Here is a 43,555-nt window from a genome sequence, read left to right on the forward strand (position 1 = left end):
TGCGGAGCTTCTCGTCCGCGCCCTTCTCAGTCGCCTCCCCGAGGAGCGGGAACACGACCGCCGCCGCCAGGACGAGAGCGCCGACGAGGAACATGCGTCTTCCTGTCTTCATCGCGATACCTCCCTCGGGCCTTCCGACCCCGCACGATACGACGAGAAAGGGCTCCTCGTCGATTAAGGATTCTTGAGGCGGGCGCCGCCATGGTACCCTGGGGCCGTGAAGAGGACAATCGATCGGTCTCTCGAGAAGACGGCGCGGCTTCGCCCGCGGGCCCCCTTCCTCTTCTTCGAGCGGAAGACGATTCGCTACCGGGAGTTCCTCGAGCGCGTTCTCCGAATCGCCGGGGGCTTCGCACGCGCCGGCATCCGCCCCGGGGATCGGGTCGCCCTCCTTCTCGGAAACGTCCCGGAGTTCGCGGAGGCGGTCTTCGCGCTCCTTCGCCTCGGGGCGGTCCTCGTTCCGATCAATCACTTCCTCGCCCCGCGGGAGATCGCCCGGCTCGTGCGACGGGCCGAACCGGTGCTGATCGTCGCGGGGGAGGAGATGCTCCCCCTCCTCGCGGAGACCCCCGAGCCCTCGAAGGGCGTGATCGTGGTCGGAGGGAGCGGGGGGGAGGGCCGCGAGCTGTTCGGGAATCTCGCCCGAGGAGAGGCGGTTTCGCCGGAGGCGGAGAGGCCCGCTCCGGAGTCGACCGCGCTCCTTCTCTTCACGTCGGGGACGGAAGGAGAGCCGCGGGGCGTTCTCCTCTCGCACCGGAACCTCGCGGCGAACGCGCGGCAATGCGAGGAGGCTCTCGGGCCGCGCTCGAGCGACCGCTTTCTCCTCTTTCTTCCCCTCTTCCACACGTTCACGCTGACGGTCTGTCTCTTCCTCCCCGCCCTTATCGGCGCGTCGATCGCGCTGGAGCGCTCCGCGCGGAACTTCCGCCCGCTGATGCGCAGGGCTCTTCTCTCGCGGCGCGTGTCGATCTTCGTCGGGGTTCCCGCCGTCTACAACGCCCTCGCGCGCGCGCGCATCCCCTTCCTCGTCCGCAAGCTCCACAAGATCCGCATGATGATCTCGGGGAGCGCCCCTCTTTCCCCGCGCACGATCGCGGCGGTGGAGGAGCGGTTCGGCGCGCCGCTCCTCGAGGGTTACGGCCTGACCGAGGCCGGCCCGGTCGTCTCCGTGAACCGTCTGGAAAGAAGGGTGCCGGGGACGGTCGGGCCGCCCCTCCCCGGGATCGAGGCGCGCGTGCTGGGGGAGAGGGGGGAGGAGCGGATGCCCGGCGAGGCGGGGGAGCTCCTCGTCAAGGGAGAGAACGTCGCCGACGCCTTTCTCGGAGGCAAGTCCCCCGTGGAGAACGGGTGGCTCCGCACGGGGGACCTCGCGAGCCTGGATCTCCAGGGCTTCCTCACGATCCACGACCGGAAGAAGGACGTGATCCTCGTCCGGGGGATCAACGTCTACCCGCGCGAGATCGAGGAGGCGATCGAGGAGCATCCGGCGGTTGCCGGAGCGGCGGTGGTCCGCGCCAAGAGCGAGAAGAAGGGGGAGGTGCCGCGCGCCTTCGTCGTCCCCGCCGAGGGGATCGCGCTCTCCCCCGCGATGATCCTCGAGCACCTCCGCGGGCAGCTCGCCCCGTACAAGATCCCGGCGTACGTGGAGATCGTGAGCGAGCTCCCTCGGAGCGGAACGGGCAAGGTGCTCCGCAGGGTTCTCGAGGGACGCCCGCTCCCCGAGGGGGGCGGCGGATAGAGGATGCGCGATCGCCGGGACACGCGGCCGCCCCGCGGCGGAGGAGCGAGGAACGCGCGCGCCGCATGCCTCTCGGCGCTCCTCATCGTCGCGGCGGCTCCCCTCGCGAGGGCGGAAGAGCCGCGCGTGGAGGCGATCCACATCCTTCGCAAGGATGTCTTCAACCCGTCGGTCCCGCGCTTCGATCGCTTCCCCTACTCCTGGGTGAACGCCCTCCACATCCGGACGCGCGAGAACGTGATTCGCCGCGCGCTCCTCTTCCGCCCGGGGGACCCCTTCGATCCGGATGTTCTCGAGGAGACCGAGCGAAGCTTGAGGCATCTATCGTTCATCGCCTATGCGTCCGTCGTTCCGGGCGAGCGGAGAGGGAACGAGCAGGATGTCGTGGTCGAAACGCACGACATGTGGTCCACCCAAGTTTCACTTGATCTCGGGGACGGCCCGGAGGAACGGGCGGAGGGAGAGTCCTTCCTCGAGGTGAAGCTGGAGGAACAGAACCTCTTCGGGTTCGGGAAGCGGGTCGAGCTTCTCTACCGGCGAACGGACGGGGAGAACGCGTTCGGATGGCTCGTGTTCGACCCGCAGCTCCTCGGCGGCCGATGGACCCTGCGCGCCTACGACCTCGCGAGAAGCCCGGGGCAAGAGGCAGGCATCGAGATCGATCGCCCGTTCTACTCGCTCGATTCCCGCTGGGGAATGGGCGCGGCGACCGTACATCGCTCGCGGGACGACCGTCTCTATCGCAGAGATCGGGAGATCGGAACGTTCTTCCACGAAGATCGCCGGGACTACGCCCACGCCGGAAGGATGATCGGGGATCGCCGCCGCAAGCTCCTTCTTCGCGCGCTGTTCCTGCGTCAGGCGACCGACTTCTCGGACCTTCGCCCGACGGAGGGGGAGACCCCCGACCCCTCCCTCCTTGAGGCCGGCGAGACATCCCGACATCTCGCGATCTCGGCGGCGTACGGCCGGTTCCGCTTCGCCGAGGACGAGGGGATCGACTTCTTCGACCGTGTGGAGGACATCGAGCGAGGAGCGTACGCGGCGCTCTCCGCGGGGCCGGTGTGGGGAGCGCCCGACCGCTGGCGATTCGGCGCGGAGACTCACTGGGGCACGGAGATCGGGTCGCGCCGATACGCGTCCCTCGAGGCCGCTTCCCTCGTCGAGCGTCGCGCGAGCCGTTGGGGGAAGACGACGCTCGGCGCCGGGGCCCTCTACCATCAGAAGTGGGCGGGGCGGATGTGCGTCGCCGCCCGCGCCCTCTGGGACGAGGAGTGGCGGTCGGAAGCGGGGCGCGAGCTCTTCGCGGACGGGCCGGCCGGCCTCCGGGGGCGCGGCGATCGGGGCGACGCGGGAACGCGCCGCGTGTTGTTCAACTTCGAGAACCGGGTGGACACCGGCCTCCGGTTTCTCACGGTCGCCTTCGGCGCCGCCCTCTTCTTCGACGCGGGGGGCGCGTGGGACGCGGACGAACCGGTCCGCTTCCGCGATCTGGGTTCTTCCGTCGGGGCGGGCCTCCGGCTCGGCCTGACGAAGTCGCAGGACGGGCGTACCTACCGAATCGACCTCGCCCGGAACCTGGAGGACGGCTCGTTCCGCGTCGATATCGGTCTCGGCCACCTCTTCCTCGTCGGGAGACCCTTCGCGGAGTTCACCCGTCCTTTCCGCCTCTAGGCTGTCCAGGTACACGAGCCAGGCACACGGGCCAGGAACTCGCTGGGCCCTCCTTGGACAAGAAAGCGGATCCTCAAGGAATCGCGCGGTCGTTTCGATAAGGGGTGGGGGGCGGAAGCGCCGCCCCGGGTCGAACACGGCTCGCGAGGAGCGCCCGTGCGGAGCGGCCGGCGCGCGCGGAGTTGACGCGCGGCGCGGAAGAGTCGCCGCTGCGTGGCGCGGGGCGCGGGTATCGAGGAGAGGATCGACATGGAGCCGAGGCAACCCCGAAAGAAGGGAATTTCTCCGGGCGAGCTGCTCATCGTTCTGGCGATCATCGCGATCACCGCGGTGGTCGTCTTGCTCAACTTCGCGAGCACGCACTCTCGCTCGAAGGAAGCGGCTCTCGAGGAGAACATCAGCCTGCTTCGCGAGGCTCTCGACCTCTACCGCGAGGATCACGGCTGGTATCCCTGCGATCCGGAAAGAGACTGGAACCGCGTGGGAGACGGCGAGACGTTCAAGCAACAACTCACACGGTACACGAACGCGCACGGCGAACCGTCCGCCGAGAGGAATCGCGACTTCCGCTTTGGTCCATACTTGAGGTCGTGGCCGCTCGAGCCGATTTCCGGGAGCGCCGAGGTCACGATCGACCGAACCCACCGGAGGATCTTCGACCGGATGGCGGATCACGTCTCGGTTGGGCGGGGGAGCGGGGGGTGGCATTACGAGCCGCGTTCGGGGAACATCTGCGCGAACCTGGGAAACGAGTACCCGGTGGAATACGCTCACTACTAACCCGGCGACACCGGCAAGCGCCTTGACACGACTTCCCGCCCTCGACTAACTTACTTTCGTGAATGAAGATCCCCCCGGTCCTTCCGGGTCGGGGGTTTTCTGCCTACCGCCGGGGCGGGGTGCGTCCGGGCGAGCCCCGAGCATGAAAGGCGTTTTCGGTGACGGAGGCATCAACCGCCGCGCGGCGGCTTCGCGATCTCGAGCGAACCGTTGCGGAAATGGAATCGGCGCTCATCGCCTTCTCGGGGGGTGCCGACAGCGCTCTTCTGGTCCGGGTCGCCCACGATGTTCTCGGCGAGGGAGCGGTCGCCCTCACCGCGGTTTCGCCGTCCCTTCCGCGCGATGAGCTCGAGGAGAGCCGGCGCTTCGCCCAGGCGGTCGGAATTCGCCATCTTCTCGTCCCCTCGCGCGAGATGGAGAACCCCGACTACGTCGGCAACCCGGTCGATCGCTGCTACCACTGCAAGAGCGAGCTCTTCCGTCTGTGCCGCGCCGAGGCAGACCGGCTCGGGCTCCGCTGGGTGGCGGAGGGGAGCCAACGGGACGACCTTGGGGATTTCCGCCCGGGGCGGCGCGCCGCGGAAGAGCAAGGCGTGCGATCCCCGCTGATCGAGGCCGGGCTCGGGAAGACGGACGTTCGCGAGATCTCGCGGCTTCTCGATCTCGCGACCTGGGACAAACCGGCGATGGCCTGCCTCGCCTCACGCTTCCCTGCGGGGACCCCGATCACCGAGGAGGGGCTCCGGCGGGTCGAGGTTTGCGAGCGCTTCCTTCGTGAGAACGGCTTTCGCGTGGTTCGGGTTCGCCTCGAGGGGGAGGGGGCGCGCGTGGAGCTCGATCCGAAGGAGATCGAGCGCCTCGCCTCGGGGGAGATGCGGGGGCGCTTCCTCGCCCTCTGCAAGGAGAACGGGTTCGCGCGCGTCGCGCTCGATCTCGAGGGATACCGGCCGGCCGGGAAGGAGGCGGCCCGTGCGGGTCTCGCGTGAGTTCCGCTTCGAAGCGGCCCACCGCCTGCGCGATCACGGCGGAGGATGCGAGGCGCTGCACGGCCACACTTGGACGCTCCGAGTCACCGTCCAAGCCCCGGTCCGCGAGGACGGGCTCGCCTTTGACTTCCTCCTTCTCGAAGAGGAGGTCCGGGCCCGCGTTCTCGCTCGGATGGATCATTCGTATCTCAATGATTTACTCCCATCCCCATCGGCGGAAAACGTGGCGAGGTGGGCCTGGAAAGCCCTCGCTCATCTCCCGCTCGCCGAGATTCGGGTGTGGGAAACGCCGGACTCATTCGTGGCGTATGATGGGCGAGAGTAAACCGAACAGTCCGAGCCGAGCGGAGGCGGTGCGCCGCGAGACGATCGAGGCGTATCGCGCCCAGTACGCGCGCGCGTACAGGCGGAGATGGGGAATCGACCCCCCGGGGCGCCGTGTCCGGAGGATCGCCTTCGTGCACGACGGGCCGGGCGACGTCGAGGCGACGCATCGGCGCTCCCTGCTCGAGGCGAGGGGGGCCGCTGTGGAGGAGTGGTGGCCCGGCGCGGGTTTCGCGCCGCCGATCGACGGGGAGTGGCAAGGGCTCTTTCTCTCGGCCGCGGAACCGACCGATCGGGAGGCCAGATCGCTTCTCGCGCGGCTCGCGCGGCGGGCCGCCGAGAAGGGCGCGATCGTGGCGGCCGGGCCCCCGGCCGTGGCGTACCTCGCGCGGGAAGGCCTGCTCCGCGGGCGGACGGTCGCCTGCCCGCCCTCCGCGGAGGAGGAGATCGCTCGGTTCGGAGCCGTCCCCTCCCGCGCCTCGCTCGCCGAAGACAGGGGCTTCCTCACCTGCTCCGGCTGGGAACGAATCGGGGACCTGATCGTCGCGCTGCTCGACGTCTTGCATCCTCCTCGGCGGGAAGAGAGGGCGGAATCATGAAGCGAACAAACGACACGGCCGCCGCGATCGAGCCGATCGATCTCGTGCGGAAGCTCCTTCTCGCGATCGGAGAAGACCCGGATCGGGAAGGCCTGCGAAAGACCCCCGAACGCGTGGTGCGCGCCTATCAGTTTCTCACCGAGGGGTACCGGCTGACGCCGGAGGCGGTCGTCCAGGACGCCGTCTTCCACGAATCGGTCAACGAGATGGTGATGATTCAGAACATCGATGTGTATAGTTTGTGCGAGCATCACCTTCTCCCGTTCTACGGGCACTGCCACGTCGCGTATATCCCGGACGGCAAAGTGATCGGCCTTTCGAAGGTTCCGCGCATCGTGGAGGTCTACTCGCGCAGGCTCCAGCTCCAGGAACGCCTGACGAACCAGATCGCCGACGCGATCGAGAGGATCCTCTCGCCGAAGGGGGTCGCGATCGTGATCGACGCGATCCACCTTTGCATGGCGATGCGCGGGGTGGAGAAACAGAACGCGTTCACGAAGACCAGCGCCCTACTCGGGGAGTTCCACGAGGACCCGCAAACCAGGGCGGAGTTCTTCTCCCTCCTGCGCGGGTCGAGGGGATGAACGGGAGCGGAGATCGAAAGGAGCTCGGATGGATACGGCGCTGAAGGAGCCGAAATCGGCGGCGGTGCGCCTCGGGGACGCCTGGCGCCAGTGGGACGGAGACCTCGCCGCCTACGAATGGAAGGTCGAAACCTCGCACCGTCCGTTTCTCCTTCTCTTCGCGCTCTTCTGCATCCTGGTCGTGGCGGCCGGATGGCTCCTCTGGTATCTCGTGGTGCCGCGGCTCGCCGAGCTCCATCCGCGCGCGCCCTACTGGACCGGCCTCGCCTTTCTCGTCGGGGGAGGCGGGATCGTTCTCGTCAGCCTGTCGGTCATCCTCAGCGTCCTCACGAACCGCCGGCTCTTGCTCACCCGCCTCGCGCTCGTTTTCCTCGTTCTCGCGGTCCGCCCGAGCGCTCGTATCGCCCAGCGATTCGGCTTCTCGCGCGACCGCGTGGAGAACTCCTTCCTCAAGATCCACAACACGGTCACTCGGCTGATCGATTCCGGCCAGGGATACGACCGCATCCTCGTTCTTCTCCCGCGCTGTCTCTCGAAAGAGGCCCGGAATCGCCTCGTCGCGCTCGCGGAGAAGCACTGCTGCCGTCTCTACACCGCGGCGGGAGGGTCCGAAGCCCTCGTCCAGATCCGCGCCCTTCGCCCGAGGGCAATCGTCGCGGTCGCGTGCGAGCGCGATCTTGTCTCGGGGATCCGAGACGCGGGGACCGGAATCCCGGTGATCGGAATCCCGAACATTCGGGAGAACGGCCCGTGCTGGAAGGCGAACGTCGATTTCGGCGAGTTCGAGAAGGCGATTCGCTACTTCGCGTGCGGAACATCGAAAGACAAAGAATAGAACGGCGCGGCGCGCAGAGAGGAATCGTCCGCGGCGGTCAGCGACCACCCTCCCGAGCCCCCGCCGGATGCCCCGCCGCCCCCTCCGGGGGTGTCTCCCGCCGCGCGAGGACCGCTTCGAGGACGAGCGTCTCGGCCCCCCTGCGAATGCGAATCCAGACCCGATCCCCCGGACGATGCGCGCGGAGCGCGGCCGCGTAGCCGGCGAGGTCGCGGACCGCGTGTCCTCCGACACCGGTCACGAGATCGCCGGGGAGCACGCCCGCCGACTCGGCGGGGGAGCCGGGCGCGACGGACGCCACGAGAACCCCGTCGCCGGCCGGCACGGAGAAGTCGGGTAGGGTTCCGAGAAAGGGCCTTTCGCGATCGGGAGGGGGCGCGCCCGAAGAGACGCCCTCCCCGTGAAAACCTCGGGCAAGGCGCGCGAAGAGGGGAGCGGCCTCGCGAGCGAACCGGGTCACGCGCGCGAGCCCTTCGTAGTCGATCTTCTCTTCCGTGTCGGTCGGCCGATGGTAGTCGGCATGAGGCCCGGTGAAGAGCATCATCGATGGGACGCGCGCCCCGGCGAAGGAGGCGAGGTCGCCCGCCTCGTAGCCGGACCGCATCTCGAGGGTCGGTGGGTCGGCGGGGAGGAGGGCCGCGAGCGAGTCGCGCGCCTCCTCGAGAAGCCCGGCGACCGCGACGAGAAGAGGGCCGCCGCCGAGGCGCCCCACCATGTCCACGTTCACCATCGCCGCGGCCTCGGAGAGGGGGACGGGCGGGCGGCACACGTACGCCCGCGAGCCGAGGAGCCCCGCTTCCTCTCCCGTAAACGCGGCGAACACGACCGGCCCCTCGTGCGGGTTCTCCCTCGCGAACGCCCGCGCGGTCTCGATGAGAAGCGCGACTCCCGACGCGTTGTCGTCGGCGCCCGGATGCATGACTCCATCTTTCATACCTAAATGATCATAATGCGCGCCGATGACGAGAACACGCCCCTCTCGATCCGGATCGACGGCGCCGATCACGTTCCCCATGCGCTTCGCGGGAACGAAGGGCTCGTCCCCGGCGGCGCATCCCTCGATCCTCCCCTCCGCACCGACCGCGAACGTATGGAGGAACGAACCGGGCGCGTCGCCCGCCCCGATCGCCGACAGCCCGATCTCCAGGAACCTTCCGGCGATGTACTCGGCCGCCGCACGCTCCCCCTCGCTCCCCGCTTCCCGCCCGGCGAGCGTGGGAGAGGAGAGGAAACGGACGTGCGCGGCGAGCCGCCCCTCGAGCGAGGAATCGGGAAGAGCGCCCGCGGCGAGCGCGCCGCGCGCCGCGAGGAAGAAGAGAACCGGAAAGAACACCGCTCGGTTCATGATGCTATGAAGATAGAAGAGAGGGCGCCGTCCGGGCAAGAGACGGTTGCGCGGAGGGGGCCGCTTGTCTAAGCTGAGGGAGTCGGCCCGCGACCCCGGCCGCAAGGAAGGGACGCGATGGACTCTCCTGATCCCCGCGAAAGAAACGACACTCCTCGCCGTTCGCGGAAGATCTCCGCCGACGCGGACGAGACGTTCGAGTTCCTCTCCGACGACCGGAACCTCCCCTCTTGGTGGGGTTCCGGCGCGGAACGGGAGGAGGAAGGCGCGGAGGGGCTTCACATGGATGCCGATCCGGGCGCGCGCGCCGTTCATCTTCGCTGGGGGTCGCCGGGGATGTGGCGGCACATGGTGGCGAGCGTGGCCCCGGACGGGCCCGGCTCTCGCGTCACGATCCAATTCGTTCCGGTCCCCGGATGCGACGGGGTCTGCCTCGACCGGGAGATTCTTCGGGCGGGCGGATCGCTCCGGAGGCTCGCGCGGCTTCTCGATCGCCGCGCCCACCTGGTGGACACCGACCACTATTGGCTCTAGGCAGGCTTACTTCTCGCGCCCCCTGATCGCCTCGACCGCCGTGATCGCCGCCTTCGCCGCGGCGTCGATCTCCGCTTCCTCTCCTCCCATCTGGAGGCGCCCGAACGCTCCGAAGGTCTGCACCTGCACGAGCGTCACGCGCGCCGCCTTCTCCGCCTCGTTCGCGGCAAGAGCGATGTAAGCGGCCGGCTCCGTCTCCATGATGAAGAGAGATTGTCCCGGGAGAAGCATCGAGCCGTACCGGGTTCGGTTCACCGCTTGGGCGTGCATCGGCTCGACCGCACGGATGATCTGGCTCGAGACGACCCTCGGACGGATCCGATCCGTTGCCTTGAGTCGTAAATAATTCAGGGCTGCTTCTCCGGCTTGGCGGACCTCTCCCTGCGCCTTGTGGTGCACCTCGAGGAGCCCGTACGCGCGCTCGACGACCTGGATGGCCGGTTGGACGGCGGTTGCCTTGAGACAGACGTCGGTGATCGTGTGAATCGGCATGCCGGGGGCGACCTCGATCCAGAGCGAGGCATCGTCCCGGACCGGCGGAAAGCCGCGCCCGGTGCACCCGGTGAACGCGGCGAGTTGTGGTTGCAGGCTGTCCAGAAACACGAAGGACCTGAGCTCGATCATCTCGCCCTCCTCGTCGGTCGTTCCTCTTCTATCGCATCGCCGCCCGCCGGTCAAGGACGAGACGCGGGAACCCACTGGGGTTGGCCCCAGGGGCGGCGCCCGACGATCGAAGAACGGCGCGGCGTTTCTTGACAGAACGCCCCGCCCGTGGGAGCATAGCCGAGCGAAGGGGCGGGCACGCTCGAGGAGCGCGAAGGCGTCTCCGGCGAGCCCTTTCCTCTCGTGTTCAGACGGGAGGAGTTCCGAGAAGCATCGCGCAATCCGCAAAGGTGGGGGTGCAAGATGAAGATCACCGTTGTCGGCGCCGGACACGTGGGCGCCACCGTCGCGCAGCAGATCGCCCAGCAGGAGTTGGCCCGGGAGGTCGTGCTCGTCGACATCTTGGAAGGAATCCCGCAGGGGAAAGGGCTCGATCTCTGGGAGACCGCGCCCGTGCTGGGCTCCGACACGAGGTTGCGCGGAACGAACGCCTACGAAGATACGGCCGGATCGGACATCTGCGTGATCACCGCCGGCGTGGCCCGAAAGCCCGGCATGAGCCGCGATGATCTCCTCGAGACGAACAAGAAGATCGTGAAGTCGGTCACCGAGTCGCTCGTGAAGCACTCGCCGAAGTCGATCCTTGTCGTCGTTTCGAACCCGCTCGACGTGATGTGCTACGTCGCCCTCAAGACGAGCGGCTTCCCGCACGCGCGCGTGTTCGGCATGGCCGGCATTCTCGATACCGCCCGCTACCGCGCCTTCCTCGCCGAAGACCTCGGCATCTCCGTGCGCGACATTCAAGCGATCGTGCTCGGCGGCCACGGGGACTCGATGGTTCCCCTTCCGCGCTACACGACGATCGCGGGGATCCCGCTCTCGGAGTGGATGTCCCCCGACCGGATCGAGAAGCACGTCGACCGCACGCGGAACGGCGGCGCGGAGATCGTCGGCTACTTGAAGACCGGATCCGCCTACTACGCGCCCGGAGCGGCGGTGGCCGAGATGGTCGAGGCGCTCGTGAAGAACAGCAAGCGGATCCTCCCCTGCTCGGCGTGGCTCAACGGCGAGTACGGGCTCCGCGAAGTCTACATCGGCGTCCCGGTCGTGCTCGGCGCGAAGGGGATCGAGAAGATCGTCGAGGTGGCGCTCACTCCCGAGGAGAAGGCCGCGCTGGAGACATCAGCGGGCCACGTGAAAGGGGTCATGGAGCGGATGGCGCTGTAGTCGGGTCGCCGCCCGGACCGCTTCCAGAGAAGAAACGCCCGGGCCGTCGATCGACCACCCGGGCTTTCGTTCGCCCGGCCGCGCGCCCTCGGGGAGGAGAGGACCGCCCGCGGGGCTCGAGGGACGCCCCGTCTACTCCTCGAAAAAGTTTCGTCCCTGAAACATCGGGAAATCGATTCCCGTCGTCGCCTGGTTGTTTCTCACGTCGATCGCGAGGAGTTGGACGCCGAGCCCCCACTTTCCGTAGAGGCCGAAAAGGCTCTTCTGTTCGTCATAGGCCCCGTCCGTGGTCACGTTCCGGAACGCGTAGAGGTAGTACTTCCCAGGAGCGAGGTTCTCGATCGAGTAGTCGCCGTCCGGATCGTCGACCCAGCCGAGGGCCATGATGTAGTCCTCGAAGGCCTGCCCCCAGCCGACCCACCGATACGCATCCACGAGGATCAGGACCGAACCGACCGGGTTGTAGGAGCCCGGCGTCTGGATGTGGCCGTGGATCGAACCGGTCGGGGGGACGGCGGTCGTGCTGAACGAGAGGAGGGCCGCCTCGTCGAGACCGGTCGAGTCGGCGCCGAGCGCCCACAGGACGAGCAGCTGGTACGCCGTGTTCGGGTCCAGGGCGATGTTCCGGCTGAACGTCCGCATGTCCTCGCTCCGAAGAAGCCACTGCTGGTACCCGCCGCTGCCGCCGAGACCCCTGAGGCCGGGAACCAGAATTGCCCCCACCTCGAGAACCGGACGGTCGAACGTGATCGACACGGTGACCGTATCACCGAGAGCATGCGACCCGTGCTCCGGCGAGAGCGCGAGGATCTTCACCGTCTCCTCTGTGTCGCCCGGGCCGGACGGGTTGTCGCTTCCCCCACCGCACCCGAGGACGAGGAGCGGGACGAGAACGCCGACCCAGAGGAGAACCTTCCGCGCGTTCATGGCATGACCTCCTGGACGTTTGATCCTACCTCTCGGAGATTCCGAGCCTCCCACCGATAGACGCCGGAACCTCCCCGAGGGTTCATCCGTTTCGACACGAACTGCATACGATCCATCGTTCTTCTCTATTCTCCGCTCCGCGAGCGGCAGGCGGGAGTCCTCTTGCCGGGGAGCGGGGCAAGGGGGTGAACCGGCGAGTTCCCGAGCGCGCCGGGCCCTTGTTTGCTCGGCGAGCCAGGGTCGTGCAGGCGTTTTCTCGGCCGGAGAGCGGGGCAAGAGAGTGAACCGGCGAGTTCCCGAGCGCGCCGGGTTCTTTCGAGCCAGCTGCCTTCCGCGCGCACCGCGCGCGAGGGGTGTCTGAGCCGGCACCCCCTTGCCCGATCCCCGGCGGTCGCTCAGGGAGCATCCTCCTGGCTAATGCATGCGGCGCACGGTGAAGCGGCAAAGCTCCGCCAGCGCCTCCCGGTGCGCGGATTCGGGGAAGCGATGAAGCCGCTCGAGGCCCTCTCGAACATGGTCCTCCGCGATCCGAATCGAATCCTCGACCGCCCCGTTCCTCGCCACGGTGGCCGCGATCCACGCGACTCGGTCTTTGTCGTCGGCAGCTCCGTGAAGGAGCTCGCGCACTTCCCCCGCGAGAGCCTCGTCTTTCTCCATCGCGAGGATGAGCGGGAGGGTCACCTTCCCCTCCGCGAGGTCGCTCGTCTCCCCCTTGCCCGTGTCCCGCGACACCCCGACATAGTCGAGCACGTCGTCGGCGATCTGGAAGGCGATGCCGAAGTGGTGTCCGAAGCGGGCGAGGTCTTCCGCCCTCTCGCCGGGGAGCCCGCCGATCATCGCCGCGGCCCGCCCGCACCAGGAGAAGAGCGAGGCGGTCTTACAGCGGATGATCTCGTCGTAGGCCTCGCGCGCGAGGAGCGGATCCCCGGCGTGGGCGAGCTGGAGCAGCTCCCCCTGCACGAGATCCTCCACGGTGCGCGCCAGATGCCGCGCGATCTGAAAGTGCCCGCGGTCCATCATGATCGTGAAGGCGCGCGCGAAGATGAAGTCGCCGACGAGGACCGGCGCCTCGTTCCCCCAGATCCGGTTCGCGGTCGGACGCCCGCGCCTCACCGTCCCCTCGTCGATCACGTCGTCGTGGAGAAGCGTGGCCGAGTGGATCATCTCGCTCACGGAGGCGAGAACGATATGCTCCTCTCCGCCGTAGCCCGCCAGACGGGCCGCGAGGCAGTGAACGATCGGGCGGATCCGCTTCCCGCCCGCCCCGACGAGGTGGCGCACGACCGTCGGAACAAGATCGAATGAAGCATCGACGCTCGAGGTGAGAAGCTTCTCGACCTTCGCGTAGTCCTCATTCACCACGCCGAGCGGCCCGCGCGCGAAGAGATCGTCGAAGGTTCTCGCGGGGGAGAGCCCGCCCTCCGAGTGGATCGGCGCGCTCATCGCGGCTCCTCCTTTCCGCCGAGGAGAACATCCCACGCGGGAGCGCCCGCCCCCTCTCTCCCCAACAGACCGAGAAAGAGCGTGCGGCCGGTTTCCGCGATCCCGAGGAGATCCCGGGTCCGCCGGGAGAGCGTCGGATCGGACGCGCCTCCGCCGCCGTCCTCGATCCCTCGGAGAACCGCGCGAAGAGCGTCGATCGCCTCGTTGATCGCGGGGAGCTCGCGCTCGTTCAGCACGCGGAGGACCATCTTCGGCACGTTCTCTTCCGCCTCGAAGAAGTCCTTCCGTTCGCCCGGCTTCCACGACTTACGAACGACCCCCCATCGGAGCAGCTCCTGGAGCGCCATGCTCGCGGAGCCCCGGCTGATCGAGAGCTGTTCGGCGATCTCCGCGGCCGAGAGGGCGTTGTCTTGCAGGTAGAGGAGCGTCCAGATCCTCCCGAGGTTCTTGCGGAACCCCCAGAGCTCCATCATCCGCCCGATGATCTGGCAGATCTCGAAGCGCGCCCCCGCCTCCGAGGAAGGGGAAGAACCTCTTTCGGGACGCACGCCCACGCTCCTTTTCAGAAGTTTCAATACTTTCTGAAAGACTATTCGGATCGGCGCGTCGTGTCAAGGCGAAGCGCAGGTGATGACGTAAGGCCGGAGAGACCGCGCGCGGGGGTGCGCGAAAGAGAGAAGGTGAACTCCGCGGACGCACGGGCTACCATGCGGGAAGAGGGGAAGAGGCGCGTGACCACCTGCCGCTACGAGGACACGAGGAACCGGTTTCGCTGCCCGGAGAGCGTTTCGGGAGCCTCGCCCTGGTGCTTCTGGCACAACCCGGAACAGCCGAAGAGCCGAGACGCGGTGGAGGCGGCTGTTTCCGAGAAGCGGAACCTGACGGGCGCGTGGATCGAGGGGATCGATCTTTCCGGCGTCGACCTCACGAACGTCTGTCTGTACGGATCGGTTCTCCGCTTCGCGAAGCTGGACGGCGCCAGGCTGGGGCGCGCCGATCTTCGTTACGCGGATCTCACGCGCGCCTCGCTCACGGAGGCGGATCTCTCCGACGCGCGTCTCGAGGGAGCTCTTCTCCCAAAAGCCGTTCTTCGGAAGGCGATGCTCCGCTACGCGAACGCAGCCGGTGCGAACCTCCGCGAGGCGGACCTCACCGAGGCGGACGCGCTCTCCGCGCATCTCGCCGGAGCCGACTTCTCCGGCTGCGCGCTCGCTCTCGCCTCGCTCGGCCTCGCGAACCTCGCGAAGGCGAGTTTTCGAGGAGGCGTTCTCGACCGCGCCGATCTCGCCGGCGCGAACCTCGCGGGGGCGGATCTTCGCGGCGCGAGCCTCCGCGGGGTCCGCGTCGACCGCGCGACGCGCTTCGACGCGGCGCGCTACGACCGGAGAACCGTCTTCTCCGGCATCGACACCTCCGCGATCGATCCGGGGCAGCATCCCGTTCTGCTCCGGGACATCCGCGACGCCCAGTTCCTCGCGGAGTACGCGAAGGAGCATCCGGGGATCTTCCGTCTATGGAAGGAGACATCGGACTGCGGGCGCTCGCTCCGCCGTTGGTCGCTCCTCTACCTCGCCGCGGGGGCGCTCTTCGGAACCGCGCGAGCGTTTCTTCCCGGCGCGATCGACGGACGATCCTCGATCGCGGGCGCCTTTCTCGATTCGCTCATACGCATCCTCTCGCTCGGCGGCTCGGGAGGCAGCGCGCTCACGAACACCGGGCGCGCGCTCCTCCTCGCCGAGAGCGCCGCCTCGTATCTCCTCTTCGCCGGTTTTCTTGCGATCCTCTTCCACAAGATCGCGAGAAGGGGATAGGACGCCGCGGGCGAGCTTCGCAGCCGATCGCAGCGAAAGGCGATTGTGAGACCGGGCCTACGCGTGCAGGAGCATTTCCGGGTGGTTCGAGGCGATGCCGTGGACGCCCATCGCCTTCAGCTTGCGGATGACGTCGATGTCGTCGACCGTGTACGCGTACACGGGGACGCCCCGCTCCTCGAGGAAGCGGACGAGGCCGGGCGTGACGAGCTTGTAGTAGAGCATCACGGCGTCGGCCCTCGCCTTTTCGATCTGCCGGAGCACGAGGAAGCGGATCGTCCGGCGGAGAACGAAGAGGGCCGCCCAGCGGAGCGGCGCGATCCGCTCGAGCGCGGAAAGATGAAAAAAGTCCTTCGGGAGGGAGATGCCGGTGTGGATCTTCGGCTCGAGCTCCTTGATCTTGCGGAGGCTCTTCGCGTGATGCGAGCTGATGAGGACGTCTCTCTCGACCCCCTTGCCGACGAGCATCTCGACGAGCCGTTCTTCTCCGCCTCGTGATTTCAGATCGATGTTCATGAGGGCGGAGCCCTTGACCACATCGATCACCTGCTGGAGAAGCGGGATCGTCTCTCCCTGCCCCACGCGGTGTTGGAGGAGATCGTTCCACCGTTTCCGGGCGATGCGCGACTGGAGATCGAAGAAGCGCCCGACCCGACTCGAGTGCCAGAGGACGAACTGATCGTCGAGCGTCTTCCGGATATCGAACTCGACCACGTCGACCCCCATCTCGACCGCCTTTCGGATCGACGCGATCGAGTTCTCCCAGAAGTGGGAGGGGGCCCCGCGGTGGCCGATTCGGAGAACTTGTTTCTTCTTCATCGTCCTCGATGCGGGCGGACGCCGCTTGCGCCGACCCGTGAAATCCTCAACCTGCTCCCGTCCGGGCAAATCAACGGGAAATCTACTCGAAGAGGACCGCCTTGTCAACTGCTTTCCTTGCAAAGACTACCGCCTCCATGCTAGCCTCCGCCAGGGAGAAGCGGCATGAGCGTCCTCATTCGAAACGCGGAAACGGTCGCCCTGCTCGACCCGGGACGGCGCGAGATCCGAGGAGGCTGGGTCCTCTTCGACGAGGGGGTGATCCGCGCCGTCGGCGAGCCGGGGAACGAGCCGGCGGGCGCGGGCGAGATCGTGGGCGCGCGCGGCGCGGTCGTCCTCCCCGGCCTCGTCAACACGCATCATCATTTCTTCCAGACGCTCACGCGCGCGTTCCCCGGCGCGGCCGATTCCTCTCTCTTCCCGTGGCTTCGAGCCCTCTATCCCGCCTGGGCGGGGTTGACGCGGGAGGCGGTCCGCACGGCTTCCCTCACCGCGATGGCGGAGCTCCTTCTCTCCGGCTGCACGACGACCTCGGATCACCATTATCTCTTCACTCGCGCATGCTCCGATCCGACCGACGCGACGATCGAGTCGGCGCTCGCGATCGGCATTCGCCTTCACGCGACGCGCGGAAGCATGAGCCTCTCGGAGAAGGACGGCGGCCTTCCGCCCGACTCGGTCGTCCAAGACGAGGAGACGATCCTTCGTGATTCGGTCCGCCTCATCGAGCGGTACCACGACCCTTCGCCGGGCGCGCGCGTCCGGATCGCCCTCGCCCCCTGTTCCCCCTTCTCGGTCACCGAGGACCTCATGCGGGAGACGGCGCGGATCGCCTCGTCGTACGGCGTCCGCCTCCACACGCACCTCGCGGAGACGAAGGACGAAGAGGAGTACTGCCTCGCGCGCTACGGAGTTCGGCCTCTCGACTTCCTCGAGCGCGCGGGGTGGCTCGCCGACCGGACGTGGATCGCGCACGGGATTCACTTTGAACCTCAAGAAATCGATCGGATCGGGCGCGCGCGGATGGGGGTCGCGCACTGCCCCTCCTCGAACATGAGGCTTGGATCGGGCGCCGCGCCGGTTCTCGATCTTCTCGCCGCAGGCGCGAAGGTAGGCCTCGGCGTGGACGGGTCCGCGTCGAACGACGCATCCTCGATCGCTGCGGAAGCGCGCCAGGCGCTCTTCGCCGGACGGCTCCGATACGGCGCCGAACGGGTGGCGGCGGACGAGGTCCTTCGATGGGCGACGCGCGGCGGCGCCGAGATCCTCGGGCGGGACGACATCGGCCGAATCGCCCCCGGTTTTCGCGCGGACCTCGCCCTCTTCCGCCTGGACGACATCGCGTTCTGGGGCGCCGGCGATCCGATCGCGGCCCTCCTCCTCTCGGGACCGGCGCGGGTCGATACGCTCTTCGTGGAGGGACGCGCGATCGTGCGGGAGGGACGTCTCCTCACGATCGACCTCGACCAGCACCGCGAGCGGCACCATCTTGCCGCGCGCGCGCTCGCGGCCGGATCGTGACGGCTCCCGGCCTCCTCTGATACGATGGCGCGACGAAGACGATCGATCGGAGGATTCGACATGCGTCCCCTCGTTCTTGGCGGCGGCACGGTCGCGACCCTCGACGCGTCGAACCGCGTGTTCGCTCCCGGCGCGGTGCGCGTCGAAGGGGACCGCATCACCCACGCCGGGTTCGATGCCGACGTCCCGACCGAGGGGGCCGACCGGATCGACGCGCGGGGGATGATCGTTCTTCCCGGGCTCTTCAACGCGCACACGCATCTCTACAGCTCGCTCGCGCGCGGGCTCGCCCCGCGCGGCGATCCGCCTGCTTCTTTCCGCGCGATCCTCGAAACGCTCTGGTGGAGATGGGATCGCCTGCTCGATGAAGACGCGATCCTTTGGAACGCGAAGGCGGGACTTCTCGAATCGATCCGGCGCGGGGTGACCGCGGTGAACGATCATCACGCGAGCCCGAACGCGGCGCGCGGCTCCCTCGACAGGATCGCGGAGGCGGCGCTCGCGATCGGAGTGCGTGTTTGTCTTTGCTACGAGGTCTCCGACCGGGACGGGCCCGCGCTTCGCGATCGGGGGATCGAGGAGAACGAGCGCTTCGCGCGGCGCGCGGCGTCCGAGCCGAACCCGCTTCTCGCGGCGACGATCGGCGCGCACGCGTCGTTTACGCTCTCCGACGAGACGCTCGAGCGGATCGCATCTCTCTCTGCCGCCTCGGGGAGGCCGGTTCATCTTCACGTCGACGAGGGTCCCGAGGACGGCGAGGACGCGCGCGCGAGGGGAGAGCGATCGGCCGCGGCGCGCCTCGCGCGCGCGGGAATCCTCCGCGAGGGGACGATCGCCGTTCACGCGGTACACGCGGACGAGGAGGACGCCGCGCTCCTCGCCCTGGCGGGGGCTTTCGTCGTGCACAACCCGCGCTCGAACGGAGCGAACGCGGTGGGGCGCGCGCCGATCGAGATGTTCCTCCGGGCCGGCGCGGCGCTCGCGCTCGGGACCGACGGCATGAGCGGCGATCTCGGAGCGGATGCCGCCGCGCTCGGTGCGGTTCACCGTTCGGCGGCGAGGGATCGCTCGATCCCGTTCGATCTTCCGTTCCAGCTCGCATGGAGAGGGAACGCGCGCCTCGCGAGCGCTCTCTTCGGAAAGCGGATGGGCGTGCTCGCCCCCGGTTGCGCGGGAGACATCGCCGCGTTCCGCTACGATCCGCCCTCGCCGATCCGCGCAGAGAACCTCGCGGCGCACTGGCAGCTCGGGATCGCCTCGCTCCCGGCCGCGCACCTGGTCGTGGCCGGAGAGCCGGTCCTCGTCGACGGGCGCATCCTCCGGATCGACGAAGAGGAGACGATGGAGGGGGCGCGCGCGGCGGCGGCGCGGCTCCATCAAGCCTTTTATAGGTGAACGAAAACAAAGGGGATTCACGCGCATGAGGGAAGCGCTGATCGATCGAGCGGAAGGCTACCGGGAACGGATGACCCGTTTCCTACGGGATCTGATCGCGATCCCCTCGCCGAGCGGCGAAGAAGGGAAGGTCGTCGCGAGGATTGGCGAGGAGATGGCAGCGCTCGGTTTCGACGAGGTCCGGACCGACCGGATCGGCAACATCATCGGGAGAATCGGGAAGGGCTCCCGGATCCTTCTCTTCGACTCGCACGTCGACACGGTCGGAATCGGCGATCCGGACGCGTGGCCGCACGACCCGTTCCGAGGGAAGGTCGAAGGGGAGATCGTGTTCGGACGGGGAGCGTCGGACAACAAGGGGGGCGTCGCGGCGATGGTCTACGGCGGGCGCCTCATCCGCGACCTCGCGCTCGACGGCGGCTTCACGATCCTCGTGGTCGGCTCCGTGATGGAGGAGGACTGCGACGGCCTCTGCTACAAATCGCTGATCGAGGAGGAGAAGGTCCGCCCGGACTTCGTCGTGCTCGGGGAGGCGACGGGGCTTCGCATCTACAGGGGGCACCGCGGGCGCGTGGAGATGCGCGTCGAGACGCGCGGCCGCTCGTGCCACGCGAGCGCTCCGGAACGGGGGAAGAACGCGGTCTATCGGATGGCGCCGATCGTGCAAGGGATCGAGCGTCTCGGGCCGAAGCTTCGGACCGATCGCTTTCTCGGCAAGGGGAGCGCCGCGGTCACTCACATCGACTGCCGAACTCCCTCGCTGAACGCGGTCCCCGACCGCGCGTCGATCGTGATCGACCGCCGCCTCACCGCCGGCGAGACGAAGGCGTCCGCTCTTCGCGAGGTGCGCCGCATCGCCGGGAAGGAGGGGAAGGTCGAGATCCTCGAGTACCGAAAGCCGAGCCACACCGGCCACGTGCTTCCGATGGAGAAGTACTTCCCCTCTTGGGTTCTTCCCGCGGACCACGCGCTCGTCCTGGCCGGCGCCGACGCCTACCGAACGCTCGTCCGCCGGAAGCCCGCGATCGGGCGATGGACCTTCTCGACGAACGGAACCTACACGATGGGAATCGCCGGGATCCCGACGATCGGGCTCGGGCCTTCCGAGGAGCGCTTCGCCCATTCGATCCTCGACCGTTGCCCCATCAACCATCTGACCGCCGCCGCCGCCTTCTACGCGGCGCTTCCGCGCGCGCTCCGGGCGCGCCTCGAAGGAGCCGAACGGAAATGACCACCGATCTCAAGGGACGCGACTACATCGAGACGAGCGACTGGAGCGACGCGGAGATCGAAACCGCCCTCGCGGTCTCGCGCGACCTCAAGGAGAAGTTCCGGAGGAAAGAGCCGCACCGCTTGCTTCCCGACCGAACGATCTTTCTTCTCTTCTTCGACAAGTCGACGAGGACCAGGAACTCGTTCGAGGCGGGGATCACGCAGCTCGGCGGGCACGCGCACTTCATCACGACGGAGACGAGCCAGATCTCCCACGGCGAGAGCCCGAGGGACACCGGCGTCATTCTCTCCCGCTACGGACACGGCATCGCGATCCGCCACGATCTCATCCCGGGCGAGGGGAACGCCTACATGCGCGAGGTCGCCGAGCAGGCGGACAAACCGGTGATCAACATGCAATGCGACATCGACCATCCGTGCCAGACGCTCGCCGATCTCCTCACGATCCGCGAGCGCTTCGGCGAGACCCTGAAGGGGCTCAAGGTCGCGGTCTCGTGGGCCTACGCGCCGTCGTACGCCAAGCCGCTCTCCGTCCCGCAAGGGCTCGCGATGCTGCTCACGCGCTTCGGGATGGAGGTCGTCCTCGCCCACCCGCCCGAGTTCCCGCTCATGCCGCACACGCTCGAGAGGGCGCGCGCGAACGCGAAGCGCTCGGGAGGCTCCTTCCGCGTCGCCCACTCGATGGAGGAGGCGTTCGAGGGAGCGCACGTCGTCTATCCGAAGAGCTGGGGGTGCATCGATCTCTTTCGCGAGCCGGAGCGTTCGCTCGCGCTCGCGAAGAAGTACGCGCACTGGATCTGCGATGAGAAGAAGATGGCGATCGCGCGCAAGGATTCGATCTACATGCACTGCCTCCCGGCGGACCGGGGGCACGAGGTGACCGACGCGGTGATCGACGGCCCGCACTCGGTCGTGTACGACGAGGCGGAGAACCGGCTGCACACGGCGAAGGCGCTCATGGCGCTCGTAATGGAGTAGCGGCGATGCGGCTCCCCCCGACGGAGACGGTTTCCGGGTTCGCGTGCCTCGCGTGCGCGCAGCTCGAACCGCCGGAGACCGAGCGTCTCACCTGCCCTTCGTGCGGGGCGAACCTCGACGTGCTCTACGATTACGAGCGGATCGCGCGAAGGATCGACCCGGACCGCCTCCGCGCGGAGCGGGATCCCTCGATCTGGCGGTATCGGGCGCTCCTTCCGCTTCGCGAGTCGAGCGGGCCGCCGCCTCTTCTCGTGGGGGGGCGGCCCCTTCTCCGCGCGCCCCGTCTCGGCGAGGCGCTCGGGATGAAGCGGGTCTTTCTTCACGACGACACCGGGAACCCGACCGCGTCGTTCAAGGACCGGGCAAGCCTCGTCGCCGCGCTTCGGGGGCGCGAGATCGGGACCGACACGGTCTCGTGCGCCTCGACCGGGAACGCCGCTTCGTCGCTCGCAGGCGTAGCCGCCGCGCTCGGGATGCGCGCGGTGATCTTCGTCCCCGAGAAGGCGCCTCTCCCCAAACTCACGCAGATCCTCCTCTACGGGGCGCGCGTCTTCCGCGTGAGGGGGACGTACGACGACGCGTTCGACCTCTGCCTCGCGGCGAGCGAGCGCTTCGGCTGGTATACCCGCTCGACCGGCGTGAACCCATTCACGGCTGAAGGAAAAAAGACCGCCGCCTTCGAGATCGCGGAGTCGCTCGAGTGGAAGAGCCCGGACCTGGTGTTCGTTCCGACCGGGGACGGGAACATCCTCGGAGGGGTGGGGAAGGGGTTTCAGGAGATGCGGCGGCTCGGGTGGATCGACCGCGTCCCGAGGATGATCGCGGTGCAGGCGGAAGGAGCCTCTCCTCTCGCGACGGCGTGGCGAACGGGGAGCGACGCGGTCGAGCCGGTCGCGCCCCGCACGATCGCCGACTCGATCGCGGTCGGGCGCCCGCGCGACGCGCACCGGGCGCTCCGCATGCTCCGCGAGACGGAGGGGGACGTCGTCGTCGTTCCTGACGAGGCGATTCTGGAGGCGATGCGCGAGCTCCCCTCGACGACGGGCCTCTTCGCGGAGCCCTCCGCCGCCGCCTCGCTCGCCGGGCTTCGCAAGATGCTCGCCGAGGGGCGGATCGACCCGGGCGAAACAATCGTTCTCCTCATCACCGGGAGCGGTCTCAAGGACACGGCGACCGCCGCGCGGCTCACGGCGGAGCCTCCTCTCGTCGAGCCGCGCCTCGAGGATTTGGAGCGCGCCCTTTCCCGTGAGAAAGGGGACCGATGAGGATCCGCGCCACAAAGGTCGCGATCCTCGGCGCGGGAGAGGTCGCCTCGGGGGTCGCTCTTCGGCTCCATCGATGCGGCTTCTCGCTCCTTCTCACGGAGGTCGAGGAGCCGCGCGCGATCCGGCGCCTCGTCGCCTTCAGCGAGGCGGTGTTCGACGGGAGGGCGGCCGTCGAGGAGGCGCGCGCCGCCCGGGTCGTCTCGCTCGCGGAGGCGGACGCGGCGAGGGAGCGCGGCGAGATCCCGGTTCTCGTCGATTCCGAAGGCCGCGTGTGGCCCGCGTGGAATCCGGATGTGCTCGTCGACGCCCGCATGCTGAAGGGATCGCACGGGCTCTCCCGCTCGAGCGCTCCCCTCGTGATCGGCCTCGGCCCCGGCTTCACCGTCGGAGGGGACTGCCATCTCGTCATCGAGACGCTGAGAGGTCACGAGATGGGCCGCGTCCTCGCGAACGGCTCCACTGCGCCGAACACGGGGGTTCCGGCCGAGAGGGCGGGGGAAGGGGCCCGTCGGGTTTTTCGCGCTCCGACTGATGGTATCTTTAACTCCGATAGGCGATTAGGGGATCTTCTTGAAGCGGGGGATGAAGTGGCGCGGGTCGGAGAATCCCCGTGCGTGACGGCGATCGGCGGCATGCTGAGGGGCCTTCTTCGACCGGGGCTCCTCGTCCGCGCCGGGGAAAAGGTGGGGGATGTCGATCCCCGCGGGTCGCAGGTCAATCCCCACACGGTCTCCGACCGCTCGCTTGCGATCGCCGGAGGGGTTCTGGAGGCGATCCTCTCCTCCCGACCGGCGAGGGGGGAGGGCCCGCGGATTCCTTAACCGAGATTTCACAAATCGTTGCGCAAGAAAAGCATTGATTCGAGCCGCCCTCGCGTGATATCATACGTTTGTCGATATGCAGAACGGGGAGAGGGCTTCTCGGCACGGTCGCGCGCCCTGGCTTGTCTTCTCGGTTTCTGCGCGGGTCGCGAACGGAGGGCAGGCGCCGAATCGGGAGGTCGATTGGCCGGCTTCCCGTCGCTGGGAGGGTGGAAAACCCTTAGCCCCTCAACCAAGGAGGAGGACGGACGGAATGAAGAAAGTTACGATGCTGTGCGTGGCGCTCGCGTTCATGGCCATGCCGGCCGCGGCTCAGATCCTCGTGATCAACGAGGCGTTCGTGAGCCACACCGGCACGGACACCTACGAGTTCATCGAGCTCTGCGGCACGCCGGGCATGAGCCTCAGCGACTACTCGATCATCACGATCGAGGGGGATGCCACCGTGATCGGCCGGGTCGACAAGAGGTGGAATCTAACCGGCACGATGCCGATGGACGGCTACTTCGTTCTCGGCGTCACCGCGGTTCCGAACGTGGATCTCAACATCGGCACGTCGGATCAGTTCGAGAACGGAACCGAGACCATCCTTCTCGTCCGGAACTGCACGGTCACCGCCGGCACCGATGTCGACACGAACGATGACTGCGTGCCGGAAATCGGCGTTGGGACGATCGTGGACGGGATGTGCTTGCCGGACGCGGGCATCACCACGGGCGACTGCTGCTACTTCAACGTCCCGGTCTTCGGCCCCGAGGTCGGGACCAACTTCAAGTGGGCAGGCGCGGCCCGCTGCGCGGACTGCATCGGCGAGTTCCGCGCGATGTGCTTCAACAACCCGGTTTCCCAGTGCGACGTCGCGCTCTACTCGAACACGACGCCGGGCTATGCCAACGACTGCCCGGCGACCGCGACCGAGGACGCGACCTGGGGCGGCGTGAAGTCGCTGTTCCGGTAGTCTCGCTCGCGCTTTTTCGAGAACTCCGGGCCCTCTCTGCGAGGGGGCCCGGTTCTCTTTTCTGTTCCCCACGGTCGAGCCTTCACGTGCGAAGAAACAGCGGCCCGGCCTTCTCCGGCGGCGGCCTTTCTGTTTGACCCGAGGGGCGATCGGAACGATACTCTGTCTTTCCGGTCCGGCGAGGAGGAGACGGTGCGCGCGATCGAGCTGATCGAGAAGAAGAAGCGGGGAGAGATTCTCTCGGACGAGGAGCTCGCCTTCTGGATCCGCGGGGTCGTGAGCGAGGAGATCCCCGACTACCAGAGCGCGGCGCTCCTCATGGCGATCCGCTTCCGCGGGCTCTCGGAACGCGAGACCTTCGCGCTCACCTCGGAGATGGTCCGCTCGGGGGATGTCCTCGATCTCTCCTTTCTCGGCGCGCCGACCGCCGACAAGCACTCGACCGGAGGCGTCGGGGACAAGCTCTCGTTTATCGTGGGACCTCTCGTCGCGGCGTGCGGCGTGAAGGTCCCCATGCTCTCCGGACGCGCGCTCGGTCATACCGGCGGAACGCTCGACAAGCTCGAGTCGATCCCCGGCTATCGAACGCGTCTTCCGACCGCGCGCTTTCTTGAGATCGTCTCCGATGTCGGGATCTCCATCGTGGGGCAGAGCGATCGCCTCGCCCCCGCCGACGGAAAGCTCTACGCGCTCCGCGACGTCACGGCCACGGTCGATTCGATCCCGCTGATCGTCTCCAGCATCCTCTCGAAGAAGATCGCGGCCGGAGCGAGCGTTCTTGTATTCGACGTGAAGCACGGGGACGGGGCGATCCTCCGCGAACCGGAGGAGGTGCGGGCGCTCGCGCGGATGCTCGTCGCGGTCGCCGAACGCCTCGGACGAGGAGCCTCGGCGCTCGTCACCGACATGTCGGCTCCCCTCGGCCGGACGGTGGGGAACGCGCTCGAGATCGTCGAGTCGATCGAGGCCTTGCGGGGAAAGGGCGCCGCCGATATGATGGCGATCAGCATGGCTCTCGCCGCGGAGATCCTCCTCCTCACCGGACGCGCCGCGGGGGAGGAGGAGGCGCGCCGGCTTCTCGCGGGCGCGCTCGAAGAGGGACGCGCCCTCGATGTCTTCCGAAACATGATCGCGGCGCACGGCGGCGACGCGGCGGTCGTCGATGACCCCGGCCTGCTCCCGCGGGCGCGGCTCGTTCGAGAGGTGACCGCGGGAACGGGCGGCAACGTCCTCTCTCTCTCCGCGCGCGCCGTCGGGATCGCCGCGATGCGACTCGGCGCGGGGCGAAGCCGGGTCGAGGACGAGGTCTCCCCGGGCGCGGGGATCGAGATCATGCGAAAGCCGGGCGACGCGGTCGCGAAGGGGGATCTCCTCGCGCGCATGCACGGCGACCGCGAGGAGCGACTCGCCGCGATCGAGCCAGAAGTGCGCGGCGCCTTTCGGATCGGAGAGGGAGAAGGTCCCGATCCGCGCTTCGTCCTCGAGAACGTCCGCGGTTCGAACCAGGGAGAGTGAGCGATGCAGAGCGAGCCGGCCCGGGGCCGCATCAGCGAGGAGGAGGTCGAGGTCTACATCTCCGAGGAGGAGATCCGGAAGAAGGTCGCCGAGCTCGGGGCGATGATCACTCGGGACTACGAGGGGAAGGACCTCTTCGTCGTGGCGGTCCTTCGGGGAGCGATCTTCTTCGCCGTCGATCTCGTCCGCGCCATCGATCTTCCGCTTGTTCTCGATTTCGTTCAGATCTCGTCCTACGGCGACTCGACCGAATCGAACGGACGGGCGAAGATCACGCGCGAGCTCGACCTCTCGATCAAGGACAAGGATGTTCTCGTCGTCGAGGATATCGTCGACACGCGCCACACCCTCTTCAACCTGCTCAGCTTCCTTCGCTCCAAGTTCCCAAGGAGCATCCGCATCTGCACGCTTCTCAACAAGAGGGAACGCGCGGAGCGGGAGATCCCTCTTGACTACGTCGGCTTCTCGATCGAGAACCTGTTCGTCATCGGATACGGCCTCGACTACGCGCAGCGCTACCGGAACCTCCCCTTCGTCGGCGTGCTGCGGAAAGGGGGCGAGATCGTTCGATGAGGGATGAAGGATCGATCGATCGGATCGTCGAGAAGGTGCTCGCGCGGCTTGGGAGGAGCGCGTCGGACGCGCCGAATCTGGACGGCCGCTCGTGCGCCTCGTGCGCGGTCCCCGGTCAATGCGCTTCGCTCTGCCCGGAGACGACCGCGACGATCGTTCGCGAAGGGGCGAACCGCGTCTCGAGCGCCTTGGGTGCGGGGAGCGTCCCAAAGGACCTCGCTCCCCTCATCGATCACACGATCCTTCGCGCGAACGCGGCCCGCGCGGAGATCGAAACGCTCGTCGACGAGGCGAAGCGGTTCCGCTTCGCGTCGGTTTGCGTGAACCCGTGCTGGGCGCGGCTCTGTCGAGACGCGCTCGAGGGGACCGGCGTTCTCGTTTGCACGGTCGTCGGCTTCCCGCTCGGAGCAAACGCGCCGCTCACGAAAGCCTTCGAGACGCGCCGCGCCTGCTTCGACGGGGCCGAGGAGATCGACATGGTGATCAACGTCGGCGCTCTGAAGTCCGGGGAGGACGCGTTCGTCGAAAAGGAGATCCGCGGCGTCGTCGAGTCGGCCGGAGCGGGCGTCACGGTGAAGGTGATCTTGGAGACCGCCTATCTCGACAACGACGAGAAGGTCCGCGCGTGCCGGGCGGCCCTCCGCGCGCGGGCCGCCTTTGTGAAGACATCGACCGGATTCGGGCCGTCGGGCGCGACGGTCGAGGATGTGCGCCTCATGCGCGAGACGGTCGGACCGAAGATGGGCGTGAAAGCGGCCGGAGGAATCCGCTCGCGGAGCGACGCCGAGGAGATGATCCGCGCCGGAGCGAGCCGCATCGGCGCAAGCGCCTCGGTGGCGATCGTGAAGGAGGAATGACGTGCGGAAGCTGACCGGGTTCTTCCTGATTGGCGCGGGCCTTCTCTTCGTCGCGGCCTGCGGAGACGAGGAGATCCTCCACCGCGAGAGCTTCTACACCGGGCTTTGGCGAACGCAGGGCTTCGAGGGGTCTTCGTTCCTCTTCGAGTTGGAGCAGATCGGCGATTCGCTCGCGGGATCCGTGTACACCGAGGACGCCGCCGGCGCGAGGAGCGCGCCGAAGGCGATCCGCGAGGGGACCGCGCGGGGGGATGTGATCCGCTTCACGATCGATTCCGAGGGAGAGATGTACGAAGGCGCGCCGGTCGACACCCTCGCCTTCCGGGGGACGAGACGCACGGAACATCTGATCCGGATGGAGCACACCTTCTGCACCGCCGACACGTGCCTCGCGATTGTCTTCGACGCGGTGCGCGGGCCCTCCGGGTTCTAGGAACGACGATGACGAAGCCCGACGCGGCTCTTCCGGAGTCCCCTCGCGGGACCGTGATCTGCACCGGAATCAGCAAGATCGACAAGGTCCCCCTTCTCCGCGAGGTCGCCGAGGAAGGACGAAGGCGGGGTGCCCGCGTCGAGGTCCACGACGTCGGAAGCATGCTCCTCCGAAAAGCGGAGATCCTCGGCGTCCCCTATCGCGACGAGAAGATCCTCGACGCGCCGGACGTCACGCTGAAAACCCTGAGGGCCGCGGTCTTCGAGGAGATCTTGAAGAACCTCAGCCCCGACCGCGTCGATCTCGTTTCCCTCCACGCCTGCTTCCGTTGGGAGGGGATTCTTCTTTCGGGGTTCGACCCTTACTATCTCAACCTCTTGAAGCCGAGCCTCTTTCTCACGCTCGTCGACGACCTCCGCAAGATCGAGGAGAGGATGGAAAAGAGCCGGCAGTGGAAGGGGAGGCTCACGCGTGCGGAGATCGTCGACTGGCAGAACGTCGAGACGTTCGTAACGCAAACGATGTCAGCCTTCCTGAACCGCCCCTTCTACATGATCCCCAAGGCGCAGCCGGTCGATTCGCTCTGGAAGCTGATCGTCCGGCCGGAGCACCCGAAGGCGTACCTCTCCTATCCGATCAGCGCGCTGTTTAAGAAGGAGACCGGCGTCGATCCCGAGGCGTTCTTCGAGGAGGTGCGCGCCTTCCGGGATTTCGCGAGTCGCTTCCTCGTCCTCTTCGACCCGATGAGTATCAAAGATCTCGACATGGATCCGGAGACGGGAGGGGAAGGAGCGGACACCGCCCTTCTCAAGAAGGTGACGGTTTGGCGCGACTTCACCTTCATCAACCAGAGCGACATCGTGATCGTGTACAACCCGTACGGCCTCGACTCGCCGGGGGTGAACGACGAGGTCTTTCACGGCTTCTCGAACAACAAGGATGTCTATCTCTACTACGCGAGCACGAGGCGTTCCCCCTTCCTCGAAAGCAAGACCACGCGCATCTTCACCGACCTCGGCGAGATGAAGGAGTTCCTTCTCGAGAAGTTCGGGCCGCCCCACCCCGGGGAGCCCTCGGGGCGATGAGGGCGCCCGTCGCTTCCTGGCTTCCCGCGCGCCGTCCCTCGCTGATCGGGGTCGTCCATCTCGGGCCGCTCCCGGGCGCGCCCTTCTGCCGCGAACCCCTTTCCCTCACGATCGAGCGCGCGATCGAGGACGCGCGCGCGTGGGAGAGAGGCGGGGCGGACGCCGTCCTCGTCGAGAACTTCGGGGACGCGCCGTTCTTCCCGGGCCGAGTGCCGCCCGAGACGGTTGCATCGGTCACGGCGGCGGCGCGCGCGGTTCGGGAGGCGGTGCGGCTTCCTGTCGGCGTCAACGTTCTCCGAAACGACGCGGAGGCGGCCCTCGCGGCGGCGGCCGCATCCGGAGCGGCCTTCATCCGCGTGAATGTCCTCGCACACGCGTACTTGACGGATCAAGGGATCATCGAGGGGCGCGCGCACGCGCTTCTTCGAAAACGTTCCCGGCTCGGAGTCCCGATCTCGATCCTCGCCGATCTTCTCGTGAAGCACGCCGAGCCGCTCGCCCCTCTCGATCCGGTTCTCGCCGCGCGCGATCTCCTGGAACGAGCGGGCGCGGATGCTCTCGTGGTCACCGGCAAGGCGACCGGACTTCCGCCGGAGGCGGCCCGCCTCGCCGATCTCGCCCGCGCGCTTCCGGAAGCGCCGCTCTTCGCGGGGAGCGGCGTCACGCCGGAGAACGCTCCTCCTCTTCGGTCGAACGTGCGAGGCGTTCTCGCGGGGACGTGGTGCGAGAAGGAGGGACGCGTTCGGGAAGAACGCGTGCGCGCCCTCGCCGAGGCGATCCACGCCGGGAACTCCTGAGCGGAATCAGGCGCGCGCGTCGGCCGCGAGAGCGGCCTGGATGCGCGAGATCACCATCTCGAGGGCGGCGAGGTTCATTCCCCCCATCGGCACGATGACGTCCGCGTAGCGCTTCGAGGGGAGAACGAAGCGAAGATGCATCGGCTTCACTTTCTCGAGGTAGACGCGGCAGATTTCATCGAGATCCATCGCCTTCTCCGCGAAATCGCGGCCGAGCCTCCGAATGAAGCGAAGGTCCGAGTCGGCGTCGATGAAGACCTTGAAGTCGAGAAGGTCGCGGATCCTCTCCTCCGCGAGGATGAGAATCCCCTCGACGAGAATCACGCGGCGCGGCTCGATCTTCTCGCCGGTCTCCTCGCGCGCGCATGTGTCCCGATGATACACGAGCCGCGGGATCGCCACCCCATCGATCAACATGCGGAGGTGCTTCTCCATGAGGTCGAAATCGATCGAGTCCGGATGGTCGAAGTTGATCTTCTCGGGGTTCTCGGAGAAATGCGAGCGGTCGTGGTAGTACGAGGACTCGGCGAGGAGGACGGCGTTCTCCAAGCCGACTGTTTCGGCGACGCGGAGCGCGAACGTGCTCTTCCCGGCGCTCGTCCCGCCGGCGACTCCGACTAGAAGCGGTCTCGCCATCGATTTCCCTCCGGGCGCGGCCCGCGTCCGACGCGCGTCCGATGCTACCGCGTCCGCTCCCGCCGGTCGAGACCGAAGATCGGCGGGCCCGACTCCACGCTTCCCGGTTGCCTCCCGCGATTTCCCTCTGCTAGCATGACCGCGAAGAGGAGACTTCCCCCCACGGGGACCCCGCGAGGTCCCGCGCGCAAGGAGCGTCCCATGGACACCATTCCCTCCAGGCCCGGATGGATCGAGGTGATCGCCGGCTGCATGTTCAGCGGGAAGAGCGAGGAGCTGATCCGCCGACTCCGGCGCGCGCAGATCGCGAAGCTCAAGGTTCAAGCGTTCAAGCCGGCCATCGACACGCGATGGCAGGGGAACGCGAGCGGCGAGATTGTTTCGCACGACGCGCGCCGCATTCGCTCGGTCACGGTCGCCTCGGCCGACGAGATCGAAAAGAAGATCGAGGCGGACACGGAGGTCGTCGGCATCGACGAGGGGCAGTTCTTCGACGCCTCGCTCGTGCACCTCGCGCAGGCGCTCGCCGCCGGCGGCAAGCGCGTGATCGTGGCCGGCCTCGACCTCGACTACCAGGGGAGACCCTTCGAGCCGATGCCGCACCTCATGGCGGTCGCCGATTTCGTGACGAAGGTTCACGCGATCTGCGCGGTCTGCGGGGCGCCGGCGACGCGCTCGCAGCGCCTCGTCCGCTCTGAAGAGCGCGTTCTCATCGGCGACGAGAAGGTGTACGAGGCCCGTTGCCGGCATTGCTTCGCGCCTCATGAATCGGGAGCGGGCGAACCGTGAACCGGGAAGCTCTCCGCGCCCTCGTCCGCGAGACCTTGCGCGAGACGGGCGAAGCGATCTCTCCCCGGGCGGTCGCGATCGGCGCCGACCACGGAGGCTTCGCGCTCAAAGAAAGGCTGAAACGCTATCTCGAAGAGGAGCTCGACATCCGCGTGGTTGATTGCGGAACGCACTCGACCGAGCCGGCCGACTATCCGGACCTCGCCGCGGAGGTCGCGCGGCGCGTCGCCTCCGGGGCATGCGCGCGCGGCATCCTCATCGACGGAGCCGGAATCGGCTCCTCGATCGCCGCGAACAAGATCCCCGGCGTCCGCGCGGCGGTCTGCCACGACGAGCGGACGACCGTGAACAGCCGCTCGCACAACGACGCGAACGTTCTTTGTCTTGGAGCGAGCTTCCTTCCGGCCGGAGAGGCGAGGAGGCTCGCGCGAATCTTCCTCGCGACGGAGTTCGCGGGCGGGCGGCACGCGCGCCGCGTGGAGAAGCTGAACGCGCTCGACCGCGCCCGCGGCGCGCCGCCGGAGGAAAGGAGCGCCGGACGATGAGCCCGAAGAAGACCCGCCGCCGCTATCGCCTGAGCGAGGAATGGCGCGAGTTCACCGAACCCTACGTCCGGCGGATGCCGAAGACCGACCTTCATGTCCATCTCGACGGATCGCTTCGCCTGCGAACGTTGTGGGACCTCGCCCGCGCGCAAGGGGTCCGACTCGGCGCGCGCGATCTCCGCTCGCTCCGGAAGAAGGTTCAGGTCGGAGAGGAGTGCCGAAGCCTCGGAGACTATCTGAGAGCCTTCCAAACCATCCTCAAGGTGATGCAGGAGGAGGAGGCGCTCACGCGGATCGCTTACGAGCTGGCCGAGGACGCAGCCGCCGAGAACGTCCGCTACATCGAGGTCCGCTACTCGCCGCTCCTCCACGTGCAAGGCGGGCTCCGCATGTCCGATTCGATCGACGCGGTCCTCCAAGGGCTGAAGGCGGCCGAACAGAGATACCCGATTCGCACCGGCGTGATCCTCTGCGGGATCCGCTCGATGACGCCCGACCGTTCTCTCGAGCTCGCGGAGCTCGCCGTGGCGTATCGGCCGGACGGCGTGGTCGCCTTCGATCTCGCCGGACAGGAGAAGGACTACCCGGCCAAGAAGCACCGCGAGGCCTTCTATCGGGTGCTCAACGAGAACCAGAACGTCACCGTGCACGCGGGCGAAGCGTTTGATGTGCGAAGCATTCATCAGGCGGTCCACTACTGCGGCGCCCACCGGATCGGCCACGGAACCCGACTTCTCGAGGACGAGGGGCTGATGAACTATGTCATCGACCATCGGATTCCTCTCGAGGTGTGCCTCACGTCGAACCTCCAAACGCGGGTCGTCCGGCGGATGCGGGACCATCCGTTCCGGTTCTACCTCGACAAGGGGCTCCGGGTGACGATCAACACCGACAGCCGTCTCGTTTCCAACACGACGGTCACGAAGGAGCTCGTTCTGGCCGCGCGGGCGTTCCGCCTGAACCATTACGAGTTCCGACATGTGCTCCTGAACGGCTTCCGCGCCGCGTTCCTCCCTTACGCGGCCAAAGTGCGGGCGGTGCGCGAGGCCCTTCTCGAGATCGACTCGATCCTCGGCGAGCGGTTCCCGATGGACGACGTCGTCATCCTTCAAGATTGGAGACAGCTTCAAGTAAAGCCGCACGCGGCGAGCCGGGCGGGAGGAAGAGCATGAGAGAGGGGGCTTTCGAACGGATCGCGCTGGTCGGAAGGCCGGCCGCGGGCAAGTCCGAGGTGATCGACTATCTCAAGAAGACCGACCGAGAGGAGCGGATCCGACGCTTCCACATCGGCGACTTCGTCGAGATCGACGACTTCCCGTTCATCTGGGAGCGCTTCCAAGACGACGACATCCTCTCGCGCCTCGGGATGGAGCGGATGTTTACGGACGCGAAGTATTACTTCAAAGACGAACGAATCTGGGACTTCTTCATCCGGAAGATCGACGCGCGCGTCCTCGAGATCGAGCGCCTCGATCCCGGCTTCTTCCAGAGAACGACGGGGATTCTCGAGTTCGCCCGGGGAGGGGAGAGGGCTTTCCGGAACGCGTTCGAACAGCTCAGCGACGGGGTCCTCAGGCGGCTCGGCGTCGTGTACATCGAGGTGAGCTACGAGGAGTCGTGCCGGAAGAACCGCCGCCGCGCGCGGCCCGGGCTCGAGGGGTCGATCCTGCACCACTCCCTACCCGACGACAAGATGGACTACTACTACCGCACGAACGACTGGTACGAGCTCGCCCCCGATCGGGAGGGGTTTTTCACGATCCGCGACATCCCGGTCCCCTACGCGGTCCTCCCGAACGAGCCGGAGGTGACCGACCGGCCCGAGGCGCTCGGACCCGCGCTCGAGAACACGCTGAGCGCTCTCTGGAAGCTGCGCAGCCGATGACCGTACCTGGTAACAGGTTCAGGCCGGCTCGGCGGCGATGCGCCGCGCGATGCGGGCGATGAGGGTCGAGAAGGGCTCCGCCACGCGCGCCGCCGTCTCGATCACCTCTTGATGAGTGAGGGGGGCGTCGGTGGTTCCGGCCGCTCGGTTCGAGACGCACGAAAGGACGAGGATCTCGAAGCCGACCTGCCTAGCCACGATGACGTCCGGAACCGTCGACATCCCGATGAGGTCCGCTCCGGCCTCCCCGAGAAAGCGGATCTCCGCGGGGGTTTCGTAGCTCGGGCCGGAGACCGCCGCGTAGATCCCTTCCTTGAGAACGCGCCCCATCCCTTCCGCCTCCTCGCGCGCGATCGCGCGAAGCCTCTTCGAGTAGGCCTCGGAAAGATCGACGAAGCGAGGCTCGCCGCTCGAGGGAACGTACCCGATCAGCGGGTTCGTCCCCATCAGGTTGATGTGATCGCGCACCGCGACGATCTCCCCCGGCTCGAACGCCGGGTTGATCCCGCCGCTCGCGTTGGTGAGGATGAGGAAGCGGACGCCGAGGCGGCGCACGACGCGGAGCGGGAGGGTGGCCTCCGCGAGCGGGATCCCTTCGTAGTAGTGGACGCGCCCCTGGAGAAAAAGAACCGGCGTCTCCCCGATCCGCGCCACGATGAGGTGCCCCGGATGCCCCGGGACGGTCGACTTCGGGAAGTGCGGGATCTGCCAGTACTCGAGCGAGAAGAGACGCTCCGAACGATCGGCGAGGGGCGCGAGGCCGGACCCGAGCACGATCGCGATCTCCGGCTTCTCCGGAAGGCGAAGGTCGAGAAAGGAGACCGCTTCGACGACGCGCTTGTCGATTTCCATCGGGCTCTCCCCGCGGCGCGCAGACCGGGCCGGGCGAAAGATTCCCTTGTCGGCTCGCCCGGCGCTGTTTATAGTTGCGCCGACTCTAACCCCCGCTCGCGGTCCGAGTCAACGCCTCGCGCGCGGCGCGGCCGGAAGCCTCGGAAGACGGAGGGCGGGGCGACGGTTCACTTCCGACGACCGAGGAGCCGGAGAACGGCATGACGCCGATTCGCTCTGCAAACGGATCGATCGTCGGACCGCGCGGCGGCCCTCTTCTCCGCGCGCTTCCGCTTCTCCTTCTCGCAATGCTGATCGCCTTCGGAGGCGCTTCCGCGCAGCAGAGGCCCGCCAAACCGTCCGGCCCGGTCGGCTCCATTCAAGGGCGCGTGTACGACAAGGAGACGAGAGACCCGGTCCCCTTCGCCGACGTGATCCTCGTCGGCACGGGGAAGGGGGTCATCTCGGGGACGGACGGGACCTTCCGCTTCGTCCAGATTCCGGAGGGTATCTACCAGCTCCGCGTGAACCGGATGGGCTACTCGAGCGAGCTGATCGATCAGGTGCGCGTCGTGGGAACGTATGCGATCAAGGTCGACGCCGGCCTCTCGCCGATCGAGGTGCGCGAGATGGAGCCGATCGAGGTGAGCGGCCTTCGCGAGATCGTGGACGTCGAGGTCGCCAAGTCGTCGCAGTACGTCACCGCCGAGGAGATCCAGGGGATGGCGGTCTCGGTGGTGAGCGACGTGATCGGCAAGCAAGCGGGCGTCGTGCAGGAGGACGGAGGGCTCTTCGTCCGCGGCGGGCGCGCGGAGGACACGGTCTATCGAATCGACGGGGTGATCATCCGCGACCTGATCACCGGGCAAAGCTCGGCGGGGAACATCAGCGCGCGCGCCGTGAAGAGCGTCGAGATCATGACCGGCGGCTACGAGGCCGAGTTCGGCCAGGCTCTTTCCGGCGTCATCGACATCGAGACGAAGGAGGGGAGCACCGAGTTCCAGGGATACGTGGAGTATCAGAGCGATCACCTCCCCCTCTTCGGCGACATCTACCGGGACACGAGGCTCGACAACTTCGAGGTGCAGGTCGAGGGGGAAGAGCCGATCCAGAAGCTCGTGCTCCGACCGCTCGGGGCGGAGCTTCCCGGGAAGATCACTTACTTCGCCGACGTCGCCGGTTCGTTCGACGATACCTATCTCCCCGTGCGCGCGGCGGACGGAAGCCGGAACACCCTCCGATCCGATTACGTCGACCGTTTCCTCGGCATGGACATCGACTACGGAAAGAGCTTTTGGACCCCGCGCGCGGAGAACCGCTGGAGCGGGCTCTACAAGATCTCGTGGCAGCCGAACGGGAAGCACAAGCTCTTTCTTTCGTTCCAGAAGAAGCTCGAGATCGATCACGGGTTCGACCGAACGACGCTCGCGCGGGGGGTCGATCCGACCGACGTCGCCTCCTCGTACAACTGGGAATGGAGCCGCCGCAAGGACCACGACTACACCGTGACCGACGACAACAACACGATCACGCTCGACTGGCGGTACCTCTGGAACCGGAAGACCCGGACGACGGTCCGCCTCTCCCGGAACTTCAACGCGTTCTTCCAGAATGTCTACGGCCGCCCGTGGTTCACGTACGAAGAACCGAACGACTTCGATCTTCCCCGAGAAGAGGACACCCCCTTCTTCGTCGACACGGGAGATAACACCGTCTGGCACAGCCGATACACGGAGCAGTACGTCGGCTACTTCGACGTCGAGCACACGAGGGGGGAAGCGCACGTCTTCAAGACCGGCTTCGAGCTCTCCCGCGAGGACCTCCAGTTCGTCACGATCGCGGAACCGTGGGTGGCCGACCCGGACGGCCTCGGGCGGAACCACGATCTCTGGAACGTCCGCCCGACGACGGGAGCGATCTACATCCAGGATCGGTTCAAGTACGAAGGGTTCATTGGGCACGTCGGCCTCCGCTGCGACTACTGGTTCCCGGGGAAGGAGGCCGAGGACGCACTCCGCGATACCTCGCGCGATTCGTACAACGAGGCGCTCCTCCGGGATTACGAGCGGGACTCCCACGCCTTCTTCGGAAGGAACCGGGTGAAGGCGAACCTCGAGCCCCGCTTCCAGGTCTCGCATCCGATCACGGACCGCTCCCATCTCTTCTTGAACTACGGGCACTTCTCGCAGCGGCCGAACTACTACAACGTGTATTCGAAGATCTCCTCGGTTTCGAGCGAGGACTTCCCTCTCGTCGGAAACCTGAACCTGAACCCGAAGCGCGAGGTGAAGTACGAGCTCGGCGCGAGGCACCAAATCGCTTCCGATCTCGCCGTCGACTTCTCGGTCTTCTACAACGATATCTACGACTACCCGAAGTCGCTCCGTTTCGACCGCCGGGGCCGCCCGGAGTACTTCGTGTACATCAACGAGGATTTCGCCCGCGCGCGCGGCATCGATATCAACCTCCGCAAGAACCGGAGCAAGTACCTGTGGGGCCGCCTCGCCTACTCGTACACGGTCGCGACTGGGAAGGCCTCCGACCCGAACCAGTTCAACCTCTTGCAGCGCGAGGTCGGCACCTTCACGCAGATCGGAAGAGACGAGGAGTATCTCTATTGGAACCGGCCGCACAAGCTGACCGCCGATCTCACGATGTCGGTGGGGGAGAATCAGGACCCGCCGGCGATCCGCGGGTGGACGCTTCCGCGCGACTGGTCGCTGAACGTCTACTTCTGGGTGCAGTCGGGGCGCGCGTACACGCCGACGTCCTCGACGGGCGCGGAGACCGGAACGCGCTACTCGGCGAACGCCCCCTTCAACACAACGTTCGATCTTCGCTTTTCGAAAGGCTTCCGCCTCGGCGGGTCGAAGTGGAACTATCTCATCGAGGGGAGGAATCTCTTCAACCATCGGTATCCGAAGCGGATCGACCCGCGGACCGGCGACGCGTACCTCCCCGGCGTTGGTTCGCTCGACAATGAAACCGACGTGTACACGATCGCGAGGTATGGCGATCCGTCGCTCTGGAGCACGCCCCGCTCGTTCCGGGTGGGCCTGTCGACCGAGTTTTAGGATGAATGCAAGACGAACCGTAGCCGCCGCGGCCGCTCTTCTCCTCCTCGCCGGAGCCGCTTTCGCGGAAGGCGATCTCGGTGCCGTCCGCGTCGCGACGAACGCCGGGTCGTTTCTCAAGATCGGCGTGGGCGCGAAGGCGGTCGGTCTCGGCGAGGCGTTCACCGCGGTCGCGGACGATCCGACCGCCCTCTTCTGGAACCCGGCGGGGATCACGAACCTCGCGCGCCGGGAGGCTCACGTCTCGCACACCGAATGGATCGCCGACATCGGCTACGACTACTTCGCCTACGCGCAGCCGCTCCCCTACTTCGGCGGCATCGGCGCGGGGATCCACATGGGGACCCTTCGGACCGAGATGATGGAGACGACCGAGTACCAGCCCTACGGAACGGGGCGCGAGTTCACCTACTCGGATCTCTTCATCGGGATCGGAGCGGCGCGCATGTTCACCGACAAGCTCTCGATCGGTATGGGTCTCAAGTATGTTCGCGAGAGCTACGGGGCCGCGATCGGGGGCCCGGTCGTGAACACATGGTGCGCCGACTTCGGCACGTTCTACCGCCTCGGCGCCCGGGAGGCGGTCTTCTCCGTCGCGCTTCTCAACTTCGGCCCGAACTGGAGGCCGTCCGGGACCTACGTCGAGTACGGCGGGGACGCGTACGGAGAGGAGCGCGACTTCGAGAGCTTCGCCGCCCCGACCAGCTTCCGCGCGGCGGTTTCCGGACTCCTGTGGGAAGGATCCGATCTCCGCCAGATCGGGATCATCGAGATGAGCCGCCCGCCCGACAACACCGAGACGTACAAGCTGGCGACCGAAATCGTCTATCAGAGGACCCTCGCGCTCCGGACCGGCTACATCCTGAACGCAGACGACCTGAACTGGAGCGGAGGGATGGGGCTCGTTCTCGAAGCCGGAGGCTTCACGGAGCGCGTGGACTACGCGTTCACCCACTCCGAGTTCTTGGGAAGGGTGGACCGCATCTCGCTGGGGTTGGGATTCTGACGATGACGAGGAAGATCATCCTCTTCGCTCTTCTCTTGTTCGCCGCCGGCTGCGGGCGCAAGATGCCTCTCCCCGTGGAAGAGGACCGAGGTGAGATTCCCTTCTCCGGCTACTTCGTGTACGGATCGTGGGAGAACGTCGGAAACGTGACCGACATCCTCGTCACGGAGAACCAGTGGCTCTTCTTCGCGGAGGACAGCGCGACGGTCACGCGCTATCGGCGCAAGGGAGCGAACGAGGGGGGGAAGCTCGTCGCGCGAGCGATCGGCACGCTCAAGGATCTCGAGCGTCCTCTTTATCTCGACGAAGGGGCCGAGGATCACCTCGTCATTCTCGACCTTCACGAAGAGGCGATGCCGGTCCCGCCCGACTCGACCGAAACGCGCCCCGTCTTCCGTCCCGTCGTCCGGATTTACGATCTCTTCTCGGAGACGTACGTGGGATCGTGGAGCGATACCTCCTGGACGCCGATCGACTCCTTCTACCGCTTCCCGGGAAGGGACTCGGCGAAATCGACCCGCACGATCCGAGCAGCGACCCCCACGGCGATCGCCGCCGACCCGGAGGATCGCGTGTACGTGACCGCCTTCAGCCTCCGCTATCGCCAGAAGGTCCTCCGTCTGTACGACACGACCTATACCGAGTCGGGGCGGATCGAGTCGCTCACGCCGATCGGCGCGGACACCTCCTATGCCGATACGCTTCAAGCATGGAGTATCCGCGCCTACGATGCCCGCGGCGCGTTCCTCGGAACGGCCGCCGGCGACGGTACCGGGCTCGGGTACGGACGGGAGATCCGGGACGCGGCTCTCTCGCCGTCCTATCTCTTCTTCGTCGACGGATCGATGGGCCGCGTCAAGGTGAACGCCGCGCGCGGGGAGTCGCAGGGGATCGAGTGGCTCGACGGATCGGAGATCACCGAGCCCGCGGAGGCCGTCCCTTTCGTTCTCGATCCTTCCGGGCTCGCGGTCGATCCGCTCGGTTCTCTCTACCTCAGCGACGGAGGGAACGGGAGGGTTCTCAAGTACACGAGCGCGCTCCGGTACCGAGAGCGGGTCGATCGGAACGCGGCCGACCTCCTCTCCGCGCCGGGGGCGCTCGCCGCTACCGACTCGCTCGTCTATGTGTTCGATCACGCGGGGCCGAAGGTCGTTCTCTTCGAGCTTCCGAAAGCGGAGAAGTGATGCGCGCCGAATTGAAATCCGCGCTCCGATTCGCCCTCGCCGCACTCCTCGCGGCCGCGCTCGCGCCTTTTGCGGGGGCGCAGTACTCCGTTCCGGCCGCTCGCTTCACGAACGTGAACAAGATCGGCCTCATGCTCAACAACAACGGGTTTCTCGGCACGAACCTCCCGGGCGCGGGCGGGGAGCCGGCCACGATGGACCCGTCGTTCGAGTTCCCGCTCGGCTCCGCGCACGAGCGGATGATCCGCGGGGGGATCTGGGTGGGCGCGGTGAACGTGGACGGGGATTCGCTCGTCTCCACCACGACGGTATCCGGGTACTACGGACCGACGCTTCGATCGGAGTATCGCGAAGGATCGCTGATCGTCGAGAGATCCTCTCTCCGGAACAGCCCGGTGTACGACGCGAAAGCCGTCTCGGAGCAGGATCTCCTCTGCTTCTTCTTCGACACCGATTCGACGATCCTTCAAAGGCACCGCCCGCTCAACCTCAAGGTCGAGTATCGAACCTACGGATGGAGCTTCGATCCGGTGGATCAGTTCCTCATCCTCTCCTCTACGATCACGAACATCGGGAGGAACCGGCTCCAGGATGTCTATGTCGGCCTCTACGCCGAGCTCCTCTCCTGCAACAAGAAGTTCGCCGGGCCGGGCGAGGGAGCGGGGGGCTTTCCGGGACGTTGCTTCGACACGAAGCACGTCGAGTACGACCCAAACCGCCGCCTCGTCGGCTGCCACTTCTATTTGTTCGATCAGACGGTCCTTCCCGGATGGGGCGGGTACGCGCTCCTCGGATCCGGCCCCGACTCGATCGCCGGGAAGACGATCACCTTCGATTGGTGGCGATGGACCGGAGACGAGGAGACGCGCGAGACCGATCGCATCCGCTACGCGCGCATGACGAGCGGCGTCATCGACGGGACCGCGAGCGATCTCACGGGGGCGGAGGGAGAGCCGCCGCCGATCGATCCGGTCGAGATCCTTTCCGTGGGTCCCTACCGTTTCCTCGATCCGGGGGACACGCTGAACGTCGTCTTCGCGCTCGTCGGCGGGAGGGACCGACAGGACTTCGAGTTCCGCTCCGATTGGGCGCAGAGAACCTACGATTCGAACTACAAGATCCCGGAGCCGCCCCCCTCGCCGGTTCTCGCGGTCGATCCGGGTCCGGGCTCGGTGCGGCTCTTCTGGGACGCGTCTCCGGAGACGATCCCGGATCCGGTTCTCCCCGATTCGGCCGACTTCCAGGGGTATCGCGTCTACCTCTCGCGCGACAATGTCGAGTTCACGCTGATCGGCGAGTACGACCTCGTCGACACGATCGGTTTCAACACGGGATTCGAGGCGGTCCGCATGGACACGCTGATCGACGGATGGGGATACAACTACTCGCTCACGATCCCGAACCTGAAGGACGGCTTCCCCTATTACACGGCGGTCACCTCGTTCGACCGGGGGGACAAGGCGTCGGGCGTCCCCTCGCTGGAGAGCGGCGTGTCGCAGAACCGGACCGTCCTCGTTCCCGGCCCAAAGGGACGTGTGCCCGAGAAGAAGAGCCCCGGCGTGATCGTCTTTCCGAACCCGTACCGAGGGGAATCGACGTGGGACGGCGCCTTCCCGAGAGAGCGCCTGATCTACTTCGCGAACCTCCCGCGCCGCTGCACGATCCGCATCTACACGCTCTCGGGGGATCTCGTCGACACGATCGAGTTTGACTCGAGGACCTACCGCGCGATCGACAACGCGGTGCTCTACGATCCGGTCTTTCCGCCGCCGGTTCTCTCGGGCGGGATCGCGGCGTGGGATCTTCTCACGCGCGAGGACCAGTCGATCGCGTCGGGTCTCTATGTGTTCTCGGTGGAGAACCGTGAGAACGGCGACATCGAGGTCGGAAAGTTCTTGGTGATCCGATGAAGACGACGATCGTGTTTGTCGCGGCCGCGTGCGCCGCGCTTTTTGCGGCGGGCTGCTCGGACAACCTCTTCGAGCCGCGCGGGAACCTCCCGCCCGAAACCGGCCTCGCGATCACCGGGGATTCGCTCGCCACGACGCTCTACAAGGTCCATCTCAAGTGGTGGGGGAGCGACACGGACGGCGAGGTCGCGGGCTTCCAGTACAAGTGGACCGGTCCGCCCGAAAGCGAGACGTACGAACTGGAGACGGATTGGACGTACACCGCCTTCACGAAGAAGACCTTTCTTCTCCCGGTGCCCGACTCTCTCTCGAGCTATCTCTTGGAGGTGCGCGCCGTCGACGATCAGGGGCTCGTCGATCCGACGCCCGCCGCGCAGGAATACCCTTTCTACAACAACCGCCCGACCGTCACGATCCGCTTCCGCGAGGTTCTTCCCGACTCCGCATGGCCGGTTCTCCCGTTCGGATGGGAGTCGACCGATCCCGAGGGGGACTCGACGATCGCGAGGCACCTGATTTGGGTGAAAGGGAGAGAGGGGACGCCGAAGGAAGTGGCCGGGGACGCGGACACGGTTCTTCTCCTACCGGCGGACATCGACACCTTCGGCGCGACGACCGTCTTCATCCAGGCGGTGGATGAGGCGCACGGCGCGAGCGGCGCGGACAGCTTCGAGATTTACTTCCATAAGATTCAAGGTTCGATTCTTCTTGTCGACGACTTCGATCCGGGGCCGACGCCGATCGTGAACCCGGACGCGTTCTACCGCGGGCTTCTCACCGCGCGGGTCGGAGAGGATGGCTACACGCTCCTCGATCTCACGGCGAGGCCCTTCGACTCGAACCTCCGCTTCGCGGGGTTTCTTACCGCGTTCGACCACGTGGTCTGGTACACGGGGACGAGGCAGCGGTCGGTGCTCGCCGACCAGGCGCTATTCACGCAGATGGCGCTCGCCGACTCCGGGCTCGGGGCGTTCCTCATGAGAGGCGGGAACCTCTTCATGGAGTCGTTGAACGCGGTCGGAACCTACGGCGGCCTTGCGCCCGGGTTCCCCGCGCGGTACATGGGCTTCGAGGAGCTCTACGTCAACCCGACGACCGGGGGGACGAACTTCGAGTTCCTCCCGGCCGTCCCGCCGGTCCCGCGCCCATGCGAGGTCCCCTTCCTCGCGGTCCCGGGGACCGGTCTTCCGGATCTCTATCTCCGGTGCCCGATCCAGTACCCGGGGATCGACTCCCCGGTCGACACCGCCCCCTCGTTCGCCGCCGAACGGCTCTACCTCGTCCCGATGGGAACGTTCAAGAACCAGCCGGGCGAGTTCACCCCCGCGATCCGCTACAACCTCCCGAGCCCGGGCGGCCGCGTGATCCTCTGCACGTTCCCCTTCTCGATGTACTTCGGCGACCCGGGGAACAACGACGAGGCCTTCGCGGCGTTCCTCGAGTGGTTCGGGATCCCGTAACCGTTCAGCCGACCGTACGTTACATCTGAAGCTCCGATTGACTCGCGGCTCGGTTTCTGCTAGAATAGCTTCGAGTTCTATTGTTGGCGGTGGTCGGCCTCCCGGCGTTCCCCTTCGAACGCACGGGGTGGCGGCCGGATCATCGCGCGGAGAGACCTGCCGTCTCGACCCGGGTAGTCGATGGAGGGAAAGAACCGATGACCAGAGTCACAGCGATCCTTGCCGGGCTGGCCGTGATCCTCTCGGCCGGCGCCTCGTACGCGGGCATCTTGGACTGCGACGGGGTGACGTGGACGAAGGAAGGGACGATCCAAGATGTCCAGCTCGGGATCGACATCCTCCCGTTCGACCGCGTCAAGCTCACGAACCGGGTGGTCGTCACCGGCCTCATGTTCGACGGCTTTTACGTGCAGGAACAGGGGGCGATCGGCTCGCCATTCTCGGGGGTCTTCCTCTACACCGGCGGCGCGCCGACGAGCTGGGCGGTCGGCGACCTCGTCGAGGTGATCGGCGAGGCGTATGAGTACTACGGGCTCACCGAGATCCGCATCTACAACAACCTCGGTTGCGCGAAG

General features: G+C 66.9%; 42 protein-coding genes. 34 read left to right on the forward strand and 8 right to left on the reverse strand.

Features of this window, described 5'->3' with window-relative positions; translation table 11 throughout:
* The first annotated feature begins 217 nt into the window (after window positions 1-217).
* From FJY73_05615 to FJY73_05650, 8 genes are all read left to right on the forward strand, one after another.
* A complete protein-coding gene (locus FJY73_05615; GenBank protein MBM3320138.1) occupies window positions 218-1,738 on the forward strand; it encodes an AMP-binding protein in 1,521 nt (506 codons plus the stop codon).
* Between the two features lie 3 nt (window positions 1,739-1,741).
* Window positions 1,742-3,412 (forward strand): hypothetical protein, encoded by a 1,671-nt coding sequence (locus tag FJY73_05620; protein MBM3320139.1) that lies wholly within the window; start codon window positions 1,742-1,744, stop codon window positions 3,410-3,412.
* Between the two features lie 249 nt (window positions 3,413-3,661).
* Window positions 3,662-4,192, forward strand: a complete 531-nt coding sequence (locus FJY73_05625; GenBank protein ID MBM3320140.1) for a type II secretion system protein — start codon at window positions 3,662-3,664, stop codon at window positions 4,190-4,192.
* A gap of 218 nt (window positions 4,193-4,410) precedes the next feature.
* Window positions 4,411-5,178 carry an ATP-dependent sacrificial sulfur transferase LarE gene (gene larE / locus FJY73_05630; protein ID MBM3320141.1) on the forward strand — a complete coding sequence of 256 codons (768 nt, stop codon included), beginning with the start codon at window positions 4,411-4,413 and terminating at the stop codon, window positions 5,176-5,178.
* On the forward strand, window positions 5,162-5,503 hold the full coding sequence (locus FJY73_05635) for a 6-carboxytetrahydropterin synthase (GenBank protein ID MBM3320142.1): 342 nt from the start codon (window positions 5,162-5,164) through the stop codon (window positions 5,501-5,503). Before larE ends, FJY73_05635 begins: the two co-directional genes overlap by 17 nt.
* Before the next feature lie 28 nt (window positions 5,504-5,531).
* Complete coding sequence (locus tag FJY73_05640; GenBank protein ID MBM3320143.1) at window positions 5,532-6,101, forward strand: hypothetical protein; 570 nt, start codon at window positions 5,532-5,534, stop codon at window positions 6,099-6,101.
* Window positions 6,098-6,685 (forward strand): GTP cyclohydrolase I FolE, encoded by a 588-nt coding sequence (gene folE, locus FJY73_05645; protein MBM3320144.1) that lies wholly within the window; start codon window positions 6,098-6,100, stop codon window positions 6,683-6,685. Before FJY73_05640 ends, folE begins: the two co-directional genes overlap by 4 nt.
* Window positions 6,686-6,713: 28 nt before the next feature.
* Entirely contained in the window at window positions 6,714-7,520 is an 807-nt protein-coding gene (locus FJY73_05650) for a DUF116 domain-containing protein (GenBank protein ID MBM3320145.1), read from the forward strand.
* Window positions 7,521-7,557: 37 nt separating this feature from the next.
* Here FJY73_05650 and FJY73_05655 read toward each other — a convergent pair whose 3' ends face one another.
* Window positions 7,558-8,865 (reverse strand): M20/M25/M40 family metallo-hydrolase, encoded by a 1,308-nt coding sequence (locus FJY73_05655; GenBank protein ID MBM3320146.1) that lies wholly within the window; start codon window positions 8,863-8,865, stop codon window positions 7,558-7,560.
* Window positions 8,866-8,982: 117 nt separating this feature from the next.
* Here FJY73_05655 and FJY73_05660 point away from each other — a divergent pair, with 117 nt between their 5' ends.
* Window positions 8,983-9,399 carry a hypothetical protein gene (locus tag FJY73_05660; GenBank protein ID MBM3320147.1) on the forward strand — a complete coding sequence of 139 codons (417 nt, stop codon included), beginning with the start codon at window positions 8,983-8,985 and terminating at the stop codon, window positions 9,397-9,399.
* Window positions 9,400-9,405: 6 nt separating this feature from the next.
* Here the strand turns inward: FJY73_05660 and FJY73_05665 are convergent, their stop codons facing one another.
* Window positions 9,406-10,023, reverse strand: coding sequence for a BMC domain-containing protein (locus FJY73_05665; GenBank protein ID MBM3320148.1), 618 nt, complete (start codon window positions 10,021-10,023; stop codon window positions 9,406-9,408).
* A gap of 282 nt (window positions 10,024-10,305) precedes the next feature.
* On the opposite strand from FJY73_05665, the gene mdh reads away from it, so the two are divergent.
* On the forward strand, window positions 10,306-11,229 hold the full coding sequence (gene mdh, locus FJY73_05670; GenBank protein ID MBM3320149.1) for a malate dehydrogenase: 924 nt from the start codon (window positions 10,306-10,308) through the stop codon (window positions 11,227-11,229).
* A 132-nt stretch (window positions 11,230-11,361) separates the two neighbouring features.
* Here mdh and FJY73_05675 read toward each other — a convergent pair whose 3' ends face one another.
* The 3 genes from FJY73_05675 to FJY73_05685 all read right to left on the reverse strand — a co-directional run bounded on the left by FJY73_05675 (window position 11,362) and on the right by FJY73_05685 (window position 14,072).
* A complete protein-coding gene (locus FJY73_05675) occupies window positions 11,362-12,156 on the reverse strand; it encodes a hypothetical protein (GenBank protein ID MBM3320150.1) in 795 nt (264 codons plus the stop codon).
* Between the two features lie 414 nt (window positions 12,157-12,570).
* The gene (locus tag FJY73_05680; protein MBM3320151.1) at window positions 12,571-13,599 is read right to left on the reverse strand and encodes a polyprenyl synthetase family protein; all 1,029 of its coding nucleotides are present in this window, start codon (window positions 13,597-13,599) and stop codon (window positions 12,571-12,573) included.
* Window positions 13,596-14,072, reverse strand: coding sequence for a helix-turn-helix domain-containing protein (locus FJY73_05685; protein MBM3320152.1), 477 nt, complete (start codon window positions 14,070-14,072; stop codon window positions 13,596-13,598). Before FJY73_05685 ends, FJY73_05680 begins: the two co-directional genes overlap by 4 nt.
* Before the next feature lie 258 nt (window positions 14,073-14,330).
* On the opposite strand from FJY73_05685, the gene FJY73_05690 reads away from it, so the two are divergent.
* Window positions 14,331-15,410 carry a pentapeptide repeat-containing protein gene (locus tag FJY73_05690; GenBank protein ID MBM3320153.1) on the forward strand — a complete coding sequence of 360 codons (1,080 nt, stop codon included), beginning with the start codon at window positions 14,331-14,333 and terminating at the stop codon, window positions 15,408-15,410.
* Window positions 15,411-15,467: 57 nt separating this feature from the next.
* Here FJY73_05690 and FJY73_05695 read toward each other — a convergent pair whose 3' ends face one another.
* Window positions 15,468-16,229 carry a glycerophosphodiester phosphodiesterase gene (locus FJY73_05695; protein MBM3320154.1) on the reverse strand — a complete coding sequence of 254 codons (762 nt, stop codon included), beginning with the start codon at window positions 16,227-16,229 and terminating at the stop codon, window positions 15,468-15,470.
* Window positions 16,230-16,394: 165 nt separating this feature from the next.
* Between FJY73_05695 and FJY73_05700 the strand changes: the two genes are divergently transcribed.
* From FJY73_05700 to FJY73_05760, 13 genes are all read left to right on the forward strand, one after another.
* Window positions 16,395-17,750, forward strand: a complete 1,356-nt coding sequence (locus tag FJY73_05700) for an 8-oxoguanine deaminase (protein MBM3320155.1) — start codon at window positions 16,395-16,397, stop codon at window positions 17,748-17,750.
* 60 nt (window positions 17,751-17,810) lie between these two features.
* A complete protein-coding gene (locus tag FJY73_05705; GenBank protein MBM3320156.1) occupies window positions 17,811-19,145 on the forward strand; it encodes an amidohydrolase family protein in 1,335 nt (444 codons plus the stop codon).
* 25 nt (window positions 19,146-19,170) lie between these two features.
* A complete protein-coding gene (locus FJY73_05710) occupies window positions 19,171-20,376 on the forward strand; it encodes a YgeY family selenium metabolism-linked hydrolase (GenBank protein MBM3320157.1) in 1,206 nt (401 codons plus the stop codon).
* On the forward strand, window positions 20,373-21,356 hold the full coding sequence (locus FJY73_05715; GenBank protein ID MBM3320158.1) for an ornithine carbamoyltransferase: 984 nt from the start codon (window positions 20,373-20,375) through the stop codon (window positions 21,354-21,356). Before FJY73_05710 ends, FJY73_05715 begins: the two co-directional genes overlap by 4 nt.
* Window positions 21,357-21,361: 5 nt before the next feature.
* Entirely contained in the window at window positions 21,362-22,621 is a 1,260-nt protein-coding gene (locus FJY73_05720) for a threonine synthase (protein MBM3320159.1), read from the forward strand.
* The gene (locus tag FJY73_05725) at window positions 22,618-23,442 is read left to right on the forward strand and encodes an EF2563 family selenium-dependent molybdenum hydroxylase system protein (GenBank protein ID MBM3320160.1); all 825 of its coding nucleotides are present in this window, start codon (window positions 22,618-22,620) and stop codon (window positions 23,440-23,442) included. Before FJY73_05720 ends, FJY73_05725 begins: the two co-directional genes overlap by 4 nt.
* A 253-nt stretch (window positions 23,443-23,695) precedes the next feature.
* Window positions 23,696-24,400: a hypothetical protein gene (locus FJY73_05730; GenBank protein ID MBM3320161.1), complete on the forward strand. Its 705-nt coding sequence runs from the start codon at window positions 23,696-23,698 to the stop codon at window positions 24,398-24,400.
* 192 nt (window positions 24,401-24,592) lie between these two features.
* Window positions 24,593-25,915: a thymidine phosphorylase gene (locus FJY73_05735; GenBank protein MBM3320162.1), complete on the forward strand. Its 1,323-nt coding sequence runs from the start codon at window positions 24,593-24,595 to the stop codon at window positions 25,913-25,915.
* Window positions 25,916-25,918: 3 nt separating this feature from the next.
* Window positions 25,919-26,488 carry a hypoxanthine phosphoribosyltransferase gene (hpt, locus tag FJY73_05740; GenBank protein MBM3320163.1) on the forward strand — a complete coding sequence of 190 codons (570 nt, stop codon included), beginning with the start codon at window positions 25,919-25,921 and terminating at the stop codon, window positions 26,486-26,488.
* Complete coding sequence (gene deoC, locus FJY73_05745; protein MBM3320164.1) at window positions 26,485-27,345, forward strand: deoxyribose-phosphate aldolase; 861 nt, start codon at window positions 26,485-26,487, stop codon at window positions 27,343-27,345. The genes hpt and deoC overlap by 4 nt, the downstream gene beginning before the upstream one ends.
* A 1-nt stretch (window position 27,346) precedes the next feature.
* Window positions 27,347-27,778 (forward strand): hypothetical protein, encoded by a 432-nt coding sequence (locus FJY73_05750; GenBank protein ID MBM3320165.1) that lies wholly within the window; start codon window positions 27,347-27,349, stop codon window positions 27,776-27,778.
* 8 nt (window positions 27,779-27,786) lie between these two features.
* Window positions 27,787-28,863 carry a hypothetical protein gene (locus FJY73_05755; GenBank protein ID MBM3320166.1) on the forward strand — a complete coding sequence of 359 codons (1,077 nt, stop codon included), beginning with the start codon at window positions 27,787-27,789 and terminating at the stop codon, window positions 28,861-28,863.
* Window positions 28,860-29,660 carry a BtpA/SgcQ family protein gene (locus tag FJY73_05760; protein ID MBM3320167.1) on the forward strand — a complete coding sequence of 267 codons (801 nt, stop codon included), beginning with the start codon at window positions 28,860-28,862 and terminating at the stop codon, window positions 29,658-29,660. Before FJY73_05755 ends, FJY73_05760 begins: the two co-directional genes overlap by 4 nt.
* 6 nt (window positions 29,661-29,666) lie before the next feature.
* Here FJY73_05760 and udk read toward each other — a convergent pair whose 3' ends face one another.
* On the reverse strand, window positions 29,667-30,296 hold the full coding sequence (gene udk / locus FJY73_05765; protein MBM3320168.1) for a uridine kinase: 630 nt from the start codon (window positions 30,294-30,296) through the stop codon (window positions 29,667-29,669).
* Between the two features lie 201 nt (window positions 30,297-30,497).
* Here udk and FJY73_05770 point away from each other — a divergent pair, with 201 nt between their 5' ends.
* The 4 genes from FJY73_05770 to FJY73_05785 are packed head-to-tail and all read left to right on the forward strand — an operon-like array spanning window position 30,498 to window position 33,515.
* The gene (locus FJY73_05770; GenBank protein ID MBM3320169.1) at window positions 30,498-31,085 is read left to right on the forward strand and encodes a thymidine kinase; all 588 of its coding nucleotides are present in this window, start codon (window positions 30,498-30,500) and stop codon (window positions 31,083-31,085) included.
* 56 nt (window positions 31,086-31,141) lie between these two features.
* Entirely contained in the window at window positions 31,142-31,630 is a 489-nt protein-coding gene (rpiB, locus tag FJY73_05775; GenBank protein MBM3320170.1) for a ribose 5-phosphate isomerase B, read from the forward strand.
* Complete coding sequence (add, locus tag FJY73_05780; GenBank protein MBM3320171.1) at window positions 31,627-32,802, forward strand: adenosine deaminase; 1,176 nt, start codon at window positions 31,627-31,629, stop codon at window positions 32,800-32,802. The genes rpiB and add overlap by 4 nt, the downstream gene beginning before the upstream one ends.
* The gene (locus FJY73_05785; protein ID MBM3320172.1) at window positions 32,799-33,515 is read left to right on the forward strand and encodes a hypothetical protein; all 717 of its coding nucleotides are present in this window, start codon (window positions 32,799-32,801) and stop codon (window positions 33,513-33,515) included. Before add ends, FJY73_05785 begins: the two co-directional genes overlap by 4 nt.
* Before the next feature lie 18 nt (window positions 33,516-33,533).
* Here FJY73_05785 and FJY73_05790 read toward each other — a convergent pair whose 3' ends face one another.
* A complete protein-coding gene (locus FJY73_05790; GenBank protein MBM3320173.1) occupies window positions 33,534-34,361 on the reverse strand; it encodes a purine-nucleoside phosphorylase in 828 nt (275 codons plus the stop codon).
* Between the two features lie 206 nt (window positions 34,362-34,567).
* Between FJY73_05790 and FJY73_05795 the strand changes: the two genes are divergently transcribed.
* The 6 genes from FJY73_05795 to FJY73_05820 form a co-directional block, all read left to right on the forward strand.
* Complete coding sequence (locus FJY73_05795) at window positions 34,568-37,420, forward strand: TonB-dependent receptor (GenBank protein ID MBM3320174.1); 2,853 nt, start codon at window positions 34,568-34,570, stop codon at window positions 37,418-37,420.
* A gap of 1 nt (window position 37,421) precedes the next feature.
* Complete coding sequence (locus FJY73_05800) at window positions 37,422-38,426, forward strand: PorV/PorQ family protein (protein MBM3320175.1); 1,005 nt, start codon at window positions 37,422-37,424, stop codon at window positions 38,424-38,426.
* A 2-nt stretch (window positions 38,427-38,428) separates the two neighbouring features.
* Window positions 38,429-39,610, forward strand: coding sequence for a hypothetical protein (locus FJY73_05805; protein MBM3320176.1), 1,182 nt, complete (start codon window positions 38,429-38,431; stop codon window positions 39,608-39,610).
* Window positions 39,610-41,520, forward strand: a complete 1,911-nt coding sequence (locus tag FJY73_05810; GenBank protein ID MBM3320177.1) for a hypothetical protein — start codon at window positions 39,610-39,612, stop codon at window positions 41,518-41,520. The genes FJY73_05805 and FJY73_05810 overlap by 1 nt, the downstream gene beginning before the upstream one ends.
* Entirely contained in the window at window positions 41,517-42,980 is a 1,464-nt protein-coding gene (locus FJY73_05815) for a hypothetical protein (GenBank protein ID MBM3320178.1), read from the forward strand. Before FJY73_05810 ends, FJY73_05815 begins: the two co-directional genes overlap by 4 nt.
* Window positions 42,981-43,177: 197 nt before the next feature.
* The coding region (locus tag FJY73_05820; protein MBM3320179.1) for a hypothetical protein at window positions 43,178-43,555 on the forward strand (378 nt) is incomplete at its 3' end.

It is taken from the genome of Candidatus Eisenbacteria bacterium (assembly GCA_016867715.1).
Taxonomy (GTDB): domain Bacteria; phylum Orphanbacterota; class Orphanbacteria; order Orphanbacterales; family Orphanbacteraceae; genus VGIW01.

Excerpts from the sequence above, each read along its gene's own strand:
- FJY73_05620 (MBM3320139.1), top strand. The coding sequence starts at position 1,742 with ATGCGCGATCGCCGGGACACGCGGCCGCCCCGCGGCGGAGGAGCGAGG.
- FJY73_05625 (MBM3320140.1), top strand. The coding sequence starts at position 3,662 with ATGGAGCCGAGGCAACCCCGAAAGAAGGGAATTTCTCCGGGCGAGCTG.
- larE (MBM3320141.1), top strand. The coding sequence starts at position 4,411 with ATGGAATCGGCGCTCATCGCCTTCTCGGGGGGTGCCGACAGCGCTCTT.
- folE (MBM3320144.1), top strand. The coding sequence starts at position 6,098 with ATGAAGCGAACAAACGACACGGCCGCCGCGATCGAGCCGATCGATCTC.
- FJY73_05650 (MBM3320145.1), top strand. The coding sequence starts at position 6,714 with ATGGATACGGCGCTGAAGGAGCCGAAATCGGCGGCGGTGCGCCTCGGG.
- FJY73_05655 (MBM3320146.1), bottom strand. The coding sequence starts at position 8,865 with ATGAACCGAGCGGTGTTCTTTCCGGTTCTCTTCTTCCTCGCGGCGCGC.
- FJY73_05660 (MBM3320147.1), top strand. The coding sequence starts at position 8,983 with ATGGACTCTCCTGATCCCCGCGAAAGAAACGACACTCCTCGCCGTTCG.
- FJY73_05665 (MBM3320148.1), bottom strand. The coding sequence starts at position 10,023 with ATGATCGAGCTCAGGTCCTTCGTGTTTCTGGACAGCCTGCAACCACAA.
- mdh (MBM3320149.1), top strand. The coding sequence starts at position 10,306 with ATGAAGATCACCGTTGTCGGCGCCGGACACGTGGGCGCCACCGTCGCG.
- FJY73_05675 (MBM3320150.1), bottom strand. The coding sequence starts at position 12,156 with ATGAACGCGCGGAAGGTTCTCCTCTGGGTCGGCGTTCTCGTCCCGCTC.
- FJY73_05680 (MBM3320151.1), bottom strand. The coding sequence starts at position 13,599 with ATGAGCGCGCCGATCCACTCGGAGGGCGGGCTCTCCCCCGCGAGAACC.
- FJY73_05685 (MBM3320152.1), bottom strand. The coding sequence starts at position 14,072 with ATGATGGAGCTCTGGGGGTTCCGCAAGAACCTCGGGAGGATCTGGACG.
- FJY73_05695 (MBM3320154.1), bottom strand. The coding sequence starts at position 16,229 with ATGAAGAAGAAACAAGTTCTCCGAATCGGCCACCGCGGGGCCCCCTCC.
- FJY73_05700 (MBM3320155.1), top strand. The coding sequence starts at position 16,395 with ATGAGCGTCCTCATTCGAAACGCGGAAACGGTCGCCCTGCTCGACCCG.
- FJY73_05705 (MBM3320156.1), top strand. The coding sequence starts at position 17,811 with ATGCGTCCCCTCGTTCTTGGCGGCGGCACGGTCGCGACCCTCGACGCG.
- FJY73_05710 (MBM3320157.1), top strand. The coding sequence starts at position 19,171 with ATGAGGGAAGCGCTGATCGATCGAGCGGAAGGCTACCGGGAACGGATG.
- FJY73_05715 (MBM3320158.1), top strand. The coding sequence starts at position 20,373 with ATGACCACCGATCTCAAGGGACGCGACTACATCGAGACGAGCGACTGG.
- FJY73_05720 (MBM3320159.1), top strand. The coding sequence starts at position 21,362 with ATGCGGCTCCCCCCGACGGAGACGGTTTCCGGGTTCGCGTGCCTCGCG.
- FJY73_05725 (MBM3320160.1), top strand. The coding sequence starts at position 22,618 with ATGAGGATCCGCGCCACAAAGGTCGCGATCCTCGGCGCGGGAGAGGTC.
- FJY73_05730 (MBM3320161.1), top strand. The coding sequence starts at position 23,696 with ATGAAGAAAGTTACGATGCTGTGCGTGGCGCTCGCGTTCATGGCCATG.
- hpt (MBM3320163.1), top strand. The coding sequence starts at position 25,919 with ATGCAGAGCGAGCCGGCCCGGGGCCGCATCAGCGAGGAGGAGGTCGAG.
- deoC (MBM3320164.1), top strand. The coding sequence starts at position 26,485 with ATGAGGGATGAAGGATCGATCGATCGGATCGTCGAGAAGGTGCTCGCG.
- FJY73_05755 (MBM3320166.1), top strand. The coding sequence starts at position 27,787 with ATGACGAAGCCCGACGCGGCTCTTCCGGAGTCCCCTCGCGGGACCGTG.
- FJY73_05760 (MBM3320167.1), top strand. The coding sequence starts at position 28,860 with ATGAGGGCGCCCGTCGCTTCCTGGCTTCCCGCGCGCCGTCCCTCGCTG.
- udk (MBM3320168.1), bottom strand. The coding sequence starts at position 30,296 with ATGGCGAGACCGCTTCTAGTCGGAGTCGCCGGCGGGACGAGCGCCGGG.
- FJY73_05770 (MBM3320169.1), top strand. The coding sequence starts at position 30,498 with ATGGACACCATTCCCTCCAGGCCCGGATGGATCGAGGTGATCGCCGGC.
- add (MBM3320171.1), top strand. The coding sequence starts at position 31,627 with ATGAGCCCGAAGAAGACCCGCCGCCGCTATCGCCTGAGCGAGGAATGG.
- FJY73_05785 (MBM3320172.1), top strand. The coding sequence starts at position 32,799 with ATGAGAGAGGGGGCTTTCGAACGGATCGCGCTGGTCGGAAGGCCGGCC.
- FJY73_05795 (MBM3320174.1), top strand. The coding sequence starts at position 34,568 with ATGACGCCGATTCGCTCTGCAAACGGATCGATCGTCGGACCGCGCGGC.
- FJY73_05800 (MBM3320175.1), top strand. The coding sequence starts at position 37,422 with ATGAATGCAAGACGAACCGTAGCCGCCGCGGCCGCTCTTCTCCTCCTC.
- FJY73_05805 (MBM3320176.1), top strand. The coding sequence starts at position 38,429 with ATGACGAGGAAGATCATCCTCTTCGCTCTTCTCTTGTTCGCCGCCGGC.
- FJY73_05810 (MBM3320177.1), top strand. The coding sequence starts at position 39,610 with ATGCGCGCCGAATTGAAATCCGCGCTCCGATTCGCCCTCGCCGCACTC.
- FJY73_05815 (MBM3320178.1), top strand. The coding sequence starts at position 41,517 with ATGAAGACGACGATCGTGTTTGTCGCGGCCGCGTGCGCCGCGCTTTTT.